This is a genomic window from Pseudoalteromonas aurantia 208 (assembly GCF_014858725.1).
GTDB lineage: Bacteria > Pseudomonadota > Gammaproteobacteria > Enterobacterales > Alteromonadaceae > Pseudoalteromonas > Pseudoalteromonas aurantia.
In genome coordinates, this window is sequence record NZ_AQGV01000009.1 from 57,672 (window position 1) to 115,342 (window position 57,671).

Genomic DNA, 57,671 nt, shown 5'->3' on the forward strand with positions numbered 1-57,671 from the left:
CATAGCATCCTCGTGATTTCATACCAACTAAGCGATTCTCAACAATATCTATTCGGCCTACGCCATGCGGTGCAGCCAAGTTATTTAATTGAACTAAGCAATTATACGGGCTATAACGTTCACCATTTACGGCAACCACTTGTCCTTTCTCTACAGAGACCGATATGTACTCAGGCTGATCAGGGGCCTCTTCGGGAGAATTAGTCATGGTCCAAACTTGTTCACTCGGTTGGTTCCACGGGTCTTCAAGTTCACCTCCTTCATGTGAAATATGCCATGCATTTGCATCTCGACTATAAATTTTTGTCGCAGATGCGGCACACGGAATATCACGCTGCGCTAAGTAGTCCAATAAAGACTCACGACTGGTCAGGTCCCACTCTCGCCAAGGTGCAATTACATCAAGATCTGGTGCTAAAGCCGCAAAGCATGCTTCAAAACGTACTTGATCATTACCTTTGCCAGTACAACCATGGGATAACGCATCTGCGCCAACTTTACGTGCTACCTCAACCTGAGCTTTTGCAATAATAGGTCGAGCCATAGAGGTACCTAACAAGTAAGTGCCTTCATAAATTGCACCTGTTTTTAAGGTCGGGTAAATGTACTCACTGACCATTTCTTCTTTTAGGTCAACAATGTGGCATTCAGATGCACCTGATGCTATGGCTTTCTCTTCAACACCCGTTAGTTCATCAGCGCCTTGCCCTACATCAGCCACAAATGCGACAACTTCACAGTCGTACGTTTCTTTTAACCAAGGTACGATTGCCGATGTATCTAGACCACCTGAATATGCCAATACTACTTTCTTAAATTTACTCATGATCTTCCTTACAGATAATTTGGGTTTAACAACGAGACCAATAATGCATTTTGCGCATGCATCCGGTTTTCAGCTTGTTGAATAATTTTTGAATGGGTGCCATCCATCACTTGTGACGTAATTTCATACTCTCGGTGCGCGGGTTGGCAGTGCAATACACAGCTGGCACCGGTTTGATCTAATAAAGTTTGATTAACTTGATAAGGCATAAATGTCTGTTTTACATGCTCAAGTGGTGTATTGTCGCCCATCGACACCCACGTATCGGCATACAGAACATTTGAACCAGCGGCTGCTTCGACCCTGTCGCTAATCAAAACAGACGCCCCATTAACAGCCGCAATTTGCTCTGCTTGTTTTACTATCTGCGCATCGGGAGAGTGCCCTTTGGGGCACACCACAACGAAATCTGTTCCAAGGGTGGCCGCCAGCAACATCAACGAATGTGTTACATTATTGCCAGCTCCTATAAATGCCAACTTAAGTTTACTGACATCTCCATAAACCTCTTGCAAGGTTAAAAAGTCTGCCAATGCCTGACATGGGTGATACAGGTCACATAAACTATTTACAATGGGAATGCTCGAATTTTCTGACAACGTCGTCAATGTGCTGTGATGATTCACTCGCGCGACCAAACAATCTGCCCAAGTGGCAATATTCAACGCAAAATCACGCACAGACTCTCGACTGCCCATCGCGCCATTTTGTTGATCTAAGTAAACAGCATGTCCTCCGAGTTTATTAATGCCAATATCAAAAGATAATCGCGTTCTTAAACTTGGCTTCTCAAATAGTGTTACGACTGATTTCCCTGCCAGTGCCTGACTATATTCCTGAGGTTGTTGTTTAATATTTAGCGCTAAATTAAGTAATTGTAAGGCTTGGTTTTTATTTAATTCCAATCCTGTTAAAAAATCTGTCATCATCGTATTTATTCCTAAGGTGTAACTTGTGTTCCAGCATGTTTTCCGCCAACCAAAAACGAGAGGTTTTCTGGCTTTTGCCAACTTGAAATGTACACTCCTCGTCGTAAACATTGGGCTGCGCGAAGGCTGGTCTTTACTTTGACCTCCATTCCACCCACGATGACTCCTGTTTCAATAAGCATGTTAATCCCCTCTGCATTCAGATGCCGAATAGGCTGCTTATTTTTATCTAATACGGCTTCTACATCAGTCATAAAAACGAGTTCAGCACCAAGTGCACTTGCGATAGCTTCCGCAGCTTCGTCTGCATTCACATTATATAACTGCCCATCAGGACCGATACCAATTGAACTTACAACCGGTAAACGGCCCATTGCCAACAACTCTGGGAGCACACCTGCTTTCCCAACTTGGCACTGGCCAACTTGGGCTAAGGCTTTTAACTTTTGCGTGACTGTTATGCCTGCTTCATACAAGCTACAACCGAAAGGTTGCAAATTTGCGACAATAGCTTGTGCCATCAGCTGCTTATTTGCGCACCCAGACAACGCACCAATTATATATGGCATTTGCTCTTTTGGACTGATCCGTAACCCTTGATGCTTTGCCGTTGCAAATCCAGCATCACTTAACCACCTATCAACTAATGCCCCCCCTCCATGGACCAATATGAATTGGTTGCTTGGGTGACATGTTGCAATTTTAGCCATTTCTTTAAACAACTCTGTCGCTGCATCATCTTGATTTAAAACTGCACCACCCACTTTAATTACCCAGGTCTTCATACGTTATTTTCCTTTAAACCGAGGTAACTAGGCTGTTCATTGACAATATTCATGCACTGAATTGCTTGTCCCGCAGCCCCCTTTAGTAAGTTATCGATGGCAACCACCACGATAAGCTGCTCACCTTGTTGCTGCCACCCAATGTCTACGTAAGGTTGTTTAACTACCCCTTTAACTGAAGGCAAAACACTACCTTTTAAACGAATTAAAGGCTCATCAGCAAGCACTTGATACGCTTGTTCAACATGCGCGGCACTCGTATTAGGCTTTAACTTGATATAAATAGTTTCTAAAATGCCTCGCGCAAAGTTGCCCAAATGTGGCGTAAATAAAACAGGGTGTTCAAGGTATTGGGATATTTCAGGGGTATGACGGTGATTAAACAACCCATATGGCGCAAGTGAAACTTCACAAAAATGCGTCGCCATATTGGCTTTTCTACCCGCCCCAGTAACACCCGACACCGCATTGATAATGACGGGCTCATCCGAAAGTAAGTTGGCATCTTTCAAGGGCTTCAGTGCATTAAGAGCTGCAGTAGGGTAACACCCAGCTACCGCGATCAATTGAGCCTTTTTAATCTCCGGTGCATACCACTCAGCTAAGCCATATTGCGCTTTTTCCAGCCAATCTGGGGATGGGTGCTCAAATCCATAATAGTTATCATAATCATCACTGTTTGCTAACCGGTAACCACCAGACAAGTCAAACACCTTTTTTCCTAGCGCTAAAAACTTAGGTGCTAACTCAACGCTCACTTTATGATCTGTGCACAAACACACATAATCAGCTTGGTCAGAAATAACGTTCAATGCCTGCTCAGTTAGCGGTAATAAAAAAGTGTCGAGCAAACCTGTATGTTCTGGATACAACTCACTCAATAACTTGTTTTTATCCAAGCTTTGCTCTGACACATAACAACCCTTCAGGGAGAAGTGGGGGTGTTTGGCTATTAAACTGGCAAGCTCTGCGCCGCTATATCCACTGGCGCCAATAATCACTACATTCTTCATCTTTTGTACTTTCTCTTAATATCAATTGCGTTTTTACATCGTTATAGAATTAAATAGTGAATATTTATCGTCGCATGCCAGCCCTTAAAATATATTTATGCTGAAAAAGTGAATTGATATTCATCTTAAACAGCTTTACATTGTTATGCAATTACTTTGAATAAATATTTTGGAAAATATTATGCAAAACCCAGATTTTTTATCTATGTACCAACAATTGATCGCCAGCCCTTCCATTAGTGCTCTCGATGAATCTCTAAACATGAGTAATCTAAGCACCATTAATTTGCTGGCCAGCTGGTGTGAAAACTTAGGCTTTAATATTGAAATAACTGAGCTGACAAGTGCCCCAGGGAAATACAATTTACTTGCAAAGCGCGGTGAAGGTGATGGTGGTTTAATGCTTGCTGGTCATACGGATACGGTCCCATTTGATGATAGCCGCTGGAGCCAAGACCCTTTTAATTTAACGATCAAAGACAATAAGTTATATGGTCTTGGTGCAATTGATATGAAAGGCTTTTTTTCCTTTGTATTAGAGGCTATTAGTCAGCTAGATACAGCAAAACAAACTGCCCCGATTTTAATTTTGGCCACCGCAGACGAAGAAACAACCATGGCTGGCGCACAAGAAATAGCAAAACATCCAACCCTAAAACCTGAGCGCTGTATTATTGGAGAACCGACCGATATGACACCCGTTTTTATGCATAAAGGCCATATGACGTCAGCGATTAGAATAATTGGTCGTTCAGGGCATAGCTCAGATCCTGAGCGAGGGCTCAATGCGATTGAAATAATGCACACCGTCATTGCAAAGCTATTACAGTTAAAAGAAAAGATAAAGAATAAATATTCAATTGAGGATTTTGCAATCCCCTACCCAACACTTAACCTAGGGCATATTCACGGCGGAGATAATGCAAACCGGATTTGTGGCTGTTGTGAATTACATATTGATATACGCCCGCTCCCAGGGCTTAGTATCCAAGAGTTACAACTGCTGTTACTTAACTCTATAAAATCCATCAATGATGAGTACCCCAATAGCGTCTCGGTGATTGATATGCATGAGCCAATTCCGGCTTTTAATGGTGTAAAAGATAGTGCGTTAGTGAGCCTTGCTGAAAAAATATCAGGGGAAAAAGCGGTTGCGGTAAATTATTGCACGGAGGCCCCCTTTATTCAGCAATTGGGATGCGAGACGATTGTGCTGGGGCCAGGTTCGATTAAACAAGCTCATCAACCCGACGAGTACCTTGCCATGGAAAAAATAGCGCCTTCACAACAGATAATCACGCAGTTGATCAAAAGCTGCTGCTTTGAATAATGTGATATGACAAAAAAGCGCCGAATGACGCTTTTTTAGTCGTTATTTAATACTAAATCGGTGAACCTGGTGGGGTTTTGATGGCTTTAAAGCTACCTAACCATTTACCTGAAATTAAAAAGTGCTGTACTTGCTCTGACAAATAATGCTTAAACGCACTATCGCCTTTACTAACATCATTAAACAATCCGCTCTGCGTATAATCAGCCACCAGCTGCGCTAGATAAAAACGCAGCTGTGCTTGAACCTCTGGGTCTAATTTATCACTCAAGCTTAATTCAGCCAATTTCTTAGCCGTTAAATACTGCACACGCTGTGCTAGTTTCTCGCCCATTGCGGTGTCTGAACGGTGGCCAAATACATATCCATATGTCTGACTCAGTAGGTCATCTAAGCTAAACGCTGCTGATGTTCTTGCTCCTTGCTGCGCAACACGATTTAACCTCTGAGTATTGAATAACAAATTAAGTGTATGGTTAACTGATACTTCAGGTAATGCCATAGCATCAAATGTTAAACCGGTACGTCCATAAACACTTTCTCGTGTTTTAGACTCCCCATAAGCTTTGGGGGGTAACAACGCCAAAATTGATTCTGGTATTTGTAGTGTCTTTACATCAAGGGTTGCCAACATCGCCTTTAGTGCCTGTTGTTGCTGTGCTTTTGCAACAACTTGTGCCCCTTTTATGGGATGTTCACCACGTATTTCGTAATCATAATCAACGCCGCCAATCAATTTAACCGCTGACTCAACTTGAAAACGATGAAATAAATATAATGGCACTAACTTTTCTTCCAATTGTGATAGCGCTTCACCCGTTTGCAAATTATTAATCCCAAACGTGCTCAAAGCTTGGCTACGCACATCTAACACCCTTAATAACTCTAAAGATGGATCATTACCATTATCCCAAAGATGCGCTGTCGGGTGAGCCCCCCCTTTCGCTCGCGCATCTCTATCAGAAATAAACTCCAATCCTTGGGTGCGATTTTCAGCCAAAATGGCTTTCAACCCTTGTGCTTCATTACTCGCTGTAAAGTCACTGTACCCATACTTTATAACTTGCTTATCCCATGCCCCCATGCCTTTTGCATAGCCCTGAGTAATATCCAACTTACCTTCGTTATTAAAGCTCACTAACGGATGTGGATAGTCCATTACTGACGCCCTATCTTTAATCGATGCCGAAAAGTTATGTGCAATACCTAAAGTATGCCCTATTTCGTGTGCACTTAGCTGACGAATACGGTCAAGTGCCATGGCATGTAAACGCTCAGTTACTTCATCACCCTTAACAAAAGGTGCAGCTAATGCTTGAGCAATTAAAATATCCTGTCGAACACGCAAAGAACCCAGCGTAACGTGTCCTTTAATAATTTCACCGGTTCTCGGGTCTATGACTGACGCTCCGTAAGACCAGCCTCGTGTTGCTCTATGCACCCATTGAATAACGTTATAACGAATATCCATAGGGTCGGCATTTTCTGGTAATATCTCTACTCGAAATGCATTTTTGTATCCTGCGGCAATAAACGCATCATTCCACCATGTTGCGCCATCTAATAATGCGGTTTTCACAGGCTCTGGCACACCTGGATCAAGGTAGTAAATAATAGGTTTTATTGGCTCACTCACCGCAGCCACAGGATCTTTTTTTGCTAAACGATGACGCGGAATATATCGTACATACATCGACTCCCCCAGTGGAACCGAGTAATCTTTATGCTCAATACTCCAATACCCTGACTGCGGATGAAATTGACGAGGTGTGTAATTGCTATCAGGCAACTTTACCAAAGAATGGTGCTGATGGACCGTGATTGCATATGGGTCTGCACTGACTTGACGTACAAATTCCCCCGGTTTATTGCCTTTAAATGTCAATAAAGCTTCTAATTCGGTATTATCAACAAATGCTTTTGAACGTGGCATAAATACGGCACTTCGTCCGCTATCTAAACTGAAATTCCCTTGCTTACGTGCTGCAAGGGTGCGACTTACGCCGTGTACATCACTTAAAAGATAAGGGGTATAATCAACCAATACACTGTCATCATCTTCAGCAACCACTTTAAAGCCATGGAGTATGCTCGATGCAAATGCTTCTTTCACACTTTGTTGTTCTGCTGCATTGTCTGAACTGGCTTGATAATACGAGTTTAAAGCACGTAACATCACTTTATTTCCGAAACGTTCAAATTGCACCATATACGTGCCGCCTAGCTGACCTCGGTCTAAACCAATGTCATTTGAGCCAACACCGTATGGCAAGCTATGCTGTAATAAGAATGGCTGTTTAAGTTTATCAATGTCTAAGTAAATTTTGCCACTATTGTTATCGGCAAAAAACGTATAATAGCCAGGAAAGTGATTAAGTTTATCAGTAAACTCATCAATAGACTTAATTGCTGCGTGCGCTTGAGTTATCATAGCGCCTAGCAAGGTGCAGAGAATATAAGGTAGTAACCTAAATTTTTGCATATTCTTACCTTTGTTATTAGTGGTTTTAATGGTCATCATGAGCCAAGTATATAAAATTGTATACAAAGTTCAGCCATTTTAAGACGAAATTCAGCGCGGTTGCTGTTATCTCTCACATTAATTGACTGCAACCAAAACGTTATCAGGATCCAAAACTATGCGTAGACTGCCCCCAGTGTTAATTGAAGATGGTTGTTCTAGAGAATTACTTTCACTTATTCGTACTATTTTAGCTGCATGTAAAGAAATTTCATTTCGTGTTGGTCAAGGCGCGCTGTCTGGCGTACTGGGCTCAACATTAGATGAAAATATTCAAGGTGAAACGCAAAAAAAACTTGATGTGTTATCAAACCAACTTCTAAAAGACATTCTACTTGAATCAGGTTACGTTAAGGCGATTGCTTCTGAGGAAGAAGATTATACCGTTGCGGGAAACCCTGATGCAGACTATATCGTGGCTTTCGATCCACTTGATGGCTCATCCAATACCGATATCAATTCATTGGTTGGCACTATTTTTTCAATAATGGTTGCCCCAAAAGATTCTGATCCCGCGGATCCTGCTATTTTTATGCAGCCGGGTCACCAACAAGTGGCTGCTGGATATGTCTTATATGGACCCTGTACCACATTGGCACTGACGATTGGTAAAGGCACGCGTATTTTTACACTTGATAAAACACATGGCAGTTTCTTACTTACTGAAGAGTTTGCGCGCATTCCTGAAGAAACTCAGGAATATGCTATTAATGCCTCGAACCAGCGCCATTGGCAGCCAGCCATGCAGAGCTATATCAATGATTTACAAGCAGGAAGTACGGGGCCTCGCGCAAAAAACTTTAACATGCGCTGGATTGCAGCAATGGTAGGTGATGTGCATCGCGTGTTATGTCGTGGTGGTCTATTTACCTACCCTGCCGATACTAAAAACCCAGAAAAACCCTATAAACTGCGTTTACTTTATGAGGCAAACCCGATGGCTATGCTTGTAGAGCAAGCTGGCGGCGTTGCTCATACAGGTGAAGAACGTATTATGGATATCGAACCGGATGCTATCCACCAACGCGTAGCAGTGATCTTAGGATCGAAAAGTGAAGTAGAAACCTGTTTAAGTTACCACAAGTAAATTATTCAGTTAAATAAGAAAAATAGCGGCTCTTGCTGCTATTTTTCACAGGCCGCAGACTCGCGAATTAATTGCAACCACGTCTCAAGCGCAATCGAACGTCCAACCAGTGCTATTTTTGGCAACCCCCATGCGTGTTCAATCCAATCACAAATGCTTTTCTCTAGCGTTGCTTCTAGCTCTAAATACCCTGCATCCAACCAATAATACAGCTCACAATCGAAATCGTCACAGCGGCTTGCATCTAAATAAACACTACCAATACATTGGTTATTACTTACGGAAAAGACACTAAATGCAAATGCAATTTGCTCTTTAAATTCCTGATGATGCTGGGCAAGTGAGGCACGATTTTCCTCAAGTGTCATATCTGCTTTAGGCCAGTCCATAATTCCTTTAAAGAAGGTGCTCAAGCGCGTTTGGTTACGCATAACAACCGCATAGTCAGCCTCCGCAACACTAGGCTCTAAAATCACGAGCTTAAACTGGTTATCTTGATAACCATTGAAAATAATTTTTGGTGTCAACCCATTCACTTAAAGCCCTTATTTTTGCTTTTACTTGCTATTCTATCAATGTCTGCAGCGTACGTACTTTCTCTAACGTTAATGATCCCATTTGCTCTGGGTTCGCTAGCGCATACAATGCCCCTTCAATTTGACGATGATCTATATCGCCTCGTATCTCTAACAAGCCAGCCCACAATTCTAACTCATCAATAGCAATATCCAACGATAGAACACGTTGTAAAACATAAGCTAAGTCCTCACGAGTTAACGTATAAACAACTTTATCTTGCGCAAAGTGTATTAACGCCGAATAAGCGTTTTCTTGCTGCTCAGTAAAACGTACAACAGCAGTAAGTGCATCTAGGTGGGAGAGAGAGTTAACCATAAGTTCCTGTATCTATTAAATCTGTTGTGCAATTTAGTCACATAATGAGCAAAGCATATATTTGCTCAATAACACCTGCCTTCCCAAAGTTATGGTAGTATCTGTGCCTCTTTAAGCATTTTATCTATATGGGTCAAGCTTATGCACTGTGATGACTGCCAACAAGTTTTATCTTGCACCACAGATGAAAAATGCTGGTGTATGACGCTACCAAACATTATGCCTCTACAATCAGATAAAAACTGCTTCTGCCGCAGCTGCTTAATCAAAAATACACGTAATTATATTGAAAATATGGCAAATCAACCTATTCAACAGCAACTCAAGCTTGCACAACAGCACGCCTCTTCCAACTCCTTTTTAGAAGGGCTTGACTACGATATGGAAAATGGCTTGATGGTCATGACCAGATGGGCACATTTAAAGCGCGGTAAATGTTGTGGTAATGGCTGTCGACACTGTCCATTTTCAAAAGCTTAGTGCGGTTATATCATTGTTTATCACTTTAAGTTACTTCCACTTTCACATCTAATGGGTAATTCGTTACAAAATTGCATATTTCCCCATTCATTCCATGAACCATCATATACTCCGAGCTTAGTATAACCGCATTCATCTGCTGCCAACGCCAATATACAAGCGGTTACTCCAGAACCACAGCTAAACTGTAAAGCCTTCCCTTCACACCCAAGTAACCTGAATTGCGCTTGCAGCTCCCCTATGGAACGTAACAAGCCTCGTTCAGTTAATAATGCGTTGTAGTGTAAATTTTTACTATTGGGGATATGACCACTGCGCATACCTGTTCGGGGCTCTTGCTCACAACCCGAAAAACGCAATGGGCTTCGTGCATCTAACAACAGACTAGACTCGTCTAAAATCGTTCTAAGCACTTCATAACGTTCAACAAATTGCCAATCACCAGCTCCTTGGATAACAGTAAAGTTCCCCATTGAGTTAGGCGTACTGTGTTGCTGTTGAACAGGAAAACCATGGAGTAGCCACTCTGGCAATCCGCCATCCATTATAAATACGTGCTCGAACCCCATACTCTTGAGCATCCACCAGCCTCTCGCAGCTGAAAAAAGCCCAGAATCATCATAAAGTACCACCGTATCATTTTGATTCACGCCTAATTGGCGCATGTGTGACTGGAACTGTTTCGCATTACACATCATATTTGATAATTGCGTTTTTGGATCTGATAGTGCATCACTAATATCAAAGCGGCCAGCACCTCGCACAACGGCATAAGGCTTGTAAGGGCCTGCCATTCCTGGCTTCACAATCCCAGCATCAAACACAGATACTTTATTTAGATTCTCTGCAACCCAACTACAACTTTTCACATTTTTCATAAGGGCTCTATGTTATAATTTAACTTCAGATATCACGTACTCTAGTACTAAGCCGAATAAAAACAGTAATACACTTTACCCATTGCTATGAAAATAATAAATAACAAAAAAATTATTGGTCCAATATTAATCGTATTACCCAAATTTATTGGGGATGTCATTAATACGCTGCCCGCATTAGAATTATTGAGTAAACTGTATCCCAAGCAAAGCATTTGTGTACTAGCACGTCCCTACTTATGTGAATTATTAAAAAAAACCACCATATCCAACCTCCAAATTATTGAAGACAAGCGTGATGCCGCTTTTCAAAAGCAATCTTTATTGAGCTTGGCCAAATATCTAAAATCTTATAATTTTTCACTGGCAATACTGTTTAGAGGCTCATTACGAGAAGCCATTTTATGTAGATTAGCGCGTATAAAACTCACCGTCGGATATGCACAAAACTTGCGCTCAGGGCTACTGAGTCACGCGCTTAAACTCAACCCATGCCATCACTATATTCATAGATACTGTCGATTAGTCAACGATACTCATGGTCAGCCTTTTAATGATTACTCTCTACCCACATTAGTACCGAGCCCATTAGAAAAGGCCCTGCCTTCAAACTCAATCTTAAAAATCGGACTCTATTTTGGTGGTGAGAACAAAGGCAGTCGTCACTACCCCATTGGGTTATCTCAGCAAATACTCACTCAGTATGCCGATCAGTTTCCGTGTCACTTTTATCTCTTTGGTGATAAAACCGAAAGCAAAGATAATGCACGCTTACAACAACGGTGTACTGATAAGAATATACAGCTGACAGACCTAAGTGGTGCCACGACTTTACCCGTACTTATCGATTATATTGCAGTCATGGATTTAATGATTAGCATCGATTCCGGCCCGATGCATATGGCTTGTGCTGTTAATACCCCCTGTGTCGCGCTTGTCGGTTTCGGCACATCAGCCTGGTCCTCTGTAGAACCCAAAAACAACGCCTTCAAAGTAATTAGAAATACGAGTAAGAGCCTAATCGAAGCCAATATCATCACGTCAATTACACCAAAAAGTGTGGTGATTGCCGGCAAAAAACTGCTAGAGCGCTAACATTCCCAAACACGCATAGTTTTTGGTATTATGCTTAAAACTTCTTTTACTTATACTGATATGTCATTACCTATATTTGTTATCAATATGAAGAACAGCGTTGAACGCTGGCAAAAAACGTATAACCGACTCCAGACCTTAGGTCTTGAATGTCAGAGATTTGAAGCCACTGTTGGCAAGTCACTCGATGAAACAGAAACCTCAAATTGGTATGATCCCACCGCCAATTTAAAAAAGCATCATAGAAATATGACCCCCGGAGAGATTGGCTGCTATGTCAGTCATATGAGAATTTGGCAACATATGGCAGCACACAATATTACTGCTGCTATTGTCTTAGAGGACGATTTAATCATTGAAGAACACTTAAAAGAAACGATTGAGCAAGTGGGTGAATTAGAAAGCTGGGATATGATAAAACTCTCAGACAATCGTGCAAACCCCTTTATTGAAAGTGCATCTTTATCTAAGTCACTGACACTCGGCAGCTACCTTAAAGTGCCCAATGGTACACAGGGCTATGCAGTGAGTTTATCTGGTGCTAAAAAGTTATTGCAGAGAAAGCCTTTTTTCAGGCCTGTCGATGTTGATATTCAGTTCCATAGTGAAGTAGAGCTAAATTTAGTGGGTATTAAGCCTTACCCTATCAGTGAAGATCTCTCTTTTGAGAGCGAAATAGCCAATAGCAACGCCGGCACACATTCCAACCAAAGTACATTTTTGCGAAACTTAAAACACCGCTTTGCCATGTATTTACAGCGCAAACGCGCCTCAGGCGATATCAAACGCATAATCAAATCTTAATTATTTCGCTACGTAGAGGCGCCATTCTTGCTAATATTTGGTTCTGTAACACATGAGAAACACCTGCTTCATTCATTGCTGTAATAAGTAGCTCAACGACTATGTTAAAGTCTCGAGTGGTAATATCCATACCTGTGTGTATTTGCACCATAGAATCCCCAGTATATTTGCATGGGCCATCCAACAATGCACACATATGCCGGATAAAACCAGTACGAAAGTGCATAACATTGGCCTCTTTAAAATACTGAATGATTGTTGGGTGTCTTCCTATTTCATTGATAAATGAGTCGATAATTCGCTCAATAGTAGGTTCACCACCGAGCTGATGGTACAAACTGACGTTCGCTTTAGGCGTAACACACGCATTTAACAATATCACAATGCAAAGCAGCCCTGTAACACGACCAAATAACCTCCCCATCAAAAGTTACCTGCTAAAGACAAGTACAAACCCTCTTGTGATGGCACTCCTGCAATCGACCCCAAATCTAACCACGCAGCTGTCACATTCAGTGATTTCATAGGAAACCACGCAATAAATAAATTACGCCAGTGAGATTCGCCAAGTCCTAAATTGTGTGGTTTTTCCCTAAATTCAAACCCCAAAGCAAGCTGTGGAGCAACAAAAACAGCGGAGCTCATTTCAATATGCCAGCGCTTTGAAGCATATTTTCCACCAAAACCAAGCAACCCAATCTGATTTGCTTGTGTGTATCGCGCAGTGATATTCCAAAACCAGTTGTGCCCATACAATGCACCAAGGTGCAGTTTACTGGCTGAAAAATAAACGTCATTTCCTTGGCTAGCATCTGCGCCTAACGCACGAGCAATCGCACTATCACCTAATGACTTGTGCATCAGCCCCACACTCAACTGTGGCCAGTCACTATAAATTACATCACCATATAAACGTATTTTTGCCCCAAACACCGATTGCTCAATCACACGATTAGACACCGCGACCGTAAAATTTTGTTCTGCGACACTTAATTCAAGACGATCAAAAAAATTAACTTGTGCACCACAAACGTCTAATTGATAGTCTTGTAATTTAGCCCCACTGCAAAAAGCCCCCAAACTCCATTCGTCTTCTGTTGCATATCCTGATAATTGAGCCCATGGCACAATGCCGCCACCGCCACTCCCTTCTAATTGAGAAACACCAGGCGTTGCTAACAGCTTTCCTCCAGCATATAACATAGAGTGATACATCAAACATGCAATAACTACAACCCAGAAGCTAGCCCACTTCATGATATCGACCTAACCAATCAGAAAAGTCCGTTGCGGTTAGTGGTCTGCTTAAATGATAACCTTGTGCATAATCACACTGCATGTCTTGCAATAAAGTAAGTGATGGTTGATTTTCCACCCCTTCAGCTACCACACAAAATCCAAGCTGATGGCCAAGTGTGATTGTCGAATGAACAATACATTGGTCTTGGTGCGATTCATCTAACTTTAAAATAAAAACTTTATCTAATTTTAACTCATCTATTGGCAGCATTTTTAAACGGCCTAATGACGTTTGCCCGACGCCATAATCATCTAAAGAAATCATCACACCGAGTGCTTTCAATGCTTTTAGTACCGCAATACCTTTCGCTTCATTTTCAATCATATCGCGCTCAGTCAACTCAACGGTAATTAACTGCGCAGGTACATTATTGTCAAGAAGTACTTGTTTTAAATGTGGTAGAAATCCATCATCTGCAATATCTTGTGCCGACACATTGATGGCCGCTTTCATCGTCAACCCTTCTGATAACCAGTTACTTACCTGCTTAACTACCGTTGCCACAACCCACTGTGTCAATTCAACAATAAGCCCTGACTGTTCAGCTAAATCAATAAATAATTCAGGAGACACCCAGTCACCGTTAGTTCTTTTCCAGCGTATCAATGACTCAACTTTGTCTATTTGCTGATTGATTAAATTCAACTTCGGTTGATAAGTCATAAATAATTGGCCATCGTCTGCAACCAATGCCTGTTTTAACTCATCTATAATTTGCAAACGCTCTAAATGCTCTTCATCTTCCCCATCTTGGTAGTAATAAATCTCTTCACCCGTTTGCGCTGCCGTGTCTACCGCAATTAACGCTCTACGAATTAAATCATCCGGTGTTTGCGCCTGCGCAGGGTAACACACAACCCCTACACTAAAGCGTAATGTAATGTCTAAACCTTGAATGGTATAAGAGCTTGTCAATGATTGCAGCAATTGGCTTACGCATGCTTGCTTAGTACTATCCGGCTTTGCTGCTAGCACGGTTAAAAACTCATCGCCTCCCAAGCGTGCATTAAAGCCATTCAATGATTCTGTCGCTGTTTTCATTCGCTCAGCAACCGCTTGAATACAACTGTCCCCAACTCTTGGGCCCAACTTATCATTGATATGGCGTAAACCTTTAATATCAATCGCCACCAAATAAAATTGCTGTGACGCCGATAAATGCTTACTGAGCAAATCGAGTGCCGCACTGCGATTATAAAACCCGGTTAAATTATCATGACGAGCTTGAAAGCGAATTTGCTTCTCACGAGTTTGAATATCCTCCCCCATCTCGTGAAACGCATCAACCAGCTCACAAATTTCTTTACTGGGTCTCGTCTCGGTTAATGATGCTAAATAATTGCCCTGAGCAAACTGTTTGGCCATCACGGTGAGCTGTTGAAGCGGGGTCGTCAGATTATTCGCCAATATGCCACTGGTAATGAAACCAATTAAGATTGTGCCACAAGATAAGAAAATAATGGTCAGCACTAATTGATCAAACTCGTGATAATGGCGACTCAGGTCGGCACTCAATACAACACTAATAGGATTATTCGATAAGGCTGCTAAGGGCACCTCGGCACTGATAAATACAGGATGCTCTTTAAACCAGCGATTAATTCTCTGGCCATGAATATAACCTAGTAAATCCTGCTCCGCAGGATGTTCAGTAATCGAGCTTGCCTTTAGTCCACTCCCATGCCCAATAAAGCTCATTTCCATGCCTGTTAGCTCTTTCAACTCCAAAGCCACTTTTTCATCAATGGCAAACCCAACAATACTAAAAGCAATTGTCCTAGGCGCTTTGATAGGTAAAATAATTGCTTGATAAAGCTTGCCGCTGATCACAACGAAAGTAGAGCGCTCACCATTCGCTAACAAATCCTTCATCAATTCTCGGCTATCATCTGGTAGCACAATATCAGTTTGATTTGCTGAAATGAGCTTTCCTCGTACATCCAATAACAGCATTAAGTCAGCATCAATTCGCTGACTATGATTAAATAACACACTGCTGATTGTATCTGCGTCTCGCGTTGCAACCGCTTGCTTAAATCCAAAATCCGCGGTAAGTACCGTTGCAGCTGTTACCAATAAGCGCTCTTTTGCTTTTAAATACTGTTGGTATACATTCTGCGCAACTTTAATATCTTGCTGGACTCGCCGCTCATTAAAATGGCTAGTTGACCACCAGAAGCTGACTAAACTCGCCATCGAAGTTAGTAACACTAACCCCACACACAATAAAATAATTCGATTCTTTAGACTAGTGCCCATGATGTTCCTTAAATACTTCACCAAAGGTGTTGCGAGGCAAAGGTGCTAACGTTGTTATTATAGTTATTTGTTGCTGTTTTCGCGCTGACCATTGATGCTGCTCACGCTGATTAATATCACCTACTTGTGTCTCATGCCATACTGTATAATCTTGCGTAAAGTCAGGTAATTCAACCAATCCTTTGTCATTACTGATATATACATGAGGATGGTTAGCTACATATATATAGCCAACCATTGAATCATGAATATTGCAACCTAGCACAACAATCCCACTTTGTTCAAAAATGATGGGCTTTTTAGGAGTGCCAGCATACAATTTTAATTCAAATGACTTCGCTTGCGAGAAAGAATAGACATGATGACGGATATCGTCACTGTTTGGAAAGCGCACTGATTGCCCTTTAGAGATTACCAATAACCGTGGCGCAAAGCGTTTGCCTACTTGATCCATCACAGCAACCTCTGATGGCACAACTTTTATCATATCACCATCAAGCAGCTCAACAACAACGCCTGAAAGCGGTTTATGATGCTGATCTGTTAGCAGCAGTGTTTTCGCCAATAGCGCCTGCGGGCTCAAACAGCACAATATACATAAAATTATAAAAGTACGAATAACAAACATGAAAGGCGAACCTTGCCATCAAATTTTTACTTTAATTACTCTAAGTAAAAGTGACAGCCAGTCTAATTGCAAGGTATTTGCGAGATAACCCCCAATAAACAACATAAAGTGCTGTTTATTGGGCGAATAATATACTCTATGAAGAATAAATGTTTAGATAATTAATCCATAGTCAGTATCAAGAATCGCAATGACTTCTGCACGAGGGTCTGCTGGTATCTTTAACGGTCGCCCAACAATTTTACTCGCAATGCCCACATAGGTATCAGACACCGACATCATTACGTCTACTGGCAGTTTGTAGCCATGTGCGAGCGCTTCTCGCTCAGTCATACGATCTTTATTAAGCAGCACATCGCTGTCTGGCACGTTATTGATCAATAACTGTCGGAACCCTTCTTTTGAGTTTTCAACAATTTTACCATCACGGTACGCCGATCCATCCCAAATTCGGCTTGAATCTGGAGTACCTACCTCGTCGATATAAATCAACTTTTGGCTGCCATCTTGCTGCTCTACATAACCAAATTCAAATTTGGTATCTACAAAGATTTGATCGAGCTTGGCCAACTCATCACTAATAAGCGCAAAACCTTCACTAAGTAGTTGCTCATATTTAGCAACATCTTGCTCAGTGTTAAAATTGAATGCAGCTAAATTATCAGTAATATTTTTGCGAGTAATATTCACATCATCAACGGCTGGTACATCAGCAATACCGGTAATGATCCCTTTCGTTGAAGGGGTGATCAAAACATCGTCTAGCTTTTGATTCGCTTCTAAACCTTCAGGTAAATCAATACCACAGAAATTACGCACACCTTTGCTATAGTCGCGCCACATGCTACCAGTAATGTATTGCCGGGCGATTGCTTCTACTTTCACTGTACTGGCTTTTCTAACAATCCACACATATGGGTGTGGAATATCAACAATATGATTGCCAGCAAGACCTGCATCATCAAATAGCTTAAACCAATGCGCTGCCACACTGTTTAACGCAATACCTTTACCTGGTACACCATTCAAACCATTCTCACCTTGCCAAATACAGTCAAAAGCTGAGATACGATCTGAAATAACCATAATCGCTAATTCAGTTCCATGGGGGACATCATACTGTTTATCTGTAATTAAACGGGCACTGTCTTCATCAGTTAACCAATACACTGAGCGTACCTTGCCACTATGTACAGCACCTTTAGTGCGAATTGGCAGATCATCATTTATGTCTAAAACTTTGTAGCTACTCATTATTACTCCAAGGCCGGATGCACCTTGCTAAAGGGCACAAAAATATGAGGGGGTTAGGAGGCGCTATAATAAGCTTTTGGGGCTTAAATCACAATCTATAGCCGCAAAGTTCGTACGAAAAGACAGCCACTCGCCAGAATTCCCTCATGTTGGTGTTTCATCGCCAAAAGCCGGCGATTAAACCAAACTCAGTGTTGCTAAGACGAAAACTGTAATATTATCTCATTGACATTAGCCCGCTTGGTTTCATTATGATCACAATCACAGACCTTATTCATACTTGGCCTACTCAACCTCAACCCACGCTCAACATTCAAGCGTTGCACATAAACAAAGGTGAACGCGTTTTCCTACACGGCCCAAGCGGTTGCGGAAAATCGACGTTGCTCGGGTTGCTAGCAGGTATCAATATGCTGCAATCGGGTCAAATTAAAATATTGAATACTGATTTATCAACTTTAAACAATGCACATCGAGACCGTTTCAGAGCCGATCATATTGGCACTATATTTCAAAGTTTTAATCTGCTTCCGTATCTGAACCCGCTCGAAAATGTGATCTTAGGATGTGAGTTTTCTAAGCTGCGACGCAAGCGTCTAACTGATAAAAAAACCGATGTTACAACTGAAGCGACTCGGCTGTTAAAGGCACTGGGGTTAAAGGACATAGTGCTAACACAGCACGTGTCAAAACTGAGCATTGGTCAACAACAGCGTGTTGCCGCCGCCCGAGCCTTTATTGGTGAACCTGAACTTATCATTGCCGATGAGCCCACCTCATCACTCGATGCCGACAACCGCCACACCTTCATAGAAACACTATTTAACCAAGCTAAAGATTATCAAGCCACGGTGTTATTTGTTAGTCATGATAATAGCCTAGCTTCCTTATTTGATCGTCAGATCAGTTTGTCTGATATTAATGGGGTATAAAATGACATTGCTTAAACTCGCGATTAAAAGCAGCTTAAACCGTAAAGCCAGTGTTTTGCTCACACTCTGTACCATCGCTATCAGCGTCATGTTGCTGTTAAGCATCGAACGTGTAAGACAAGATGCGAAAAGCAGTTTTAGTAATACGATTTCAGGCACTGATTTAATTGTTGGCGCCCGAACAGGAGATATTCAATTACTGCTATCGAGTGTCTTTCGCATCGGACATACCAACAATGCAGTCTCATGGCAAAGTTATCTCGACATCAGAGAAAAAAAAGGAGTCGCTTGGACCATCCCTATCAGCCTAGGAGACAGTCATAAAGGTCATGCCGTACTCGGCACCGATGCAGCGTACTTCACGCACTATCGCTACGGGAAAAAACAACACTTGGCGTTTCAACACGGTCGACCTTTTCATAATGCCCAAGAGGTGGTGCTTGGCAGTGACGTGGCAAACACGCTGCATTATCATATAGGGCAACAAATTGTCATATCCCATGGCATGGGCAATACCAGTTTTCATCATCATGATGATAACCCAATGACCATTGTCGGTATATTAGCACCAACCGGAACCCCTGTAGATAAAACACTGCATATTCCTTTGATTGCTGTTGAAGCAATGCATGAACAAAATCATAAAAAGCCGATGATGATTGGCAAAAAATCACAACAAAACGACCACGCACAACATCAACATGCGGAGGATCACAACTCGCATCATAACGAACATGATGAACATGATAATCACGACCACCTTCATGCTACTCTAGACTCAGAGCCAAGTGATTTAATTGGAACACCGCAACAAATAACCGCTTTTTTAATGGGCTTCGACTCCCCCTTATATACCCTACAAGTCAGACGTAATATTAATATGTATAAAGCCGAGCCTTTGCTGGCTATCATGCCAGGCCTCACACTCCGAGAACTATGGGAAATGCTCGATATTGTAGAAAAGATACTACTGCTATTCTCTATCGTGGTGGTACTCGTGAGCTTATTGGGTATGTTAACGACATTACTTGCTACACTCAGTCAGCGCCGCAGAGAGTTGGCTATTTTACGCTCAGTAGGTGCTCGTCCAGCTCACATCTTTGCTTTAATGAGTAGTGAAGCCATTCTTATTACGTTTGTTGGTTGTCTCGTTGGCTGTATCTTATTTTATGCACTCTTGATTGTTGCAAATCCAATATTACAAAGCCAATTTGGTATTGGTTTAACCATTGGCTGGCTGACAAACTATGAACTCACACTTTTAGGCGCTATTATGGCCGCCGGAACATTAATGGGGTTGCTCCCCGCCGCCAAAGCCTATTTTTATTCATTGGCTGATGGCATGAGTATAAAAATTTAGGAGCACAATAAGTACTATGAGATTTTTGACGTTAATACTGTTCACTTTACTCAGTTTTTTAGGGTATGCAGCCGCCCCAAAAGAAATTTTTTGGGAGGACTTAATCCCTAAAGGGCATGTACAAATCAGCAACCAAGATGCTGCCAGTCATGATGGCGCAGACCAAAACTGGGTACAGCCAGATTTAAACGCACCGGTCGTAAAAAGTTTAGATGGCCAATCAGTAAGCTTGCCTGGTTTCGTTGTGCCGCTTGAAGGCGACAGTGAGATCATTACTGAGTTCTTGTTAGTACCCTACTTTGGTGCTTGTATTCATGTGCCACCACCACCACCGAATCAAATAGTGCATGTGAAAATTAAAAATGGCGTTCCTATTGATAGCCTATATGACGCGATCACGGTGACCGGTGTAATTAAAGTCGAAACATGGAAAGGTGAGCTAGCGCAAACAGGTTATACCATGCAGGCTGTGGGTGTGGCCCCTTTTCAGCTATAAACGCAGCAGGTAATAAACAACTCAATAATAAGTGCAGTAAGTATACCGTTTTACTGCACTACTTTCTTATGCTGGACGGGTGATTTTAAAAACTTCCCCTAGACTTGCATACTCACCACCGCCTAAGCGCGCAATCGGATCTAACGCTAGCGCATCGACTTTACTACGTCCTTTGTGGTCAGTTTCGACTATCTCATCATCGATATACGCATGGGTCACCTGTACAAACATCAACTTCATGGGCAATTCGCCCATTTCCACCACTTTATGCAGTTTACACGCAAATGCAACTTTACACTGCGCGACCCTTGGCAAAGTTGATCCGGCAAAGTCGGTGAGCGTCAAATCCAATGTATCCAGTTCAGACTGATCATTCGGTAAAGTTGCTGCTGATAAGGTCACTTCATCTGCTAAGCGACTATCTGCAATATGAATTACCAGCTCTTCTGTTGCTTCAACATTTAGCGCCGAGTCTTTATATTCGCCACAAGGTTTTACCCCTACCGCATACATCAGCACTGCTGGATCGGAACTTACCGCCGTAAAGTACGAAAATGGTGCTAAGTTTAATGTGCCTTGGGTATTTTCAGATAACACCCATGCAACAGGACGAGGCACCACAGTTTGCGTTAACGTATGGTATACCTTATTTGCAGACAAACTATCAAAATCAAGGATCATAAAACACTCTTACTTAAAATTAAAAACTAAAATCATTAATTCATTGCTTTTCAAAAATTAAGTCGCAAATCCTTCTGGCATCGTCGTTTGATGGCCATTCACGGATAATTTTTTAATGACCTTCTCTTCATTTGGGTAGGCTTCAATCAGCGCGTCGGCAATCCCTGCAGTAAAGCAACTTCCCGTGAAGCCTGGTGCCATTGTACAGCCAAATAACGCATACTGGCCGCCCTCGACCAAACACCCTCCCTGCCAAACCCCCGCAGGTATCAAATACTGACAAACATGACCATTGGTAAAGTCAGTGCCGAGCACGACTTGCTCCGAATCTCCATTCGGGTATAGAAGCGTCAATTCTAGCGGATCACCACCATAAAAATGCCAAACCTCATCAAAGGTCAATTTATGAAAACAGGATACACTGGTTAAGCTATCACAGTACAAGCCTATCATCGCAGTACCCACTGGCTCACCGTGCGTATTGTTACTGCTGGAACGCCATGTACTTTTAAAAAGTGTACTTTCGACAGGTAATCGTTCAAAACGATAATGTCGTAATACCGCCATTATTTCCGGCGTTATAGGCTGATGTTTAAAATGCACTAAGTCACACACATCAACAATCGCATCTGTGTTTAACGCCCCGTAAATATGGGGGAAAAGGGCTGGTGAAGACATTGTGGTACTTGGTGCTTCATAACGTAACGGTGAGTTGATTAAACTCACATCAACAACCAACACAGACAAGGCTAAGTGATTATCAAAAAAACGCGATACCACTTCAGCAACTTGGTGATACTCACAAGCATGGATAAATCCTTCACTGTTTAATGATGCGGGTACATAATTTAATTCAGAAGTAATCGATGTAACATCGGCTGTAGGAACAATAATAAATATCGCACTCGTATCAGTCATCTCTGTTCTCAGATAAAAACAACAAAGCACGTATCATGGCATCATAACCCTTTATAGAACATCCTTATTTCTAAAAAGCGATAATTTAGGTGACTTTATCTAGAGGCTATTGATTTTTGCAGTTCTATTTTTGTTCTCTTTGAGCATGCTTTTATCGCGGCGCTTAATATGTGGCCTAGTAATCTAAGCGAATATTAAGCAACAAAGAGAAAGGGCTGCTCAAAAAAATCGGTAGGCAGCGCTTGATTGGCTTTTCTACTGTGTTATCGGCTGACTCACATGGAATAACCATGCTATGCAGCCTCCACTTTGTATGAAATTCAATCAAATTGCTGTAAAAATGAACCTAACAGATCAACAGCCCCTAATATCAATCAAATCATTAATTTACTTATTGCCCTTACCTGAGTAATAAATCACCACAGGCTCAGAGTAGTTCGGCGCATGATCGTAACTAAATACACCATAATACTTACTCAAATCGGCATTACCAAAATTATCCAGTGTATACGTATCTGGCCCGCCATATAGCTTGACGCCATCAAAAGGAGAGCGCGGCGGATGAAAGCGATTTCTGACCACAAAGCAACCCACTAAATCGCCGCTATCTGGATTATCCCAAGTTAACTTAACAACCCCATTCTCATTGTGTGTTTGTAAATTAGTGGGGGAAGGCAGCGGCTCATTACGACGTTCAATATACTGAATATTCAATGTCGTCGCTTGCTCTGCGTGGCAATCAGCCCAATTTATTAAAGCATTGCTCGCTTGTGATTCTGCGGTTGCGCGAATAATAAAATAATAAGGAGAATTTGCCTTATGCAATCGCGCCAGCTCTTGCAGGCTGTAGCTGTCAAAAATAAAGTTATGCGCAGTACGCTCTTTCAGCTGCTCATTACTCACTTCATAGCCTATGTACTCTATTTTTTGTCGCTGCTTTACATGCTTAAAATCAACATCTTTAAGCTCGACCAATTCAACCGTAAACCGCACATCTTTCGCTGACGACAAACTATTACGACTATATAAAGTTAAGCAGGCTTGCGTGAACACCGTCTTTAGTGGGTCTAGATGCTGCAAATGCTCAAATGCCAATTGTCCGTACACGATTTCACCTTGACCATCAAATCCAGATGCCAATTTTTCTGCGACTACTTTGTCTTGGTAAATCGTATTACACGCAGACATTGTCAATGCTAAGCGTTGCTCCGGTAACTGATAAATAAGCTCTAAATTAGGTCGATAATGTAAACCACTACCAAATGGACCGTAGCCGATATCAAACTGCATAACTTGTGAATCATTACCTAACGGCAAGGTATCTGGGCCTTGTATCCGTAATAATAGCGTTTTATCCGCTAATAACTTGTTTAAAAGTGCGCGTTCTACGCCATTGAATGACCACTTTAGCCAAATTCCTTGCGTCATTTTATCTGATTCAATGGTTTCACCTAACGTATGTAACGGCGTCGCTTCCATCACTTTATCAAAGTCATAAATGTCCTCTATCAAAGAGGCATCTAAAACAGAAATTGACCACTCACCATACTTCTCTATTTTTGTGGCAACACGATTCATCGGGTATAGGAAGAATTGTGCGGTCTCAATACGTGAGCCATCCTCTATCGTACTTAAATCATAAGCGACTACACCTAAACTCACGCCCCGGCCTTTATCCACTCCGATAAACATGGAGTTATATCCAAAATGTTCTTTATTCTTATTACTAAAATTTTGTGATAAATATCCGACATGCTCTCTCGCTGGAAATAATGTACGGCCGCATTGGTGCGAGGCTAATGTGGTTTTCAATCGTAATTCAGGTCTAAAAGGGGATTTTATCTTGGTGACTTTGTCAACTGCGCGAATATTATAAAAATAGAACTGGCCGCTATTGAGTTGTGTATCTACAAACTCAAGTGACTTAGTAATTGCCACCAAATTCGCTTCCGTACACGGACTTTTATTATGCTCACTGCGATATACTTCAAAATATATATCCTCTCGTGCTTCATATTGCCATTGCAGCTCTACGCTGTCATGCGTGACGTGCCCTATGGTAAAGTCACTCACTCGACTTGGCGCCAATGGAGAATAATTAATTGCTTCACTTAAAGCATGTAACACCGCAGGAATATTTTCCGCGACACTTTGTGACATGTTTTTCATGTAATCTGGAATATTGCGCGTACCCACCTCAACAACAGTTGCAATAATCCCTTTACGATAATAATACTCTCGGCCACTCCCATTAATGAGCTGCGCCGGTGGCTTTCCGCGATGAATGCCATATTGTCGCCCTGTCACTTTGCGAATTTCGTTGTTCATGTTCGCGCAAAGCACATTAAGATCAGTGCCTTCAATTTCAACTTCATGGTTAAACTTATGCGCAGGGAAAAATACATTCCCTTGTGAATGATAATCTAAAGCAATACGAATATTGTCATGTGCTTCTACAAAATCGCGGATGGCACAGGTTTCCGGTTCAGAAAAAGCATGAGGGCCACCATAAGTATTGGTATGGGTATTGTGGTTGCGCATAAATTTTGCGTCGAAGTTACGATTCAGATCAACGCCAAATGTACCATCTCCGTTATTACGACGGTTCTTTCGCCAAAATGAAAAATGGTTACGTGAGTACTCAAAACCATCGGGGTTTAAGCACGGTACCATATATAAAGTATTGCGCGTCAAGGCTGTTTGTAATTTCGGGTTGAAGCGGTAATTATCTATAACATACTCAATAAACTTAATTGCCAATTCATTACCAATCCATTCTCGCGCATGAATTGAACCGGTATAAAGTAAAGCGGGTTTGTCGTCTGCATAAGTGACATCGAGCGATACCGTGACCAACATGATGGGCCTATTTTCCCAAGTGTTTCCGATGCTTTGTAAGCGAATTAAATGTGGGTGCTCACTCATTGCCTGCTGTAAAAAATCAATGGTATCTTGATACGATGCATATTGGATTTTCATAAATATCTCTTTGGCTAAAAAGTTTAAGACAAAAAACCCGTGCTTAATGGCACGGGTGAGCTGTGGCTATTTGCTGCCAGTGAGAAACTATTTTCTGCAGCTTTTTGTCTTTTAGATTTTTAACAACACACAACTGTTCCGGATCGCTATTGAGTACATCCACCACGCCATGGGCGCCAAATGTGTGCATGATGTCATCAATCATTTTTTGACCAATGCCTTTCACTTCAGCGAGTATGGCACGAACTTGTTCCTCACTATAAACGGGTAAATGTACGTTATTATCATTCGCCGCTTCATCACTGGCAGGTAAGCTTTGTGACTGTTTACCTGTGCTTATTTCTGATGACGTCAGCACAAAATTATCCTGCAGATTCCAAACTTCACTCGGCCACTCTTCTTTGCTCAAGTAACGAGTATCTAAAATAGGATAGTTTTGTTCATCTAAACCATTGAATACTTCTCCACTGTCTTGGCTGGGTGTATAACGAGAAAAGCCTATATGGCGCATGGTTCGTAATAATCGCGTATCAATTTTCCCAAGCTCCTCCCAATTATAAATGGGTATATTTGGCTTGCTAAACCGGCCATCTCCAAGTAACCACATGAGATATTGCCCAATCCAGTCTCGAATATACGGAAATGCAGCAAAAGCAGTGGCACATTCTAAGATACGCAACTTACCATCTTTACCTAGAGCAATATCACATGCCCAATATTCCGCATTCGCCGATTTTGAAGTGCGAATAGCCAACTCTAATACGGCATCCGGTACGCCTTGATAATCCATGCTACCCCCTTGACTGGTATTAGTTAACCATTCACCTTCGGGGGGTCTGCGCCAAAATGCACACACAGGTTTATGGCCAATAAGCATCACTCGAATATCCGCTTCCATCGGCACAAAATCTTGTACATACACAGGGTAATACTTTTTTTCACTCAAAAGCTGCTGGGCCTGTGATTCACTATCCACTTTATGTACGAAATACCCACCATAGTTAGAAGGCCCATATGAGCGCTTAATGATTTTTGGATAAGTTGCTTTCGCTAAAAATGCTTGCGCTTTTTCTGGTATATAAAAAATTTCGGTATGTGGGGTTGGCAAATCATATTTACGACAAAAGTGGGTCACATTTTCTTTCGATTTATTTGAGAACTGACTGTCAAGCGACGGTAAAAAACGGACATTAGGGAGTCCTCTGGCAATATCTCGAAATGCTTCATAAGCAGTAGCCGGAATATTACCAATGAGTACATCGATTTTTTTCTTTTTAACTTCATTAATAAAGCGCGCTTTATCGTCTCCCCAATGATAAGTCACTTGCTCTATTTTATCCGGCCAACCTTTAAAGTTTGATTTATCAAAAAAGCGTAATACATAATCTAAATACAGTAATCCAATCTTTGGTAGAGGAGTATGTGTTGTCATTATTTAGGCCACCTTGGCTGAGTGAAGTGCGAGTTTGCGTTGTACTGTTTTATCGATAAGGTCGACCATAGCGTCGAGCTTGTTTTGATTAAAATTAATCCCAAGCGCTTCTTGCTCTGGGGTTGCAAATGCTGGGATAGTGTTGATTTCTAGGACGACATACTCTTCTTTTTCACGATCATAAATGAGATCTACACCCGCAATCTCAAGCCCTAATAACTGAGTAGCTTGGATCGCTAAGTCTATGACTTCTTGTCCGGGCTCACGTACAAACACCGAGCCACCACTGGTGATATTGGTTTTCCAATCATCTTTAGGCGCTTTTCGGCCATAGCACCCAACACACTTACCATCGACAATATCAATCCGATAATCGGTATTGTCATAATTAATAAAGCGCTCGACATAAAAGTACCGAAGATCTGTTCGACTCAAAAAGGGCAATAACATATCAAGTGCTTGTTCACCATCTATTTTAACAATACCCACGCCTCCCCACCCATCGGTTGGTTTGTAGACTAACTTACCGCCAAAATCTCGAATCGCGCCTTTTAAGCCGTCAATATCATTTTTATGGCATAGACGATAATCTGGGGTTGCAACACCATGACTACTCAGCAAATGGGATGTGCGAAACTTATCTTCTGCAAGTGAAAATGCATTGAAATTATTAAGTGTCGGAATTGCTTGGCTAAGCACTTGATATAAATATAACTGGTATTGAGTTTGCTGCCCTGCGTTATAACTTAAAAAGACATCAAGCTGCTCCATGGCGACACCATTGCATATCACTTCACCACCTTGTGCTCGCGCATCACGTAAATTTAACCCGGTACTGGTTTGGATCCCTCGCTCTGCCAATGCATGAACTAGTTTTCTCTCGATGGCCGATCCCCCACCATTTTCATACATCCAAATACCCACATGTGGTGCTGTCACTTTTTTCTCCTTGGTAAGCTGTATTGTTTTTAAACTGAACGCTAATTTAAAAGGATCTGTATGACATATTTTTGACCAAAATCGACGGACAAAATTTGTTCATAAAAGCTTCACTGAAATGCAACCCGATATCGCGAGGATCTGCCACAACGAAATTCAGGGAGTTGATAATGACACAGATAAACTTTGATGAATTAGCGAGCCTAATTCGTTGTAATTCTCATAGTAAAAATAAAGTAAATGTAGACTTACATGGGGAGCAAATGATTGAGCTGCTAGGGCCGCTCGGCTTTTCGCTGACACGTTACCAAAGGGAGCATATAGGTGATCATTTATTATTTCATACTCCAAAGAAAACGGGTCGAAAAGTCTTGCTGTTAGGCCATTTAGATACTGTATTTCCCGATGGGACTTTTAATGAGTTTCATCAAGATGACGAGTGGGTGTATGGCCCTGGCGTATGTGATATGAAAGGCGGAAACTTTGTTGCTTTGAATGCGCTGAGACAATTGCGTCAACAATGTGGCCCCCTTTATAACATAGACTTTTTACTCGTCAGCGACGAAGAGATTGGTAGTGATGACAGCAAAGCATTAACAACCGAGCTCGCCACGCATTATGATGCGTGTTTAGTTTTTGAAGCAGCAGGGAAAAATCATGAAGTTGTGGTTGCTCGCAAAGGCATCGCAACTTTTGATATCTGTATAACAGGCAAAGCGGCGCATGCTGGCAACCATTATAGTGAAGGCATTGATGCCAACTTTGCTTTAGCCAACTTATTACTGGAAATGACCAGCCTCAGCGACTTAAAGCGCGGTAGTACCGTCAACGTTGGGAAGATTTCTGGTGGATTAGGGGCTAACACTATTTCACCGAAAGCCAACATGTTAGTCGAAGCGCGGTTCACATCAAAAACAGAACAACAACGATTACTCAAAGGCATTGAGAATATTTGTTTGGCGGTTGAAATTACGGGCGTAGAAATCGCTATCAATGGCGGTTTACAACGTGGTGTCATGGTACCAAACGACGAGCAGCAGTATCTACTCGAACAAATATCAAAGATTTTAGGCTCCCCACTCGCTGTAGAACATCGTGGTGGCGTCTCCGATGCCAATACAGTCTCCGCTGCTGGCACAGCCACACTAGATGGCTTTGGCCCTTATGGTGATGGTGATCACACCATTCATGAGCGTGCGCTAAAATCAAGTTTTGCACTGCGTATTGAACAAGTCAGTAAAATTCTATCCGCTTGGTGCTTTAATACACCTTTTGAATCGATTAATACCTCTGAGCAGGTGGTGACCCCTTAGATCTAAAACTCACACAGCGCATGCACCATTACTTCTGACACTTATGACAAAAAATGGTGCTTCGCTGACCAAGCCTAATTTCTTGTAATTGGGTATCGCATGTAAAACACGCCTCACCTTTACGTCCATAAACAAGCAGCTGTTGAGCAAAGTAACCCGGTTTTCCATCCGTTTGTGAAAAATCTTTCAGTGTCGTGCCACCTTGCTCAATCGCAGCTGAAAGTGTGTCTTTAATGATTGGGGTTAATGCTTGAAAACGCTTTAACGATACTTTTCCTGCTTCTTTTTTAGGGTGTATTCCTGCTTTAAATAAAGATTCATTCGCATAAATATTGCCTACACCTACCACCACATGGTTATCCATAATAAATTGCTTAATAGGTATTTTTTTACCTCGAGAACGCTCATATAAATGTAGCGCAGTAAACGCCCCCGTTAATGGCTCTGGTCCGAGCTTTGCAAACAATGTATGGCTTGTACCTAATGCCTGCCATAAGCATGCACCAAAACGCCGCGCATCATTTAATCTTAACGCCTTACCATTCTCAAAGTGAATTTCCACATGATCATGCTTTTTCAATGGCTCCTCGATAGGTACTATCCGTAAATGTCCAGACATACCTAAATGTAAAATGACGCTACCGACCGCCGTATCCAATAACAAATATTTGGCTCTGCGCCGTACATTCTCAATCTTCAAATTAACAATGGTCGTTACATCATCGGGTATCGGCCATCGTAGGCTTGGGTTATGAATAAGCACTTGTGTTACCGTTTGATCTTGAACGTGTGGGTGTATGCCTAACCGGCTCACTTCTACTTCTGGTAATTCAGGCATAAAATACTCTGTAATAATTAATTCGCAAATCCCGTATTTTCAGACTTGCCAATTTCTAAAGGTAAAAATAATTGCGGTACTAGTTCCATCGGCACCGATAACCAGAGGTGCTGCTGTTTATCAAATAAGTAGTACTGCTCATTATCCAAATATAGTTGATAACTTAACGGTAATTCTTGCCCAGCTAGCCAAAAACGTGCAACTGTTATGGCTTTATCTGCACTTAACCTTATGTCGACAACTTCTAATTGCAATGATAACCATAAGTTTACCAAAGACTGCATTTTTTCTGGCTTTGCTTGCCAAGGTCCATCTATACGCCACGACGTTCCTATACGCTCAATTTTATAACCAGGAAACGCTAACGTCAGTACAAAGCTTTGCGCTGGTAACAAGGCTTTTGGCCCAGAAACCTGACTCTCTGGAGCCAATTTATGGTGTACGCCATTGAGAAAAAAAATCATCAAAAGCATCGAGAAAATCACAACGTTATTCCACGCTTTACGACTTAAGCCCATAGCAGTTTCCTTCATAAATATTGCTCGCAGTGTAGCTACATTTAGCTACACACACAAACCCAACTATACTAGTATCAATTCTTTCAATTTGTTAGCTCACTGCCATCACAATAACTGTATGCCTGCCAAGCATCATAAGGGCCAGCCTTATCTGGTTGGAAGTTATAGCTCCAATGTTTTACTTCATAAATAATTCCTTGAAAACCCACTTTCTCAGCAATGACTGAATAAGCTCTATTTGGTTGCCATTGCGGCGCGGCACACTCACCTAATCGATAGCCAACGGTAAAAGGGACAGACAGTTTTCTGCCAAAATCAGCTTGTAAAGCTTCCACCTCTACGACCCCGTCAATGAGTGACGGATCATGAATAGCGATACTTCCTTGCCCTTTACGCTGATTTAAAAATGGAAATGCTAAACCATCTTGCGCTGTATCATTCACTTCTAGATTGTAACAGCCTACTGGCAAACCCAACTCTAATATATGCTCAGACGAGGCGTTAAACTGATGCCATTGTTTAACAAGATGATGATCTCGATCTTTGATACTTACGCTGGTTTCGTCTGCAAACTTACCGGTCATTAAATACAATTTAGCGCGATTACTAAAAGCCTGAGGTAAATCAAAGTTACTCACAGCAAAATCATTACGACTATTTTCATCTTGTGCTGTGATCGCCTGTACTGTTAAGCGTGCATTGGACGATGTGAATTCTCCCCAATAACGAGCAGGTAAGGTAAGGATTTGGCGTTCGCCTGGATTTAACTCTCCATGCCATAAATAATGCTGCAGCTTAGTGACCCCATACCAAAAATCAATGTCTGTAATATCCGTTTGCCCTTGATTTACCACCGCAATGCTTACCTCGCCACAACGCGTATTTGTTCGGCTATCTATGTCATTATTTGGTGCTAAAATCTGCTCAATAGCCAAATCTGTATTCAGCCTGACAGGTCCATATGTCACCAATACAGCACTCACAATATACCTCGGTGCATCAGACCCATATTGTGATGGCTGCCAAGTATAAGTCTGCCAATCGATATCTAACATAGACTGGGCGCGGCGTGTATCAAGCTCATAACTAAATGGCTCAACCACTTCTCCTGGGCACCAATTTGCTCGGGCATAAATATAGGTGCCACCTTGTGGGAATGTTGCACTTTGATCGCAATCGGTGCGCCAAAGCGGTGTACGTGCTAACACACGCTCATTTTGTAATAGCTCAAAATAGCGCTCGCACCACTCGCCACATAACTCCGCCTCTTGCGCTGGGTTATCAAAAGAAAGCGCGTGACCATGTGCGGAAACAATGACCTTCAATTGAGCTTTGATGTCATCAGCAGAAAAAGTCACTTCTTTTGCAGGTAAAAACGACGAAAATTCATTCGCCGATTTATAAGGCCACCCGGCTGACGCTGAATAATACACTGGTACAACTTTATTTACCCGCCTTGCAACAGTACCTCGCGTTATCAATTTTGCGCTAAAGCCAAATGCTGACTTTTTGACGCCCCAGCCACCATAATGCACATTCAAAGTTCCCTCTCCTTTGAGTACCGGCGCCAAATGTGAAATCTCAAAGACATACTTTCGCCTCCAGCTACGGTTAAAACCATGCATTCCCCTTTGCATATAGCCCGCATAAGGGGTAATTAAACGACCGAATTCATATCGATGCCCGTCTTTTAACCATTCGAAACGCACTGTGTAATCCCAATCACTGCACCCTTGCACTGCACAACCTAATTCAACCTCTAAAAACTGCTGCTGCTTAAAATTGGCTTCACTTGGAAGCGTAAGTAAATAAGCATGATCGCCATGGTGGTCAAACGATTGATAAGAAACTAGCTCAGTCTCTCCAGCGTATAAAACACACGTGAATAATGAAAATATACTGTATAAAAAACCATATTTAATGAATACCATTACATTTCCTTGTTAATTAAAGGTTAAACAATATCAACAAAAAATAAAAATACCATCGAACAAATACGCCTTATTCACTTTCATAGCACCTGAGATATTTTAAATCTCATGCTCGGAGTAACACTTATGTCTAATTTAACGATACAAGGCTATTTTATTACCAACAGAGTTTGATAGAATATCGGCCAAAATTTAAGGAGCTCCGTCCATGGCAATGTATGTAGTGGGTCATAAGATCCCAGATTCAGATTCTATTTGTGGTGCAATTGCACTTGCGTATTTAAAGAACCAAATTGGTGAAGCAGCCGTACCTACACGTTTAGGTGATATTTCTCCTGAAACACAATTTATTCTTGATCGTTTTGGCTTTGAAGCACCTGAGCTGAAGCTTAGCTATGCAGGTGAAGAAGTATACATCGTTGATCATACTGAAAAAACACAAGCCCCTGATGATATAGACGAGGCAACAATTGTTGGCGTTGTGGACCATCACAAATTAGGTGATTTAACCACCTCGACACCGCTAGAATGCTGGATCCGCCCTGTTGGCTGCAGTAATACCATCATTAAAATGATGTATGACTTCTATAATATCGAGATCCCAAAAGATATCGCTGGCTTAATGTTATGTGCAATATTAAGTGATACTGTTATTTTTAAATCGCCGACTTGTACTACAGCTGATATCAAGTGTGTTGAAGCTCTTGCTGAAATTGCTCATGTTGCAGATGTTAAAGAACTAGGTATGGATATGTTCAAGGTGAAATCTGCCGTTGAAGGTACACCAGCTCGTGATCTAGTAATGCGAGACTTTAAAGATTTCAACATGAATGGAAAGCTTGTTGGTATTGGCCAATTAGAAGTCATTGACCTTTCTGTATTTGACGACATCAAAACTGACTTAGAAGCTGATATCGCTAAACTGAAAGAAGAAGGTGGACGCCACTCTGTATTATTACTCCTGACAGATATTATGAAGGAAGGCTCACAAATGCTTATTTCATCTGATGATGAAGGCATTATTGAAACAGCCTACGGGGTTAAACCAGAACACAGTCGAGTTTGGCTTGATGGCGTATTAAGTCGTAAAAAGCAAGTAGTACCGCCACTACAAGATGCCTTTGCGTAGTAACCTCAGCGCGTAAAAAAACCGAAGCAATTGCTTCGGTTTTTTGTTAGTTTAATTACATGCCTATACTTTTCATCGAACCCGGTATTTTGGCGGTCCATACGCAAGTATTAGATACCACCTCACATCAGCATGCCTTGCAACAAATTACACTCCCTATGAGTCACATGAGCTTGACTATTCAATTAGATCAACTCACTACCTATCGCTGTAACAGCACTGCATTCATACTCAAGTCTCATGTCTCACATCAACTCTCGATGCAATCAGGCTGGATCATTCTTATCGAACCCAGCAGTGCTTTAGGTCAATGTATTGATACACGATTGGCGCAAAACTCCTTAATTCAATGTCCACTACAAACAATGCCCACAATACACAGTGATTTAAAAGACTTACTGGCGCTTTGCGATTTAAAATATGTGCAAAACAATCGTCATTTAGATGTGCGGATCCAATCACTTTTAGCCCAGTTAGATCAATGCTTCACAACCAGCTGCATTAAACCAGAACATTGGCTTGCAAAAGATATTGCTGAACAGTTAAATTTATCAGAGAGTCGATTTTTGCACTTATTCAAACAAAATATGCAACTACCTTGGCGCCCATATTTACTATGGCGACGACTAATCTGTGCTATTAAGGTTATTAGTAAAGGTGGAAGCGCGACTCAAGCTGCATATATTGCGGGATTTTCAGACAGTGCTCATCTGAGTCGCACTTTCAAAAAGCAATTTGGTATTACTTTACAAAAACTTCTTTCCAGAAAAAACACTCAACAGTAACTTGCAAAATACTGTATAAAAATAAAATCAAGTTCAAAAACCAATCAATTAATTGACTTCCTGTTAAATTTTAATCAACATGATGGGCCACAAGGTCTTGTGGGTAGTAAATTTGGACTCTGTCCCTTTCAACCATTTAAAAGGATTAATTTATGAAGAAAGCACTCATACTTGCTCTGTCATTATTTTCAATGAGCACCTTCGCCAACACGAATGACTTCACGATTGAAGCACAAAAGTCAGGTATTCAAGGTTCATTCTCGGATCAGGCATATTCCACAAGTAAAGTCGGGAAAAATAACCGTATTAACTTTAAGGCATCTGGCTCTGCGGCTGATGTCTTTAATGCAACCATTGAATATAAAGATAATGTATTTCTCCTGGCGCTTGATAATGTTAATAAACAAGTTGTAATTAACGGCTTTACTAAGCAAAAAGCGGAGCTTGTTGTTACCAAAGAACTGCAATCTGATATCAAAAATATGCTTCATAGTGCACAACTGCATGCTGAAAAAATTAAGGGCTTTCAATCTACGTTCGATAATGAGTCTAATACTGTTTTATTGAAATTTTTCGAATTTTTAGCAACCTACCCAATTGATCAGCCAATCCAACAAACGCTGAGTGCATCTACGGGTCCACGCATCCAGGGGTGGACGGATATTTGTTATGCAATGGGAAACAGAAAAACCGCTGTTTGGGACCTTGATAATGGTTCTGTGAAAACAAAGTCCTACATTGTTGGTGGTCACGGGTTTTGTGCTGGTCGCTGTGGTGCGGGTTGCCCAATGTTTGGTGATGGGCAATACAGTCAAGATTGCTTAAATCACGACGCATGTGCAGATGTAGAAGGTGAACAACTTGGTAATTGCAGTGATGAGTGGGTATCTGCCTCTGATGATTTCTGGTTTTCACCTGACTGTGAAACACCGCATTCATCTTAATAATCTATACGCTTTATACAGAGAGAAGTTATTCTCTGTATAAAGTTAAAAAGCACTCTTAGCACACCATGTGTTGTTCAATTAAATACGTCCTTCGCTCCTATAGCCAGTTTATTCAATTTTTATTGCGCGTATTCAGTCATAGTGCCTTTCTAAAAAAGAGGGGGTACTATGCATAATTACTTATCAAATACTAAGCTTTTAAATTATCAACACATTCAAATCCAAACTCTTATTACCAACAAAAATTGGTTGGTAATAAATCAAACTCAAGCTTTAAAGTCTATCTATGACTTTGTTATGAATGACATAAAATTTGCCTACAGCAGCGAGGATTGTTTAAGTGCATCCACAGTTTTATATCAAGGCTATGGCCAATGTAATACCAAAGGAACCTTACTGATGGCACTATTAAGAGCGGTGGGTATTCCCTGTCGACTACAAGGCTTCACCATTAGTAATAATTTAAAACAAGGTATTATTCCTAATTGGATTTTAACGTTAGCACCAGCGCAAATTATTCACAGTTGGGTTGAAGTATATCTAGACGATAGATGGCTAGAGTTAGAAGGTTACATTATCGATCAGGATTATTTAAATGCAATTCAATCGCGTTTTAAAACGCATCTTGGCAGCTTTATAGGCTACGCAATTGCAACTCCCTCCTTGCAAAACCCCAACAATCAATTTAACGGACAAAATACTTATATTCAGCATAAGAGCATTATTGCATCTCTTGGCCACTTTGATAATCCAGATGATTTTTATCAACAACATCATAATCTATCTGGCGTGAAAAAATGGCTATATAAATACTTATTACGGCATATAATTAACCGGAGAATAGCTGGGATTAGACACTCAATAACATCGAACGTCAAATGGGAATCGTGAAATATAAGGAAATACAAAATGTTATGTAAAATAAAATTGCAAAGACTGGCGAGATACCTTGCAGTACTGGCCATGTTCCCCTTGCTCATTGTAATGAGTGCAGAGCTCACAGTAGCGCTACTACAATGTACGGTGAAAGAAGCACTACCGACGGACTGTAGGATTTTTAATTATGATATTGGCATGATACTCGCCGTAAGTTATACCGCAGGCTGGGCTACACTATTAACGCTGCCAATCGCTGGTGTGGGGGCATATATCTGTTACATTAAATCATTGAGGCTGAGAAAACCTTAAGCGTATCAGCATCGTTCACTTAAAATACATACACCATCAACAAAAATGGCGCTCAATGGCGCCATTTCATGGGTAATCAAATCATTATGACTTATTACGGTTTTCTTTAGTAAATGCTCTGAGCTTACGCTTTTGCGACAGCGTCATCTTATTTGTGCGTCCTGAGAATGGGTTGTCCCCTTCTCTAAATTCAATTTTTATCGGTGTGCCCATGATATTCAAAGCTTTTCGATAATAGTTCATCAAGTAACGCTTGTAACTATCAGGCAAATCGTGGACTTGATTACCGTGAATCACGATTCTTGGGGGGTTATAACCCCCTGCATGGGCATACTTGAGTTTTACTCGACGACCACGCACCAGTGGCGGTTGGTGATCGGCCTGTGCCATATCCATTATACGACGAAGCATTGCTGTACTAATACGCTTAGTTGCAGACGCATATGCTTCATCTACCGATTCAAATAAATGACCAACACCTGTGCCATGCAGTGCCGAAATGAAATGCAAGCGGGCAAAATCAATAAACCCGAGACGACGGTCAAGCTCAGTCTTAATTCGCTCTTTTACGTAATCATCTAGGCCATCCCATTTGTTGACCGCGATCACCAGTGAACGTCCTGCGTTTAACGCAAAACCTAACAAGCTTAAGTCTTGATCTGAGATACCTTCACGTGCATCCACAACAATCAATACCACGTTCGCATCTTCAATGGCCTTCAATGTTTTGATGACTGAGAACTTCTCCACAACATCGCTGACTTTCTTACGTTTTCGAACACCAGCGGTGTCAATCAAAACATACTCGCGTTCATTACGCGTCATTGGAATATAAACTGAATCTCGGGTGGTACCGGGCATATCATAAACAATAACCCGTTCTTCACCTAAAATTCGGTTGGTTAACGTGGATTTACCTACATTAGGGCGACCAATAATAGCAAGCTTTACGGGCTTGTCTTCAAAACCTGTTTTACCATCTTCATGCGCCCCTTCATCACCTTCGAGATATAAATCAGCCAAGTCAGCATCATCTTGCGCTAGTTCATCTTCTTCAGCCGCTAGCTCTGCAATCACAGGCTGTAAAGTGAGATCTAACAACTGGGTAATACCGCGGCCATGCGCAGCAGCAATCTGATACACTTCGCCGATCGCTAGCTGGTAAAACTCTGCACAATTTGAATCGGCATCAATCCCATCCGTTTTGTTCGCAACAAGAAAACATTTCTTTTGCTGTTTACGCAAGTGCTGTGCAATAGCCTGATCTGCAGCGTTCATTCCTGCTCGGGCATCCACTAAAAATAGAACAATATCCGCCTCTTCAATCGCCAACAGCGATTGCTCAGCCATTTCCGTTTCAATGCCTTCTTCAGAACCGTCAATACCACCGGTATCCACAACGATAAATTCATATCCATCGTAACTGGCTTGGCCATATTTACGGTCACGTGTTAGACCTGGGAAATCCGCAACCAACGCGTCACGAGTACGTGTTAAACGGTTAAATAGCGTGGATTTACCCACATTAGGTCGCCCTACAAGAGCGATCACAGGAAGCATAGACTACCTCTTTAATAAACAACAAAAGGCTTCGCAAAGCGAAGCCTTAACAAACTTAATAATAACTAAGTGTTATGGAATTTTAACGGCGCTAACTTCACCATCACGGGTGTATACAATTAGCTTGTCGCCAGCAATCACAGGTTCAACAAAAAACCCAGAGCTATCAAAACTTTCTCTTGATACTAGCTGACCACTTTGTTTATCTAACCAGTGTAGATTACCTTCTTGGTCACCTACAACTAAATAGTTCCCAGCCACTGTAGGCGTCGTTAAGTACCACCCACGTAACGCAGGTTGACTCCAACGTTCAATGCCTGAGTCCTTATCTAGTGCATAAATAACACCTTCGCTATCTACAATATAGATGGAATTGGTTTCAATGCTAAAATCTCTATAACTACTGTACTCTCGTTTCCAAACGACATTGCCGTTTCGTACGTCAACAGCAGCTAAATTGCCATTATACGCAATTGCGTATACATTGGTGCCACTCACTAATGGTTTTGTATCAACATCAACCAATCGCTCAAACTCTGACGCACCTTTTGCCAAGGCAACATCAACGCTCCACGCGGAATAACCGTTTTCAGCAATTAATACTGATAGTTTACCACTTTCTTCACCGAACAGCACTCCACCATTTGCACTCGTAGGTGAACTCAAACCTCTCAGTGTTAATGCCGGAACTTCTTGTTCATGCCGCCAACGCTCTTCACCGGTATCTGGGTGTAACGCAAGCAACTTACCTGACCCTAGGTTGACATAAATTAACCCATCGCCCGCCGCAGGTGAAGATAACGCTTCTCCAGGCACGGCTTTACGCCACACGATTGCACCCGTTTCACGGTCTAAAGCAATCACTTCACCATGCTCTGAACCAATATAAATTTTACCAAAAGCTTGTAAGATACCACCAGAAAGCTTCGCACTGTCGCTGTCTTCCCAAGGCCAAAAGGCTTGGTTTTTACGTGAATCGGTTTCCCAGAGTGTTTTACCCGTATTTACATCTAACGCTTTAACTTCACCATAGCGTTCAGCAACAAAGACGGTGTCTTCGTATACAGTCGGCGTTAACCTAGAAAAGTAATGCTCGACACCGCTTCCCACACTTTCTTGCCACTGAACTTGTGTTTCAAACTGGTTATTTATCTCAGGTAATACTAAAACTTCTTCATCTTCATCATTTGATGAACACCCACCCAACAACGACGCCATACACAGCGCTAAAGTGGCTATACTAAGCTGTTTCATTTTAGCTCCTTATACTGCGGTCTGCGCAATGGCTAAATCATCTAGCTTATTTTGTAGTAACGTATTATTGCCATCTTCACTTGCAGAAACAGCAGCTTGATAATGTGTTCGAGCCGATTGCTTATCACCTTTTTCAAGGTACACATCACCTCTAATTTCTGATACTTGGGCATTAAAACTAGTGGGCATTACGGCTTCTAAAGTAGCCAGTGCATCATCTAGCTTTTTATCTGCTAGTTGCACTCGTGCTAAACGAGTTAAAGCTGTTGCCTTTAATTCTGGATTCTTTACGGAATCTGCAGCAAAGCGTAATTTCTCAGCCGCAACACCGTATTGATTACTATCTACAGCTTCTTTTGCCGCAACAAACGCAGCCAACACAGCATAGTTTGACTCGGCATTATCTTTAATAAAAGAGTCTGCACTAGCTAAAATCTCCCCACTTTCAGCAATACTGCTATACGCACTAGACGCAGCTTCTGCATTGCTAATTTGGTTTTGGTTATATGCCTTCCAGCCATATAAACCACCAAGGCCAATCACAATACCTAGCGCTAAAGACACCCCATTATCACGGAAAAACTGCTTTATTGCTTCTGCTTGTTGTTCATCTGTTGAATAAATTTCCATTCTTACCTCTTATCCAGCCAAGTCTGATAGCAAGGCTTTAACCTCAGCTATTGACAAGGTAACTTGTTCTTTTTGTTCGCGAAGATATTTAACGGTTACTTTACCTTCAGCCAATTCATCTTCACCTAAGATCAAAGCAACAAGAGCGTCACTTTTATCTGCGCGTTTTAATTGTTTTTTGAAGTTGCCGCCACCTGCGTGCACCATAACACGTAAACCCATTACGTCGCTACGCAGTTCCTCTGCAATCACCGGTGCCTGAATGCTGGCTTTATCACCCATTGCCGCAACGTATACATCCACGTTACGACGAAGCTCGCCAACACACTCTAACTCTTGCAGCATCAACACTAGACGTTCTAACCCCATAGCAAATCCAACCGCAGGGGTTGCTTTACCACCGAGTTGTTCTACTAATCCATCATAACGGCCACCGGCACATACTGTCCCTTGTGCGCCTAAACTATCTGTCACCCACTCAAATACAGTGCGATTGTAATAATCTAAACCACGAACCAACTTTTCGTTAACCTGATATCTGACGCCAGCTGCATCCAAACGTTCACATAAATTTGCAAAATGTGTGCGAGATTCTTCATCTAAATGCTCTGAGAGTTTTGGCGCATTAACTAAAATAGCCTGCACATCAGGATTTTTACTATCCAATACTCGTAGCGGGTTTGAATGCATACGGCGCTTACTGTCTTCATCTAAATGCTCAATATGTTGTTCTAAAAACGCTACAAGCGCATCTCGATACTCAGCACGCGCTTCATTTGAGCCCAGTGAATTTAGCTCTAATCGTACATGTTCTGTTATACCAAATGCTCGCCATAAACGCGCCGTCAATAAAATAACTTCCGCATCAATATCTGCGCTGGCCATACCAAATGTTTCTACGCCAAACTGATGGAACTGACGATAGCGACCTTTTTGAGGACGTTCATGACGGAACATTGGGCCCATGTACCACAAGCGTTGCTCTTGGTTATATAACAAACCATTTTGATTACCAGCACGCACGCACACCGCAGTCCCTTCTGGTCGTAAAGTAAGACTATCCCCACTGCGGTCTTCAAAGGTATACATTTCTTTTTCAACAATATCGGTAACTTCACCGATAGAGCGTTTAAATAAGTCAGTAGATTCTACAACAGGAAAACGGATCTCTTGATAACCATAAGACGCCACCGTTTGACGTAATGTTTGCTCTACTTTCTGCCAAATCTGTGTAGTACCTGGCAGACAATCGTTCATTCCACGAACTGCCTGAATTTGTTTCGCCACTGAAAATCCTAACTAAAAATTATTAAAACTGATACAAGCACGCTAAACGCACAATAATGCGCTGAAAATTAATCGCTCATTATACCGCGCTCGCTTAAAACGTAAACGACTCAACGCAGATAATCCCATATGAGTCGCTTAGTTATTACCATTATTCGACTATTTTTATATCTATCGCAGGCTGTGCTTCTTTCTTTGCGACAAAATCACGAACTTGCGCTTCTAACTGCTCAACAATATTATCATTATCAATACGCATTTTTTGGCGTTCGCCATTAATATATAACCCTGAGCGTCGGTTTGCACCTGCAAGGCCAATATCACTGATTAAAGCTTCACCCGGTCCATTCACCACACAGCCAATTACAGAGACTGACATTGGTGTTACGATATCTTCTAAACGTTCTTCCAGCTGGTTCATGGTATTAACCACATCAAATTCTTGACGTGAACAACTCGGACATGCAATAAAGTTAATGCCTCGCGAACGAATGCGTAACGACTTCAATATATCAAAGCCCACTTTGATTTCTTGAACCGGATCCGCTGCTAATGATACCCGCAATGTATCACCAATACCTTCAGCCAATAACATGCCCAGTCCCACTGCTGACTTCACAGAGCCAGATCTAAAGCCACCCGCTTCCGTGATCCCTAAGTGTAATGGCTGATCGATTTCTTTTGCTAACAAACGATAGGCCCCAACAGCTAAAAATACATCAGAAGCCTTAACAGATACTTTAAACTGATCAAACTTCAAACGTTGTAATATTTCTACATGACGCATCGCTGACTCTAGTAACGCCTCAGGTGTTGGCTCACCGTACTTTTCTTGTAAATCTCGCTCTAGAGATCCACCATTAACCCCAATTCGAATTGGAATATTGCGTTCACCCGCCGCATCAACCACAGCACGTATTCTGTCTTCGCTGCCAATGTTACCAGGATTAATACGCAAACAATCTGCCCCATATTCAGCTACTTTAAGCGCTATACGGTAATCAAAATGAATGTCCGTTACCAAAGGAATATCAACTTGCTCTTTAATACTCTTAAACGCTTCAGCAGCATCCATGGTTGGCACTGAAATACGTACAATATCAGCCCCGGCATCTTGAATTGCTTGGATCTGTGCAACCGTTGCGTCAACATCCATGGTATTAGTGTTAGTCATTGATTGCACGGCAATAGGGGCACCGTCACCAATAGGGACATGGCCTACGTTTATTCGGGTCGACTTTCTGCGCTTAATAGGTGATTCTGAAAACATGACGGTTACTCTACTAACGGTAATTTAAATTTTGCTAATCGGTTCTTCGGTAAAGATGTTAAATCAACACGTTGACCATCTAATTCAACATCTACCATCAAATGCTTGTTTAGGATCACAGCAAACGGTGCCTTACCCTGCACAGTCATAGTATACCCTGCTTTTTTAATCCCAAATGCTACGCGCTCTTGTGTTGCATCAAATATTTCTACCCAACAGTCATCACTGAATCTCATCACTATTGTGCTAACACCTTCTGGCAAAGCTTGCTCTTCGGTGGTTGATGCCTTTGGATCTACCACCGTATTTAATGACATATTTTGAGTCTCTAAAACAATGTCATCACTAACTATATCTGCTTCACCAGAGTTTTCTCTTGATTCCAATACAGCCTCAGCCTGATTTTGAACTTCAACTCTCTTTTCATCCACATCTTCATTTATCTGCTCGTTGATTGATCCGTCAATGTGCCCATCAGCACGCATTGCCGTGGTAGCTTCAGTATTTTCAAGTGCAGGCTCTGTGTTTTTGATATCTAATTGCGAAGTTGCATCCGTTGATTGCCACCACCAAAGACCAGAAGCGCCTAATGTCACTATCAAAATCACATAACTAATAATCATTAAACGATTATCGCTCGCTTCTTTTTCAGTGCGACGGGAAAAACTTTGCATTTTTTTGCTTACAGCTTGCTTTTCAGGGCTTTTAAATAAGCCCATCGTTTCTTTGGCCGGTAACTGTAAAATGGCGCAATAGCTCTTTAAATAACCTCGAATAAACGTTAATGGTCCAAGTTTATCGTAGTCATCTCGTTCAAGCTGATTTATTTGTTGTGGACTTAACTTTAAACGTTCAGCAATTTCTTCGATGGAAAACCCAGCAGCTTCTCGAGCCACTTGCAATGTATAGCCTAAAGTAGGTGGTACGTCTTGTTGTTCGGTAAGTTCTTGATTCATAAAATGTAACTGTTTGGATCTACAATTAGTAAACTATGACCTTCACTCAAGATCACGTCGGGTGTTAATTTGTTCCATCGCATTAAATCATCGATCTGCAATCCATGCTGAGTCGCAATATTATACAAGGTGTCATCTGACTGAATAGCATAGGTTATATGTGGATTATTCAAAAAGATTTTACTGCCTGCTTTCACTTTGTCTGAGGCTTTCAGGCCATTCCACGTTAATAATTTCGCTATTTTGATATCATAACGAACCGATAAACTAAAAAGGTTTTCAGCTACCTTCATTATGTGAAACGGCACATTCGGCATTACTACCTCACTGTTAAGCAAAGGCACAGTGATATTCACAGAATGATCTCGACGGCTTTCTTCTGCGATGATATCAGTCGAATGAGCGGCAGATTTTTTAAAAACCACCTTGTTTGGGTCTGGTTTATAAAACTTGACAGTGCCTTGGCCTGAGTCTGACGCCTCGGTACTTTCTCCAAATGAAATTACCCGTATATTGTCTTCATTAATGTGTGTTTTTACAGGTAATTGAGTACTTTTGACTGTGCTCGCTACAGGCGTAATTGTGGGTGAATTTCCCGTGTATTTCTCGGTATTTTGGCGTAAAGAAATACTCGCTTGTGAAACATCAGCGGCTTGTTTAACCACAGAGACTGTTTGCTTAGCTACTTTTTTACGCGTAATTTTGATCTTGGGTTCATTGATGACACGCCCTGATCCCATTTTAGTTATTTTCTTTATTTGCGCTTGACGATACTGCTCTGTTAATTTTTCAAACTCAGACTCAAGCACCTTTTCACGCAATAATAAAGCGGCCTGCCTTGAGTTAGGGTAGTTTTGAATTAAGGTTGTTGACAATGATTCTGCACGCTCTAAATGCCCCATTCTTTGATGCAGTAAGTGTTCTAATAGTAGAGCTCTAGCAGACATAAACCCCCTGTTGCGATAAGCCTCAAGGATATTTTCGGCTTGATGTAAATCACTTTTTGCATAAAAAAGTGCAGCAAGTCCAATCAATGCCGACTGGCTTCTTCCATTATGCTGGACTGCATTTTCTAAATACTCTAATGCCAACTCAAACTTGTCTTGTTTGACAGCACATAGCGCTAAATTTTCATAACTTTGCGCGACTCTCAAATAACTTGGAATATTAATGGCTTTCAATAACTGTGCACGTGCGCCATCGTAATCCTCAATACGGCACAAAAAGGTGCCGTAGTTATTTAACGCATTTGGGTCATCAGGGTTTAGTGCCAGTGCTTTTAAGTATGCTTTTTTGGCCCATTGTTGTTCACCGACTTTTTCATAATAATATGCCAAAGCATAATGGACTTCGGCGAGGTGAGGGGCAAAGGAAGCTGCCTTTTCTAGATTAAACTTAGCTTGGGTAGTATTGCCTGCATTTAAATACTGCATCGCGAGTGCAATCCGCGTTTTAGCAGCATCTTGACTACTCACTGTATTTTTGGCACTAGGATTGTTACGTGTGACCGAGCTCGTTTCGGTGACGCACCCAGATAAACAAAGCAAAGCCACAGATAATATTAAGCAAGAACGCATGCACCATCCATTATGTAATAACATCGAGCCTCTATATTACCTAAAAGCCCTTATGTTTCATCTGTTTTTTAGACAAAAGGGCTTTTAATAAACTAATTTACTTAGCTGGCCTTCACAGAAACCGCAATCGCGTTATCTTCACGCATTTGTTTTTTCGCTAAACGTTTCGTTCTATCGACAACGTCCCCCACTAATTGACCACAAGCTGCATCAATATCATCGCCTCGTGTGCGGCGCACAATACAAGTTAAACCTGCGGCTTGTAATACTTTAGAGAAGCGGTCTATACGGCTATTACTTGAACGACCATATTCATTACCAGGGAATGGATTGAATGGGATCAAATTAATTTTTGATGGTGTCCCTTTTAAGACTTTTACAAGTTCATGAGCTTGATCTGTGCTGTCGTTAATACCTTGCAGCATGACATACTCAATAGTGACATCTTTATTGGCTTTAGAACCATCAATATAACGACGACAAGCCGCTAAAAACTCTTCAATTGGGTACTTTTTATTAATTGGCACCAAAACATCACGTAAATCATTGGTTGGTGCGTGCAGCGAAATAGCCAGTGCCACATCAATACGCTCTTTCAAAATATCGAGTGCCGGCACGACCCCTGACGTACTCAAAGTGACACGGCGCTTAGATAAACCAAATGCCCAATCATCCATCATCAATTCCATCGCAGGAACAACATTGTTCACGTTAAGTAGCGGCTCACCCATCCCCATCATTACAACGTTCGTCACTGGGCGTTTAGTGCTATCACCGTCATGTAAACCAATATCTTTTGCCACTCGCCATACTTGGCCAATAATTTCAGATACTTTTAGATTGCGATTAAAGCCCTGCTGAGCCGTCGAGCAAAATGTACACTCAAGCGCACAACCAACTTGTGAAGACACACATAATGTGGCTCGGTCTTTATCTGGGATCCACACTGTTTCAACTTCCTGCCCACCCTCAAGTACCAAAGCGTACTTGATGGTGCCATCGCTGGCTTCTTGTCGAACTGAGATCTCTGGCGCGACAATCTCACAGTCAGCAGATAATTTTGCTTTAAGCTTTTTGTTGATATTGCTCATTTGCTCAAAATCATCAATACCAAAGTGATAAATCCATTTCATCACCTGATCCGCGCGAAACGGCTTTTCTCCGTACGATGCAAAAAGTTCGCGCATCCCCTCGCGATTAAGATCAAGTAAGTTAATTTTTTTCTCAGTGGTGGCCATGAAACAACCTCAATTCAGGTGACGGTATAACAACGATAAGGTAGCCGCGCATTGTACAAAAAACAGGCAAGCTTAACAATCATTGTTGATTGCTTTGCAAAAGGTTCATACCAAAGGCTGACTAAACATTTTGCAAAACAGACTTTAAACAGAGACAAAAAAAGGGCTCGAAAGCCCTTCTTTCTTTTGCTTACGCTCGATATTAACGAGTACGTGCGCAAAGCTCTTCTTCAGCGAAGAAGTAAGCAATTTCACGAGCAGCAGACTCTGGAGCATCTGAACCGTGTACCGCATTCTCATCAATGCTGTCTGCGTAGTCAGCACGTAAAGTACCAGCTAGTGCTTCAGCAGGGTTAGTAGCGCCCATGATTTCACGGTTTTTAAGTACTGCGTTCTCACCTTCAAGAACCTGAACCATTACTGGACCAGACGTCATGAAAGAAACAAGTGCGCCAAAGAAAGGACGTTCTTTGTGCTCTGCGTAGAAACCTTCAGCTTTCTCTTGAGAAAGGTGAACCATTTTAGAAGCAACGATCTTAAGACCAGCTGATTCGAAACGGTTATAGATTGCACCGATGTGGTTTTTAGCTACCGCATCAGGCTTGATGATTGAAAAAGTACGCTCTAAAGCCATCTTTTTTGCTCCAAAATAGTTTATGAATATTAACGGCCGCGAATTATACGCTTTTTGCTAGAAAAAACCTACTAGATTCGCCCGCTATCTTGACAAGGAAAAAGAGAGGCAAAGTAAATCGTCAGTCAATGAAATAATGATCTGCATCAAATAGCCGCAACTAAGTGGCTATTATACTGCGCCGCTTTTCACTTTCACGTCAATTTTTGGCCCCAACAGCTGGTTTGTACCCAGTTCTATGATGAGGTTTATTTACTATGTTTATACCAGAACTCCTTTCACCTGCCGGTAGTATAAAGAATATGCGTTACGCTTTTGCGTATGGTGCAGATGCAGTTTACGCAGGGCAGCCTCGTTACAGCTTGAGAGTACGTAATAACGAGTTTGATTTAGACAATTTAGCACTGGGTATCAATGAAGCACATCAACAAAATAAAAAACTGTATGTCGTATCAAATATTGCCCCACACAATAGTAAAGTAAAAACCTATCTAAGAGATATTGAACCCGTTATTGCTATGCAGCCAGATGCGTTGATCATGTCGGATCCGGGCTTGATCATGCTTGTTCGAGAGAAGTGGCCTGATATGCCGATCCATTTATCTGTGCAGGCCAACGCCGTTAATTTTGCCAGTGTAAAGTTTTGGGCACAACAGGGGATAGAACGCGTTATTTTGTCTCGTGAGTTATCCCTTGATGAAATTAGCGAAATTCGCACTCTGTGCCCTAATACTGAGCTAGAAGTATTTGTTCATGGGGCTTTATGTATGGCGTACTCTGGTCGCTGCTTGCTATCGGGATACATTAATAAGCGCGATCCAAATCAAGGGACATGCACCAACGCGTGCCGTTGGGAATATGATGCAAAGCCCGCAAAAGAAAATGAAACCGGCGATCTTGTGCATAAAATCGACCCCAATACTGTGATCCCAACATTGGGCGCCGGTGCGCCCACCAACGCCACATTTATGCTGGAGGAGCCTGGTCGACCAGGCGAATATATGCCCGCTTTTGAGGATGAGCATGGTACTTACATCATGAATTCAAAAGATTTACGTGCGGTACAATATGTCGAGCAACTTACAAAAATGGGTGTACATAGCCTCAAAATTGAAGGCAGAACCAAGTCTTTTTACTATGTTGCTCGCACGGCACAAGTCTATAGAAAAGCAATAGACGATGCGGTAGCAGGTAAACCTTTTGATCCGACATTAATGCGCACACTAGAGAATCTCGCACACAGAGGTTACACCGAAGGCTTTTTAAAAAGGCATGCGCATCAAGACTATCAAAACTATGAATACGGCCATTCAATCAGTGACAAACAACAATTTGTGGGTGAAATCCTTGGCAGACACAGCAATGGTTTAGTGGAAGTTGATGTTAAAAATAAGTTTTGTACCGGCCATAGTCTTGAACTCATGACACCAAAGGGCAATCTTGCCTTTAATTTAGCGCATATGGAAAACAAAAAAGGACAACGTATTGAAGATGCAAAAGGGTCTGGTCATATTGTACAGATCCCACTTCCAGAAGACATTAACTTAGATCATGCTATTTTAATGCGTAATTTGGGTGCAAACCAAGATACACGAAACCCATTTTAATAGGATTAACGATGGCTTTGTTAATTAATAATAAATGTATTAACTGTGACATGTGTGATCCGGAATGTCCGAATCAAGCCATTTATTTTGGACAAGAAATATATGAGATAGACCCAGATAAGTGCACTGAGTGTGTCGGCCATTATGATACACCAACTTGCGTAAGTGTCTGCCCGATTGATTGTATCAAGCCTGACCCCAATAGGCAGGAAAGCCTAGATCAATTGGCTGAAAAGTATTTACACTTAACGAATCAAGCATAATGTAGTTATGCTAAATTAGCCCTCTACAGCTAATTTAGCAATGAACTGATTTTAAGGTCCTAAATAACGACTAACCTCGTACGACTCTACATCTTGTAGCTGAGAGTATTTCCTTGTTAATTTACTAAAATAAATAGGCATTTTGAGCTTAAGTCGATGCAAACGCTGATAATGAAATTTATCTAGTATCGTATTATTTAATAAGTGCTCAAAAATAACTTCTTGCTTTTTATTTAAATAACCGACTTTGAAAGGAATCACTCGATCCAAAAATAAATGGAAAGTATCTCTCCCGAATTTATAACCATTTAAATACGGAAACCTCTCAATTAACTCTAATGCATGATCATAATTGCGCTCTGATATGCTTTTGTACAGCAAAGAAGGCGTTATTTTCCCAGTAGCTCGATAGTCTACCAAAAAGTGATGATATTCACCTGTTATAAGCTCCTGTGAAGGAAACTTATAAAAATCGATATACCAAGAACTCTTCATTGCGATATCAAGTGCTTTCTGGCCGATGCTAATGTACAACTTGTAAGTCAAATAGTTTTGTTCATGAGGAAGAGATTGATTACCTAGCTGAATAATCTCCGGCGTTATTTCATTGAAATTCTTCACACTACTATCAATCTTTGCAAAATCCTTAGTATCTCCTTTTGATATTAAATCCAAAATAAAAATTTCAGATAACACCGGGGATATATTAAAAAGAAAAGATACTTTCTCAGCATTACTATTGGCTGTCTTCCCTATCAAATATTCATCAGGCCTAAAACTATGAAAGTTGGGTTCAATTTTTTCCAATGCTTGCTTCAGCTTTTGACAGCGATATCTATCTTCACTTAACTGCTCTTTCTTGTCCAACACCCCTCTCATTTCATCGACTAAAAGCACTTCTCTATCAATATTTCCAACTGTGCTCTGTATTTCAAATTCAATAGAATGTCTTAGCTCTATTGGCAGTTGAACACCTCCCGTCCCTAAAAGAGTACCTTTTTTATCTACGATGGGAACAACTCCGTGCTTTGCTAACTTTTTTAAATAAACTATATTATTTTCAGTAAGATTATTCGCAAGTAACTTATCTTTAATATACTTATTAGCTGGTGGAGTTAGCAGGTTATCCCTTTTAAATTTACCGCTTCTTTTTAGTACGATAGTTAGCTCAATGTTCTCTGACAATACTGAAGCTGTTAGCAAATCACCTAGATGACCATCTGAAAGCAATAATGGAGTTGTTAATTTATTACTATTATCAACAATGTCTTGTAAATTCTCAGGCTTAACATTTGCACCAATGGCTCCGTATAAAAGCGAAGAGCTTAAATTATTTGTTCTAAAAAAATAATCCCTGCTACTCTGTTGTATTTTTTCCCAATACAGTCCAAAAATAATTTCACTTGAAATAATTGAAAATTGATCGTTTTCACGCCAAAAAAAATGTTCATCTAACAAATGCAAATTAGATTCAAGCCAAGTATTGACACTATTTTCATCATTACTTTCTATTAAAGTAACTAATTTTTTATTTCGCTCTAACAGTCTTTCCCGTTCTTGGCTTTTTAAAACATCGTCACTCTTAACAATTTTCCTCTTAATTTCTTTATTTATATAATAATTCTTGTATAAAGAAATGGATTCATCGCCACTTATAATTTTTGCTTTTCGCAACTCATATAATGATTCTTCTATATCATTTCGCATCAGAAACGCGTCTAGTAATACAGCTTTCTCTGAATTAAACAACTTCAAATTACTAGCCAATTCAGAGTGACATTGTTCAGAATCATAAGCCAACTGAATCAGTTTCTCATCAAAAAAGATTACATCTTCTGTTGACGAGTTAATATCTTCGCTCTCAAATAGTTCTTTCTCTTTTTTAACCACCGAAGCTGAAGCTTCTTCATATTGCGTTTCATTAATTATATTTAAGTGACTTAGGCTCAACTCATAAAACAAAAAAAACACTGCAAAACAAAAAAAGGTAATAAGACTTCTTCTCAACATACCGTTTATCTACTATTCTTTTCAATGATCACTTTTTTATTATCGCTATAAAAATCAAGCAATTCTTTATAATCCATATTCAATTTATAAAACCCTGAAAAATCACAATACCTTCCGTCTACATATTTATAGAAAACTTTAACTTTCCTCACCCACCCCATTGATTCAAAAGAATAAAAAATATAAACATTAACAAACTCAAGCTCCTTCATTTTTATTTCTTCATCGTCTAAAGACAAATAATCTTTATCCAAAACAACATGGCTGTATGATTTAAATGAGAAGACAAGAGAGAAAATAAAATATACAAAAAACATTGGCGTTAAGAAATAAAGTATCCTTATTTTACTCTCATCAATAAACTCAGGGTTAAAATGTAGAAAACCCCATAAATAGAAAAACAAAGTGACACAACCACTTCATGATTAAGCAGTTTCTTTTTTAGCTTAAGCATAAGCTTCCTTAAATATAAAATGGGGGTTTCCCCTCAAACGTTAAATCATATATGACTAAGGTATTTCACGATTTCTACAGTAAGGATCTGGAGAAATAACTTGATACATACATCTCAAGCACCTCAATATTTTGTGCCTCATCAATGAGCAAGTTCAGTAAGAGTCCTCCTTTAGGTTGATTTTTCCACATTTTTTCTACTGGAATATCAAAACAGTCCCCATTAACATAACACTATCATATTCGTTATGCGTTCAAATTCCATATTTATTATTTTCATTTTATAAATAATGGAATTTTAACTTTATTTCCGTTTTTATGAAGGGTATGTTCGCAAGACGAGCGGGTATTTCACTTAGAAATACAAAAACTGATGGGTTATCGGTAACGTAGTTGAACTTTTAAAATGTCACTAAGTAGTTAATATTAGTAAATACAAAAAAAGCTCATATGATGAGCTTTTTTTTCTGAGGTTACTCTTGTTATTAGAACTTATATTCAATACCTGCAGCAACATAATCACGTTCAACTTGATTATCACCATCAAATGTTGAGTAGAAGCCATATAGCTTGGTGACTTTATTCAATTTGTGGTCAATGCCCACTGAAATACCGTCAATTTTGTCACCCTGATCAAAATCAATCACTTGATATTGGGCTTTGAATGTATTTGCCCCCATACTGTAAGCCGCGTTTAGCATATATCCATCAGCTTCATCTGAGCCATCTGAACGTTCCTGCATTTGATAAATCGCGCCCACTTTAATATCAGAGAATTTACCATGGATTGCAAAACGAACTGCATCATAGCCTTTTACTTCACTGTCTACAGCAATTGCTGCATAAACCGAACTCTTCTTCAGTTTACTGTCACCATATGTTAGCGCAGTTGAATAACCATTCTTACCGTCTCGGTCATCTTCAGCAATAAAAGTCCCTAGCAATTTAAAGCCACTAAAACTGTTCGACTTATATGAAATAGAATTGCCGAGTCTATTTTCACCTTTAAACAAATTTTTAATGTCGCCTTCAAGGTCATTGAATTGATCTAGTTTGCCTTGAGATTGTTTGTACGCCGTATCATTTCGACCTATCACTACCTCACCAAAGTTGCCCTTTAAACCAACATATTGATTACGTGCTGTAATGTTATCTTTATCACCTTTTGAATCCGCATCAGACAAATCTACCTGAAACTCCAGCTTATAGATAACTTCTAAATCACTTCCTAGTTTTTCTGATCCCTTAAAACCAAAACGCGATGCGTTGCTTTTAATTTCAGTTGCAGAACCTTCACCTTCATCTGTTGATTGCACAGATACGTTTGCTTTACCATACACCTTAACATCAGCGTGGGCGTTGAATGATAGTGCACTTAATACAGACAGCAAAAGCGTTGATTTAACTAGTTTCATGTTTATATTCCTCAATATCGCAACACGTAATTTTTAGACAGGCGCAGTGTGCCAGCTCATAATGACAGAAATATTACATGAGAAATATTTTGGTAAAAAAGACTACTTGAAAATGAAATTAAAACGACATCAAGCTGACATAATAACCGTAGATTCAATGATAAATAGCGAAACCAATATAAGACGATGAGAAAGCGACGCACCCTATTACACAGAAAAACCGCTACATAAATGCGGCCAATGAATCTACAGCAACCTCAATGGCAGGTAACTGACTACTGTCTTTATGATAGACCGCAAACACCTCCTTGGATGACCCAGCCACAACACTAATATGGTACAACTCGCCACTTTTGAGCATGTCAGAAATTAGGTTCTGTGAAATAAAAGCACCGCCACCATGATTCATCATTAAATCAAGCGCAATTCGCCCAGTACTTGTTTTAAAGTAATAAGGCATCTGACCCTGGAACTGCTTTGCATGCCAAGTTGAAAATGTCGGTCCCCAATCAACGTACACATATTGAGTATCAAAAAACATCACAGCATCCGAGCACTCAAATGTACTAACGGGTAAGATGCTTAAGTGGCCGATAGATTTAACCACTAATCCATCAACTTTAGGCGGATCAAATAATACTGCTACATCTAAAGCTCGCTCCAATAGCAACCGGGTACACTCTTGCAATCCTTTCACTTCAGCAGTTAATGACAAATCGGGCAATGCAATAACCAATTTACCCATATTAGACTGTAAAACTGCATCCCAAATATTGGCCGTCCCAGCGATTGATAATTGTGCCACTATATGATTGGAAAGCGCCACTTCTGCTTTCACCCGTTGCATACCTGTAAGTATCATCTGCGCATGGGGCAACAACCGCTCCCCTGACGCCGTCAATTGAATGTTATTTCTTTGCCTAATAAATAGCGTGGCACCAAGACTCTGCTCTAACTGTCGAATCCTAAAGCTGACTGCCGACTGTGTAATATATAAACCTTCCGCAGCACGACCAAAATGCCGTGTATTGACAACTTCTACAAACGTCCTCAATAGTTCAGTGTCCATTGCTGCTCCTCAAAATAAAAATCCGTAATGTAGTTTTCTGGCTCACAATTTACATTGCCGACTTGGGATTGATATGCCGTAACCTGTGGAAGTGTAGTCCACTTGTGGTGCAATTTGAGTACTATTAAAACTTAGGGAGTTAGGAGGTAAATTACGGGATATTTAATCACCCTGCAGCGGGAAAATCAGAGACACACTCGCAATGCGTCACCAAAGAAAATACCATTAGCCTGCAAGTAAATGAGCGTGTATCGCGATACGCACGCGTCTCGCTACCAATTTCGTAATAAAATACCAACAGTGATACACCCCTCTAAATTGAGGAATTACGTTCCTTACTTGTTATCGTCATCATTTCGTCTAGTATTATTACAATATAACGAAAAACAATTAGTTATAAACCTGTCCCCCACATTAGCCATTGCTTTTTTGGCGAGATAGGTTTACAACTATGTTGTGCGTATTAGCGAAAGACTAGGCTTATATAAGTGACTCGACGAATACTTATCATTGAAGATACACCCACAATTGCCAAAGTTCAGAAACACATCGCTGTGTCTTCTGGTTATACGGCTGATATTGCCGGTTCACTCGCGGAAGCTAAAGCGCTTGTAAGCCAAAATCAGTACTTTTGCGCCGTCGTTGATTTCATTTTACCGGATGCCCCCAACGGAGAAGCAATTCCGTGCACCATCAAGGCAGAAATTCCAACCATCGTTATGACGGGGAATTTAGACATTAAAACACGGGAAACCGTCGAAAAATATCCCATTATTGATTACATCACCAAAGAAAATAAGCAAGCCTACCAATATTTAAAAAGACAACTACAACGCTTACCTCGTAATGAAAATGTACAAGTACTCGTTGTCGATGACTCTCGACAAACAAGGCGCTATATCAGCGCACTTTTAGAGCGACATAAGTATCAGGTCTTGGAGGCAAAAGATGGTCAAGAAGGGCTTGAGGTACTACAAAACAACCCCGAGATCTCGGTCATTATTACCGATAATGAAATGCCACGAATGAGTGGTGTTGAGCTGTGTGGTGAAATTCGTCGACTCTACAGTGACGATGATATTGCCATTATTGGTATTTCTGGATCTAATGCATCTCATTTATCTGCGCGCTTTTTGAAAAATGGCGCGAACGACTACCTCCGAAAACCCTTTAATGCCGAAGAGTTTTATTGCCGTTTGAGTCAGAACGTAGATATGCTCGATAATATCGCAACTATCCGCCTCCAAGCTAATACGGATTATTTAACCAAATTACCTAATCGGCGTTATTTTTTCGAGCAAACCACTAAAGTACTTAAGTCAAAAGCGCTGAAGCAACAAAGTAGTACCTTGGCAATGATTGATATTGATCATTTTAAAAGTATTAATGATCAATATGGCCACGATGCGGGAGACGATGTGCTCAGTGCACTCGCGGTCTGCTTCAAGAAATTTTTCGAACATGATTTGGAGGCACGCTTAGGCGGCGAAGAATTTGCCGTTTTCTTCCTCCAAGGCAGTGTAGAAGAGAACTTGAAACAACTAGAACTCTTTAGGCAGTATTTAGATGCAAACAGTGCCTCTATGACTCCCCACAAAATCCACTTTACTATTTCTATTGGATTTGTATCTATGGCAGAGCAAAAAGTAGATGCACTTTTAAAAGCCGCCGACGTAAAGCTCTATGATGCAAAAGAGGAAGGTCGAAATAGAGTGGTAAGTTAGGGCATACTGATTGCCCTAACCAGTTATTCGTTATTTTGATGAACGATATGTATCCCAACTAAATAGCGCCAATGCACTCCAAATACATGCAAAAGTCACTATACGCTCAGTAGAAAAAGACTCCCCATATAATGCTACAGCCAATACAAACATCAAACTAGGGCCTATATATTGAAACAAACCTAATGTTGAATAGGCTAAACGTTTAGCCGCAGCAATAAAGCACAATAATGGCAAAGTGGTGACTATGCCCGCACTAATCAAAAGTAGATTAATTAAATCTGAATTTTGAGCCATATTCGTGGTTGTTGATGGTTCACTGACCCACCAGTAAATAATGGCTGCGGGTAATAAAATTAAAGCTTCGAGCAATAGCCCAGGTAAAGACTCTACAGGCATTTTCTTTCGCAATAAGCCGTAAATCGCAAATGAGCTGGCCAGTGAAAATGCAATAACAGGGAAAGAGCCAAAACTAATCACTTGTAACGAGACACCGGCTACAGCGAGCCCTACAGCGACTTTCTGCCATTTTCTCAACCGTTCCGCTAAAAAGACCACACCCAAAAGGACATTAAGTAATGGGTTAATATAATATCCGAGACTCGCATCTAGCATATGTCCATTATTGACCGCCCATATAAATAAACCCCAATTAAAACCCAATAAAGTGGAGCTTAAGCATAATAACAACACTAATTTTGGTTGTTTTATGACCGGGGCTACTTTATGCCATTGCTTCATTAGCGCAATAATCGCCAGTAAAAACAACACTGACCATACAATTCGGTGAGTTAAAATCTCTAAAGCATCGATATGATCGAGTTGCTTAAAGTAAATCGGTGCAAGCCCCCACATTAAAAATGCAAGTACTGCGTAAATGTACCCTTGTTTGTTAAGACTGTTTGGCATATGTATCATATCTGATGCAAAGAGGTGGGCATTATACGTGCTAATTATGAAATAATGCAGTTTCAGTGATATAAAATATTTAGCCGACTAAATAGGTCCCAGTACCAAAGGCGATTTGTATTCCTTCATCATTATGAAGTTCCATTCTACACACACATACTTTGTTGCCAGCACGAATAAGACTGGCACTTGCTATGAAGTACTTCCCGCGGCCTGGCCGTAAAAAATCAGTACGAATGTCTATTGTGCCAAGGGTTGCTAACTTTTTTGGCACTGTATGGAGTACGTCAACCTCAAGTTTATCAACAATCGATGCTGCTGCCAGCATTCCACCAACATTATCTAATACGGCAGAAATAACACCGCCATGTAGAATCTTTTGTGACGGATTACCAATTAACTCATCTTTCCAAGGTAATTGAATTTCTGCACATTCCGCATCTAAATGATTAACCCTAATAGCCAAAAACTGATTAAATGGCATTTTATCAACAAAAATTTCAGCTACTGTAGTTATGATTTGTGACTTATCCATACTCCCCCCTCTCCTCTGACCAGTTAACGTTACGCGCAATTGCGTATTTTTTCAAGGTTGGAAAGTTACAGACAAGTGGGTTAAAAACCTCTAAAATGCTCGCGATGGATAATCTTGCACACACCAATACACAACATGATGCTAAATCTGTACTCAAAAATATTTTTGGTTATAGTGAATTTCGAGATGGCCAACTCGCCGTTATCGAAGCAGCCCTAGCGCGTCAGGATAGCTTAGTTCTACTTCCCACTGGAGGTGGAAAATCGCTATGTTATCAAGTTCCTGCATTGGTTCTTGATGGTATTACCCTCGTTGTTTCGCCCTTAATTTCTTTAATGCAAGATCAAGTTACGCAATTGCAAGCACTGGGTGTTGCTGCTGAATATATAAATAACAGCGTCCCAAAGGAGCAACAACAAGCCATATATCAACGCCTGCATCACGATCAAGTCAAGCTACTTTATGTTGCACCCGAAAAAGTGTTGCAGTACGACTTTATCGAACGCATGCGACATTTAAAAATCAGTTTATTTGCCATTGATGAAGCGCATTGTGTGTCACATTGGGGACATGACTTTAGACCTCACTACTGCCGCCTCAGCGAGTTAAAACATCACTTTCCAACAATTCCAATGATGGCATTAACGGCAACAGCAGATACCGCAACGCGCCATGACATTGTTAGCCAACTCAGTTTACAAAATCCTTATGTGCATACGGGTAGCTTCGATAGACCCAATATTCGCTATACTATAGAAGAGAAATTCAAGCCATTATCGCAGCTAATGCGCTATTTAAAAGAGCAAAATAA

54 protein-coding genes (2 of these 54 cut by a window edge) are annotated in these 57,671 nt (G+C 41.0%); 18 read left to right on the top strand and 36 right to left on the bottom strand.

What is annotated here, in order from left to right; translation table 11 throughout:
- The 4 genes in view from PAUR_RS00290 to argC are tightly spaced (at most 11 nt apart) and all read right to left on the bottom strand, a layout consistent with a single transcriptional unit that may run on beyond the window.
- Positions 1–826, bottom strand: the 5' portion of a protein-coding gene (locus PAUR_RS00290) for an argininosuccinate synthase (RefSeq protein WP_192505853.1). 383 nt of this gene lie to the left of the window's left edge; 826 of the gene's 1,209 nt are visible here — the first part of the coding sequence; its start codon is at positions 824–826; its stop codon lies beyond the left edge, outside the window.
- A gap of 8 nt (positions 827–834) precedes the next feature.
- Complete coding sequence (locus PAUR_RS00295; protein WP_192505854.1) at positions 835–1,755, bottom strand: ornithine carbamoyltransferase; 921 nt, start codon at positions 1,753–1,755, stop codon at positions 835–837.
- An 11-nt stretch (positions 1,756–1,766) separates the two neighbouring features.
- Complete coding sequence (gene argB, locus PAUR_RS00300; protein ID WP_192505855.1) at positions 1,767–2,540, bottom strand: acetylglutamate kinase; 774 nt, start codon at positions 2,538–2,540, stop codon at positions 1,767–1,769.
- Positions 2,537–3,553: an N-acetyl-gamma-glutamyl-phosphate reductase gene (gene argC, locus PAUR_RS00305; RefSeq protein WP_192505856.1), complete on the bottom strand. Its 1,017-nt coding sequence runs from the start codon at positions 3,551–3,553 to the stop codon at positions 2,537–2,539. Before argC ends, argB begins: the two co-directional genes overlap by 4 nt.
- Positions 3,554–3,734: 181 nt before the next feature.
- Here argC and argE point away from each other — a divergent pair, with 181 nt between their 5' ends.
- Positions 3,735–4,883: an acetylornithine deacetylase gene (gene argE, locus PAUR_RS00310; protein WP_192505857.1), complete on the top strand. Its 1,149-nt coding sequence runs from the start codon at positions 3,735–3,737 to the stop codon at positions 4,881–4,883.
- Positions 4,884–4,935: 52 nt separating this feature from the next.
- Here the strand turns inward: argE and PAUR_RS00315 are convergent, their stop codons facing one another.
- Positions 4,936–7,365, bottom strand: a complete 2,430-nt coding sequence (locus PAUR_RS00315) for a zinc-dependent metalloprotease (RefSeq protein ID WP_192505858.1) — start codon at positions 7,363–7,365, stop codon at positions 4,936–4,938.
- Positions 7,366–7,522: 157 nt separating this feature from the next.
- On the opposite strand from PAUR_RS00315, the gene PAUR_RS00320 reads away from it, so the two are divergent.
- Entirely contained in the window at positions 7,523–8,491 is a 969-nt protein-coding gene (locus tag PAUR_RS00320; protein WP_192505859.1) for a class 1 fructose-bisphosphatase, read from the top strand.
- Between the two features lie 38 nt (positions 8,492–8,529).
- On the opposite strand, the gene PAUR_RS00325 is transcribed toward PAUR_RS00320, so the two are convergent.
- Complete coding sequence (locus PAUR_RS00325) at positions 8,530–9,027, bottom strand: GNAT family N-acetyltransferase (protein WP_192505860.1); 498 nt, start codon at positions 9,025–9,027, stop codon at positions 8,530–8,532.
- Between the two features lie 28 nt (positions 9,028–9,055).
- Entirely contained in the window at positions 9,056–9,385 is a 330-nt protein-coding gene (locus PAUR_RS00330; RefSeq protein WP_192505861.1) for a hypothetical protein, read from the bottom strand.
- A gap of 201 nt (positions 9,386–9,586) precedes the next feature.
- Here PAUR_RS00330 and PAUR_RS00335 point away from each other — a divergent pair, with 201 nt between their 5' ends.
- Positions 9,587–9,865, top strand: a complete 279-nt coding sequence (locus tag PAUR_RS00335; RefSeq protein WP_192505862.1) for a DUF5522 domain-containing protein — start codon at positions 9,587–9,589, stop codon at positions 9,863–9,865.
- Between the two features lie 20 nt (positions 9,866–9,885).
- On the opposite strand, the gene PAUR_RS00340 is transcribed toward PAUR_RS00335, so the two are convergent.
- A complete protein-coding gene (locus PAUR_RS00340; RefSeq protein ID WP_192505863.1) occupies positions 9,886–10,743 on the bottom strand; it encodes a sulfurtransferase in 858 nt (285 codons plus the stop codon).
- A gap of 87 nt (positions 10,744–10,830) precedes the next feature.
- On the opposite strand from PAUR_RS00340, the gene PAUR_RS00345 reads away from it, so the two are divergent.
- The gene (locus PAUR_RS00345) at positions 10,831–11,838 is read left to right on the top strand and encodes a glycosyltransferase family 9 protein (RefSeq protein WP_192505864.1); all 1,008 of its coding nucleotides are present in this window, start codon (positions 10,831–10,833) and stop codon (positions 11,836–11,838) included.
- Between the two features lie 30 nt (positions 11,839–11,868).
- The gene (locus PAUR_RS00350; RefSeq protein WP_225738230.1) at positions 11,869–12,642 is read left to right on the top strand and encodes a glycosyltransferase family 25 protein; all 774 of its coding nucleotides are present in this window, start codon (positions 11,869–11,871) and stop codon (positions 12,640–12,642) included.
- On the opposite strand, the gene PAUR_RS00355 is transcribed toward PAUR_RS00350, so the two are convergent.
- The 5 genes from PAUR_RS00355 to PAUR_RS00375 all read right to left on the bottom strand — a co-directional run bounded on the left by PAUR_RS00355 (position 12,632) and on the right by PAUR_RS00375 (position 18,083).
- Positions 12,632–13,066 (bottom strand): group I truncated hemoglobin, encoded by a 435-nt coding sequence (locus PAUR_RS00355; protein ID WP_192505865.1) that lies wholly within the window; start codon positions 13,064–13,066, stop codon positions 12,632–12,634. The two genes, PAUR_RS00350 and PAUR_RS00355, sit on opposite strands and share 11 nt — an antisense overlap.
- The gene (locus PAUR_RS00360; protein WP_192505866.1) at positions 13,066–13,899 is read right to left on the bottom strand and encodes a DUF3034 family protein; all 834 of its coding nucleotides are present in this window, start codon (positions 13,897–13,899) and stop codon (positions 13,066–13,068) included. Before PAUR_RS00360 ends, PAUR_RS00355 begins: the two co-directional genes overlap by 1 nt.
- Positions 13,886–16,201: a bifunctional diguanylate cyclase/phosphodiesterase gene (locus PAUR_RS00365; protein WP_192505867.1), complete on the bottom strand. Its 2,316-nt coding sequence runs from the start codon at positions 16,199–16,201 to the stop codon at positions 13,886–13,888. Before PAUR_RS00365 ends, PAUR_RS00360 begins: the two co-directional genes overlap by 14 nt.
- Complete coding sequence (locus PAUR_RS00370; protein WP_225738231.1) at positions 16,191–16,766, bottom strand: methylamine utilization protein; 576 nt, start codon at positions 16,764–16,766, stop codon at positions 16,191–16,193. Before PAUR_RS00370 ends, PAUR_RS00365 begins: the two co-directional genes overlap by 11 nt.
- A gap of 216 nt (positions 16,767–16,982) precedes the next feature.
- The gene (locus tag PAUR_RS00375; protein ID WP_192505868.1) at positions 16,983–18,083 is read right to left on the bottom strand and encodes a phosphoribosylaminoimidazolesuccinocarboxamide synthase; all 1,101 of its coding nucleotides are present in this window, start codon (positions 18,081–18,083) and stop codon (positions 16,983–16,985) included.
- Between the two features lie 251 nt (positions 18,084–18,334).
- Here PAUR_RS00375 and PAUR_RS00380 point away from each other — a divergent pair, with 251 nt between their 5' ends.
- From PAUR_RS00380 to PAUR_RS00390, 3 genes are read left to right on the top strand one after another with little or no spacing between them, the layout of a single operon-like run.
- Positions 18,335–19,015, top strand: coding sequence for an ABC transporter ATP-binding protein (locus PAUR_RS00380; protein WP_192505869.1), 681 nt, complete (start codon positions 18,335–18,337; stop codon positions 19,013–19,015).
- Position 19,016: 1 nt separating this feature from the next.
- Positions 19,017–20,375, top strand: coding sequence for an ABC transporter permease (locus tag PAUR_RS00385; protein WP_192505870.1), 1,359 nt, complete (start codon positions 19,017–19,019; stop codon positions 20,373–20,375).
- 16 nt (positions 20,376–20,391) lie between these two features.
- On the top strand, positions 20,392–20,871 hold the full coding sequence (locus tag PAUR_RS00390) for a DUF3299 domain-containing protein (RefSeq protein WP_192505871.1): 480 nt from the start codon (positions 20,392–20,394) through the stop codon (positions 20,869–20,871).
- A 66-nt stretch (positions 20,872–20,937) separates the two neighbouring features.
- On the opposite strand, the gene PAUR_RS00395 is transcribed toward PAUR_RS00390, so the two are convergent.
- The 5 genes from PAUR_RS00395 to PAUR_RS00415 form a co-directional block, all read right to left on the bottom strand.
- Positions 20,938–21,552 carry a flavin reductase family protein gene (locus tag PAUR_RS00395; protein ID WP_192505872.1) on the bottom strand — a complete coding sequence of 205 codons (615 nt, stop codon included), beginning with the start codon at positions 21,550–21,552 and terminating at the stop codon, positions 20,938–20,940.
- A 57-nt stretch (positions 21,553–21,609) separates the two neighbouring features.
- Positions 21,610–22,470: a cupin domain-containing protein gene (locus PAUR_RS00400; RefSeq protein ID WP_192505873.1), complete on the bottom strand. Its 861-nt coding sequence runs from the start codon at positions 22,468–22,470 to the stop codon at positions 21,610–21,612.
- A gap of 387 nt (positions 22,471–22,857) precedes the next feature.
- Entirely contained in the window at positions 22,858–25,449 is a 2,592-nt protein-coding gene (locus PAUR_RS00405) for a M14 family zinc carboxypeptidase (protein ID WP_192505874.1), read from the bottom strand.
- Between the two features lie 43 nt (positions 25,450–25,492).
- The gene (locus PAUR_RS00410) at positions 25,493–26,881 is read right to left on the bottom strand and encodes an ATP-grasp domain-containing protein (RefSeq protein WP_192505875.1); all 1,389 of its coding nucleotides are present in this window, start codon (positions 26,879–26,881) and stop codon (positions 25,493–25,495) included.
- A gap of 3 nt (positions 26,882–26,884) precedes the next feature.
- Positions 26,885–27,820 carry an ATP-grasp domain-containing protein gene (locus tag PAUR_RS00415; protein ID WP_192505876.1) on the bottom strand — a complete coding sequence of 312 codons (936 nt, stop codon included), beginning with the start codon at positions 27,818–27,820 and terminating at the stop codon, positions 26,885–26,887.
- A gap of 170 nt (positions 27,821–27,990) precedes the next feature.
- On the opposite strand from PAUR_RS00415, the gene PAUR_RS00420 reads away from it, so the two are divergent.
- Complete coding sequence (locus PAUR_RS00420; RefSeq protein ID WP_192505877.1) at positions 27,991–29,133, top strand: M20 family metallopeptidase; 1,143 nt, start codon at positions 27,991–27,993, stop codon at positions 29,131–29,133.
- Between the two features lie 28 nt (positions 29,134–29,161).
- Here the strand turns inward: PAUR_RS00420 and mutM are convergent, their stop codons facing one another.
- From mutM to PAUR_RS00435, 3 genes are all read right to left on the bottom strand, one after another.
- Positions 29,162–29,971: a bifunctional DNA-formamidopyrimidine glycosylase/DNA-(apurinic or apyrimidinic site) lyase gene (gene mutM, locus PAUR_RS00425; RefSeq protein WP_192505878.1), complete on the bottom strand. Its 810-nt coding sequence runs from the start codon at positions 29,969–29,971 to the stop codon at positions 29,162–29,164.
- Between the two features lie 17 nt (positions 29,972–29,988).
- Entirely contained in the window at positions 29,989–30,504 is a 516-nt protein-coding gene (locus tag PAUR_RS00430; RefSeq protein WP_225738232.1) for a hypothetical protein, read from the bottom strand.
- A gap of 68 nt (positions 30,505–30,572) precedes the next feature.
- The gene (locus tag PAUR_RS00435; protein WP_192505879.1) at positions 30,573–32,420 is read right to left on the bottom strand and encodes a peptide-N-glycosidase F-related protein; all 1,848 of its coding nucleotides are present in this window, start codon (positions 32,418–32,420) and stop codon (positions 30,573–30,575) included.
- 208 nt (positions 32,421–32,628) lie between these two features.
- Between PAUR_RS00435 and PAUR_RS00440 the strand changes: the two genes are divergently transcribed.
- The 5 genes from PAUR_RS00440 to PAUR_RS00460 all read left to right on the top strand — a co-directional run bounded on the left by PAUR_RS00440 (position 32,629) and on the right by PAUR_RS00460 (position 36,469).
- On the top strand, positions 32,629–33,549 hold the full coding sequence (locus PAUR_RS00440) for a manganese-dependent inorganic pyrophosphatase (RefSeq protein ID WP_192505880.1): 921 nt from the start codon (positions 32,629–32,631) through the stop codon (positions 33,547–33,549).
- A 59-nt stretch (positions 33,550–33,608) separates the two neighbouring features.
- Positions 33,609–34,334, top strand: a complete 726-nt coding sequence (locus PAUR_RS00445; protein ID WP_192505881.1) for a helix-turn-helix domain-containing protein — start codon at positions 33,609–33,611, stop codon at positions 34,332–34,334.
- 152 nt (positions 34,335–34,486) lie between these two features.
- Entirely contained in the window at positions 34,487–35,278 is a 792-nt protein-coding gene (locus tag PAUR_RS00450; protein ID WP_192505882.1) for a hypothetical protein, read from the top strand.
- A gap of 171 nt (positions 35,279–35,449) precedes the next feature.
- Positions 35,450–36,172: a transglutaminase-like domain-containing protein gene (locus PAUR_RS00455; protein WP_192505883.1), complete on the top strand. Its 723-nt coding sequence runs from the start codon at positions 35,450–35,452 to the stop codon at positions 36,170–36,172.
- Positions 36,173–36,190: 18 nt separating this feature from the next.
- Positions 36,191–36,469 (top strand): hypothetical protein, encoded by a 279-nt coding sequence (locus tag PAUR_RS00460; protein ID WP_192505884.1) that lies wholly within the window; start codon positions 36,191–36,193, stop codon positions 36,467–36,469.
- An 84-nt stretch (positions 36,470–36,553) separates the two neighbouring features.
- On the opposite strand, the gene der is transcribed toward PAUR_RS00460, so the two are convergent.
- The 9 genes from der to ndk form a co-directional block, all read right to left on the bottom strand.
- A complete protein-coding gene (gene der, locus PAUR_RS00465) occupies positions 36,554–38,029 on the bottom strand; it encodes a ribosome biogenesis GTPase Der (RefSeq protein ID WP_192505885.1) in 1,476 nt (491 codons plus the stop codon).
- A 72-nt stretch (positions 38,030–38,101) separates the two neighbouring features.
- A complete protein-coding gene (gene bamB, locus PAUR_RS00470; RefSeq protein WP_192505886.1) occupies positions 38,102–39,283 on the bottom strand; it encodes an outer membrane protein assembly factor BamB in 1,182 nt (393 codons plus the stop codon).
- Between the two features lie 9 nt (positions 39,284–39,292).
- Positions 39,293–39,913 carry a YfgM family protein gene (locus PAUR_RS00475; protein WP_192505887.1) on the bottom strand — a complete coding sequence of 207 codons (621 nt, stop codon included), beginning with the start codon at positions 39,911–39,913 and terminating at the stop codon, positions 39,293–39,295.
- Positions 39,914–39,922: 9 nt separating this feature from the next.
- Positions 39,923–41,200 (bottom strand): histidine--tRNA ligase, encoded by a 1,278-nt coding sequence (gene hisS / locus PAUR_RS00480; protein WP_192505888.1) that lies wholly within the window; start codon positions 41,198–41,200, stop codon positions 39,923–39,925.
- Positions 41,201–41,351: 151 nt separating this feature from the next.
- Positions 41,352–42,470: a flavodoxin-dependent (E)-4-hydroxy-3-methylbut-2-enyl-diphosphate synthase gene (ispG, locus tag PAUR_RS00485; protein ID WP_192505889.1), complete on the bottom strand. Its 1,119-nt coding sequence runs from the start codon at positions 42,468–42,470 to the stop codon at positions 41,352–41,354.
- A 5-nt stretch (positions 42,471–42,475) separates the two neighbouring features.
- Positions 42,476–43,426, bottom strand: coding sequence for a RodZ domain-containing protein (locus tag PAUR_RS00490; RefSeq protein ID WP_192505890.1), 951 nt, complete (start codon positions 43,424–43,426; stop codon positions 42,476–42,478).
- Positions 43,423–45,003 (bottom strand): type IV pilus biogenesis/stability protein PilW, encoded by a 1,581-nt coding sequence (gene pilW, locus PAUR_RS00495; RefSeq protein WP_192505891.1) that lies wholly within the window; start codon positions 45,001–45,003, stop codon positions 43,423–43,425. The genes PAUR_RS00490 and pilW overlap by 4 nt, the downstream gene beginning before the upstream one ends.
- 101 nt (positions 45,004–45,104) lie before the next feature.
- A complete protein-coding gene (locus PAUR_RS00500) occupies positions 45,105–46,241 on the bottom strand; it encodes a bifunctional tRNA (adenosine(37)-C2)-methyltransferase TrmG/ribosomal RNA large subunit methyltransferase RlmN (protein ID WP_010364188.1) in 1,137 nt (378 codons plus the stop codon).
- A 202-nt stretch (positions 46,242–46,443) separates the two neighbouring features.
- On the bottom strand, positions 46,444–46,875 hold the full coding sequence (ndk, locus tag PAUR_RS00505) for a nucleoside-diphosphate kinase (RefSeq protein ID WP_192505892.1): 432 nt from the start codon (positions 46,873–46,875) through the stop codon (positions 46,444–46,446).
- A gap of 257 nt (positions 46,876–47,132) precedes the next feature.
- Here ndk and trhP point away from each other — a divergent pair, with 257 nt between their 5' ends.
- Both trhP and PAUR_RS00515 read left to right on the top strand, forming a co-directional pair.
- The gene (trhP, locus tag PAUR_RS00510) at positions 47,133–48,482 is read left to right on the top strand and encodes a prephenate-dependent tRNA uridine(34) hydroxylase TrhP (protein ID WP_192505893.1); all 1,350 of its coding nucleotides are present in this window, start codon (positions 47,133–47,135) and stop codon (positions 48,480–48,482) included.
- An 11-nt stretch (positions 48,483–48,493) separates the two neighbouring features.
- Positions 48,494–48,745: a YfhL family 4Fe-4S dicluster ferredoxin gene (locus PAUR_RS00515; protein ID WP_192505894.1), complete on the top strand. Its 252-nt coding sequence runs from the start codon at positions 48,494–48,496 to the stop codon at positions 48,743–48,745.
- A gap of 51 nt (positions 48,746–48,796) precedes the next feature.
- Here PAUR_RS00515 and PAUR_RS00520 read toward each other — a convergent pair whose 3' ends face one another.
- The 4 genes from PAUR_RS00520 to PAUR_RS00535 all read right to left on the bottom strand — a co-directional run bounded on the left by PAUR_RS00520 (position 48,797) and on the right by PAUR_RS00535 (position 53,692).
- Positions 48,797–50,755, bottom strand: a complete 1,959-nt coding sequence (locus tag PAUR_RS00520; protein ID WP_192505895.1) for a hypothetical protein — start codon at positions 50,753–50,755, stop codon at positions 48,797–48,799.
- A 5-nt stretch (positions 50,756–50,760) separates the two neighbouring features.
- On the bottom strand, positions 50,761–51,159 hold the full coding sequence (locus PAUR_RS00525) for a hypothetical protein (RefSeq protein ID WP_192505896.1): 399 nt from the start codon (positions 51,157–51,159) through the stop codon (positions 50,761–50,763).
- A 534-nt stretch (positions 51,160–51,693) separates the two neighbouring features.
- Positions 51,694–52,623 carry a porin gene (locus PAUR_RS00530; RefSeq protein ID WP_192505897.1) on the bottom strand — a complete coding sequence of 310 codons (930 nt, stop codon included), beginning with the start codon at positions 52,621–52,623 and terminating at the stop codon, positions 51,694–51,696.
- Between the two features lie 223 nt (positions 52,624–52,846).
- The gene (locus PAUR_RS00535; protein ID WP_192505898.1) at positions 52,847–53,692 is read right to left on the bottom strand and encodes a LysR family transcriptional regulator; all 846 of its coding nucleotides are present in this window, start codon (positions 53,690–53,692) and stop codon (positions 52,847–52,849) included.
- Positions 53,693–54,180: 488 nt separating this feature from the next.
- On the opposite strand from PAUR_RS00535, the gene PAUR_RS00540 reads away from it, so the two are divergent.
- A complete protein-coding gene (locus PAUR_RS00540) occupies positions 54,181–55,416 on the top strand; it encodes a diguanylate cyclase (protein ID WP_192505899.1) in 1,236 nt (411 codons plus the stop codon).
- A gap of 30 nt (positions 55,417–55,446) precedes the next feature.
- Here the strand turns inward: PAUR_RS00540 and rarD are convergent, their stop codons facing one another.
- Both rarD and PAUR_RS00550 read right to left on the bottom strand, forming a co-directional pair.
- On the bottom strand, positions 55,447–56,334 hold the full coding sequence (rarD, locus tag PAUR_RS00545) for an EamA family transporter RarD (protein WP_192505900.1): 888 nt from the start codon (positions 56,332–56,334) through the stop codon (positions 55,447–55,449).
- 70 nt (positions 56,335–56,404) lie between these two features.
- Positions 56,405–56,860, bottom strand: coding sequence for a thioesterase family protein (locus PAUR_RS00550; RefSeq protein WP_192505901.1), 456 nt, complete (start codon positions 56,858–56,860; stop codon positions 56,405–56,407).
- A 104-nt stretch (positions 56,861–56,964) separates the two neighbouring features.
- Here PAUR_RS00550 and recQ point away from each other — a divergent pair, with 104 nt between their 5' ends.
- On the top strand, positions 56,965–57,671 hold the 5' portion of the coding sequence (gene recQ, locus PAUR_RS00555) for a DNA helicase RecQ (protein ID WP_192506073.1). It continues 1,111 nt past the right edge of the window; the window shows 707 of its 1,818 coding nt (coding positions 1–707); its start codon is at positions 56,965–56,967; its stop codon lies off the right edge, out of view.

What these genes read in the sequence shown, in the direction of transcription:
- PAUR_RS00295 (WP_192505854.1), bottom strand. Translation starts at nt 1,755, where the DNA reads ATGATGACAGATTTTTTAACAGGATTGGAATTAAATAAAAACCAAGCC.
- argB (WP_192505855.1), bottom strand. Translation starts at nt 2,540, where the DNA reads ATGAAGACCTGGGTAATTAAAGTGGGTGGTGCAGTTTTAAATCAAGAT.
- argC (WP_192505856.1), bottom strand. Translation starts at nt 3,553, where the DNA reads ATGAAGAATGTAGTGATTATTGGCGCCAGTGGATATAGCGGCGCAGAG.
- argE (WP_192505857.1), top strand. Translation starts at nt 3,735, where the DNA reads ATGCAAAACCCAGATTTTTTATCTATGTACCAACAATTGATCGCCAGC.
- PAUR_RS00315 (WP_192505858.1), bottom strand. Translation starts at nt 7,365, where the DNA reads ATGCAAAAATTTAGGTTACTACCTTATATTCTCTGCACCTTGCTAGGC.
- PAUR_RS00320 (WP_192505859.1), top strand. Translation starts at nt 7,523, where the DNA reads ATGCGTAGACTGCCCCCAGTGTTAATTGAAGATGGTTGTTCTAGAGAA.
- PAUR_RS00330 (WP_192505861.1), bottom strand. Translation starts at nt 9,385, where the DNA reads ATGGTTAACTCTCTCTCCCACCTAGATGCACTTACTGCTGTTGTACGT.
- PAUR_RS00335 (WP_192505862.1), top strand. Translation starts at nt 9,587, where the DNA reads ATGACGCTACCAAACATTATGCCTCTACAATCAGATAAAAACTGCTTC.
- PAUR_RS00340 (WP_192505863.1), bottom strand. Translation starts at nt 10,743, where the DNA reads ATGAAAAATGTGAAAAGTTGTAGTTGGGTTGCAGAGAATCTAAATAAA.
- PAUR_RS00345 (WP_192505864.1), top strand. Translation starts at nt 10,831, where the DNA reads ATGAAAATAATAAATAACAAAAAAATTATTGGTCCAATATTAATCGTA.
- PAUR_RS00350 (WP_225738230.1), top strand. Translation starts at nt 11,869, where the DNA reads ATGCTTAAAACTTCTTTTACTTATACTGATATGTCATTACCTATATTT.
- PAUR_RS00355 (WP_192505865.1), bottom strand. Translation starts at nt 13,066, where the DNA reads ATGGGGAGGTTATTTGGTCGTGTTACAGGGCTGCTTTGCATTGTGATA.
- PAUR_RS00360 (WP_192505866.1), bottom strand. Translation starts at nt 13,899, where the DNA reads ATGAAGTGGGCTAGCTTCTGGGTTGTAGTTATTGCATGTTTGATGTAT.
- PAUR_RS00365 (WP_192505867.1), bottom strand. Translation starts at nt 16,201, where the DNA reads ATGGGCACTAGTCTAAAGAATCGAATTATTTTATTGTGTGTGGGGTTA.
- PAUR_RS00375 (WP_192505868.1), bottom strand. Translation starts at nt 18,083, where the DNA reads ATGAGTAGCTACAAAGTTTTAGACATAAATGATGATCTGCCAATTCGC.
- PAUR_RS00380 (WP_192505869.1), top strand. Translation starts at nt 18,335, where the DNA reads ATGATCACAATCACAGACCTTATTCATACTTGGCCTACTCAACCTCAA.
- PAUR_RS00385 (WP_192505870.1), top strand. Translation starts at nt 19,017, where the DNA reads ATGACATTGCTTAAACTCGCGATTAAAAGCAGCTTAAACCGTAAAGCC.
- PAUR_RS00390 (WP_192505871.1), top strand. Translation starts at nt 20,392, where the DNA reads ATGAGATTTTTGACGTTAATACTGTTCACTTTACTCAGTTTTTTAGGG.
- PAUR_RS00395 (WP_192505872.1), bottom strand. Translation starts at nt 21,552, where the DNA reads ATGATCCTTGATTTTGATAGTTTGTCTGCAAATAAGGTATACCATACG.
- PAUR_RS00400 (WP_192505873.1), bottom strand. Translation starts at nt 22,470, where the DNA reads ATGACTGATACGAGTGCGATATTTATTATTGTTCCTACAGCCGATGTT.
- PAUR_RS00405 (WP_192505874.1), bottom strand. Translation starts at nt 25,449, where the DNA reads ATGAAAATCCAATATGCATCGTATCAAGATACCATTGATTTTTTACAG.
- PAUR_RS00410 (WP_192505875.1), bottom strand. Translation starts at nt 26,881, where the DNA reads ATGACAACACATACTCCTCTACCAAAGATTGGATTACTGTATTTAGAT.
- PAUR_RS00420 (WP_192505877.1), top strand. Translation starts at nt 27,991, where the DNA reads ATGACACAGATAAACTTTGATGAATTAGCGAGCCTAATTCGTTGTAAT.
- mutM (WP_192505878.1), bottom strand. Translation starts at nt 29,971, where the DNA reads ATGCCTGAATTACCAGAAGTAGAAGTGAGCCGGTTAGGCATACACCCA.
- PAUR_RS00430 (WP_225738232.1), bottom strand. Translation starts at nt 30,504, where the DNA reads ATGAAGGAAACTGCTATGGGCTTAAGTCGTAAAGCGTGGAATAACGTT.
- PAUR_RS00435 (WP_192505879.1), bottom strand. Translation starts at nt 32,420, where the DNA reads ATGGTATTCATTAAATATGGTTTTTTATACAGTATATTTTCATTATTC.
- PAUR_RS00440 (WP_192505880.1), top strand. Translation starts at nt 32,629, where the DNA reads ATGGCAATGTATGTAGTGGGTCATAAGATCCCAGATTCAGATTCTATT.
- PAUR_RS00445 (WP_192505881.1), top strand. Translation starts at nt 33,609, where the DNA reads ATGCCTATACTTTTCATCGAACCCGGTATTTTGGCGGTCCATACGCAA.
- PAUR_RS00450 (WP_192505882.1), top strand. Translation starts at nt 34,487, where the DNA reads ATGAAGAAAGCACTCATACTTGCTCTGTCATTATTTTCAATGAGCACC.
- PAUR_RS00455 (WP_192505883.1), top strand. Translation starts at nt 35,450, where the DNA reads ATGCATAATTACTTATCAAATACTAAGCTTTTAAATTATCAACACATT.
- PAUR_RS00460 (WP_192505884.1), top strand. Translation starts at nt 36,191, where the DNA reads ATGTTATGTAAAATAAAATTGCAAAGACTGGCGAGATACCTTGCAGTA.
- der (WP_192505885.1), bottom strand. Translation starts at nt 38,029, where the DNA reads ATGCTTCCTGTGATCGCTCTTGTAGGGCGACCTAATGTGGGTAAATCC.
- bamB (WP_192505886.1), bottom strand. Translation starts at nt 39,283, where the DNA reads ATGAAACAGCTTAGTATAGCCACTTTAGCGCTGTGTATGGCGTCGTTG.
- PAUR_RS00475 (WP_192505887.1), bottom strand. Translation starts at nt 39,913, where the DNA reads ATGGAAATTTATTCAACAGATGAACAACAAGCAGAAGCAATAAAGCAG.
- ispG (WP_192505889.1), bottom strand. Translation starts at nt 42,470, where the DNA reads ATGTTTTCAGAATCACCTATTAAGCGCAGAAAGTCGACCCGAATAAAC.
- PAUR_RS00490 (WP_192505890.1), bottom strand. Translation starts at nt 43,426, where the DNA reads ATGAATCAAGAACTTACCGAACAACAAGACGTACCACCTACTTTAGGC.
- pilW (WP_192505891.1), bottom strand. Translation starts at nt 45,003, where the DNA reads ATGCGTTCTTGCTTAATATTATCTGTGGCTTTGCTTTGTTTATCTGGG.
- PAUR_RS00500 (WP_010364188.1), bottom strand. Translation starts at nt 46,241, where the DNA reads ATGGCCACCACTGAGAAAAAAATTAACTTACTTGATCTTAATCGCGAG.
- ndk (WP_192505892.1), bottom strand. Translation starts at nt 46,875, where the DNA reads ATGGCTTTAGAGCGTACTTTTTCAATCATCAAGCCTGATGCGGTAGCT.
- trhP (WP_192505893.1), top strand. Translation starts at nt 47,133, where the DNA reads ATGTTTATACCAGAACTCCTTTCACCTGCCGGTAGTATAAAGAATATG.
- PAUR_RS00515 (WP_192505894.1), top strand. Translation starts at nt 48,494, where the DNA reads ATGGCTTTGTTAATTAATAATAAATGTATTAACTGTGACATGTGTGAT.
- PAUR_RS00520 (WP_192505895.1), bottom strand. Translation starts at nt 50,755, where the DNA reads ATGTTGAGAAGAAGTCTTATTACCTTTTTTTGTTTTGCAGTGTTTTTT.
- PAUR_RS00530 (WP_192505897.1), bottom strand. Translation starts at nt 52,623, where the DNA reads ATGAAACTAGTTAAATCAACGCTTTTGCTGTCTGTATTAAGTGCACTA.
- PAUR_RS00535 (WP_192505898.1), bottom strand. Translation starts at nt 53,692, where the DNA reads ATGGACACTGAACTATTGAGGACGTTTGTAGAAGTTGTCAATACACGG.
- rarD (WP_192505900.1), bottom strand. Translation starts at nt 56,334, where the DNA reads ATGATACATATGCCAAACAGTCTTAACAAACAAGGGTACATTTACGCA.
- PAUR_RS00550 (WP_192505901.1), bottom strand. Translation starts at nt 56,860, where the DNA reads ATGGATAAGTCACAAATCATAACTACAGTAGCTGAAATTTTTGTTGAT.